This is a genomic window from Buttiauxella gaviniae ATCC 51604, assembly GCF_001654835.1.
Classification (GTDB): domain Bacteria; phylum Pseudomonadota; class Gammaproteobacteria; order Enterobacterales; family Enterobacteriaceae; genus Buttiauxella; species Buttiauxella gaviniae.
On the sequence record NZ_LXEP01000008.1, the window covers coordinates 115,343 to 173,013 of the forward strand.

Here is a 57,671-nt window from a genome sequence, read left to right on the forward strand (position 1 = left end):
GTTATTGATATTGGTGGTGGCTCAACCGAACTGGTAATTGGTGAGGATTTCGAGCCAATGCTGGTCGAAAGCCGCCGCATGGGTTGTGTGAGCTTCGCACAAAACTTCTTCCCAAAAGGGAATATCAACCCGGAAAACTTTAAACGCGCTCGCCTCGCAGCTGTGCAGAAGCTGGAAAACCTCTCCTGGCAGTACCGCTTACAGGGCTGGAATGTTGCGATGGGGGCCTCTGGCACCATCAAAGCGGCGCATGAAGTGCTGGTCAACATGGGTGAAAAGGACGGGATTATCACCCCTGAACGCCTGGAAATGCTGCGTGATGAAGTGCTGAAGTATAAGAGTTTCAGCACTATGAGCCTGCCGGGATTATCGGAAGAACGTAAAGCCGTGTTTGTACCAGGCCTTGCGATTCTCTGTGGTGTTTTCGACTCGCTGGCAATTCGAGAGTTACGTCTGTCTGACGGAGCTCTGCGCGAAGGTGTTCTGTATGAAATGGAGGGTCGTTTCCGCCATCAGGATATTCGTATTCGCACCGCGCAAAGTCTGGCAAACCAGTACAATATCGACAGTGATCAGGCTAAACGTGTACTGACAACGACTGAGCATATCTATCAACAGTGGGAAGTACAAAACCCAAAACAAGCTAATCCGCAAATGGCCGCCCTGTTGAAATGGTCAGCGATGTTGCACGAGGTTGGACTGAATATTAACCATAGTGGGCTACATCGCCACTCGGCTTATATCCTGCAACACAGCAACTTGCCTGGCTTTAATCAAGAGCAACAAATGCTCATCTCTTCGCTGGTGCGCTATCACCGCAAAGCGGTAAAAATCGATGACCTGCCACGATTTACGCTGTTTAAGAAAAAGCAGTTCCTACCGCTAATTCAAATTCTGCGCCTGGGCGTGTTACTGAATAATCAACGTCAGGCAACAACCACTCCGCCGACATTGGTGTTAGAAACTGATGAGCACAAATGGACACTGCGTTTCCCACATGACTGGTTCAGCCTGAACACTTTGGTATTGCTCGATTTAGAGCGCGAACAGCAGTATTGGGATAACACACCAGGCTGGAAGCTTAAGATTGAAGAAGAAGCCAGCCCGAACACCACCGCCTGATTATTTACTCAACCAAACGCCCATCAGGGCGTTTGGTTATTCGGTATCTCGATTTTCCTGAATGACAAGCTTCTCGAGCAAAAGCGGCCGTCCAACCAAATACCCTTGTATGTAATCAATCCCCAGACTTTGCACCGCTGCCTTGACCGCCTCGCTTTCAACATATTCGGCAACCAACTGCATCTTTTTCATCCGTGCTAATTGGCAGATTGAATCAACAATTTGATAATCCAGACTACTGGTTAGTATATTCCGGATAAAACTACCGTCAATTTTCAGGATATCCGCGCTAATATCTTTCAGCCGCGCATAGCTGGCATACCCTGTACCAAAATCATCAATAGCAATCCGACAGCCCATATTTTGCAACATAGTCAAAGTCGCGTTAGCTTGCTCAAGATTGGTTAATGAATTGCTTTCGGTGACTTCGAAAATAAGCTGCCAGGGTTCAATTTTGTAACGCTCAAGTAGATGTTTCACTTCGCTCGCAAACTGCAAACGCCCTACAGAAGCGGGTGTGAGGTTGATGGAGAAACGGCTTCCGGGAAGTTGTTTTCGATACTTGCTCATGAACTCAAGCGTTGCTTCTAACACCCATTTATCGATTTTAGAAGACAAGCCAAACTCATGTGCCACCGGCAAAAACGCATCGGGCATAAACATCGCATCCCCGTCGTTATCCCCTTTCATACGCAGCAAGATTTCATGATAAGAGTCACCACGAATCCCTTCGATACGTTGCGCCATCAAGATGAAATTCCCTGAATCAATGGCGACTTGCAGGCGATTCATCATCGCCACTTTCTTTCTTACCGCATTCTGCACATGGTTTGTGCCTTGCTGCTGCAAGCTTTCAGGCTTTGATGTCGAAAGCGACAAATCAGCCATGGTACTAAGCTCACCTAACAGGAAGTAAATATGGGTGACAGGTTGGCGAACATAGCAAAAGCTGATGCCTACTTGTGGCTGCATCGGCATACCATCCCACATAAAGCGGAACTGCTTAACGCGATGGTCAAGGGCGTCGATACGCTCATGATAAGAGTCATAGTTCAACCGAACTGCCAGCTCATGTCCAGACAAGTGATAGGCCCGTTCGTTGGCGGTTAATATCGGATGCAGATATTCATTGAGCTGCTGCTTGTATTGGATACGAAGTTGCACTCCGTAATTTCGACCTAAAAGCTCAAGTTCGGGCACGCGTAGAAAAGCCAGAGCTGAACACGGATAACGAGATAAGTCGCGATTAAGCGCGCGCAAATTGGGCATTTGAACGATGGGGTCGATAAAAGCAACACGGCGCGCCTTGCTATGCAGAAAACGCTGGCGAGTAGTGACAACAGCCATCAAATAGATGGTGATAGAGAACACAGCATAACAGGATGAGGCTATGGCCAGATGGAGTTGAAAGCCCATATATGGCGGCAAATAGTTATGAAAACCGCTGCACAGGATCGTCAGTATCACCGCCCATGACATGGTGATAAACAGAAAACCAAAGCGCATCGCGCCCCATAACATTAGCGGTAGAATCAGCGTTAAGGTGTAATCCGTTGTGAAAATGGTGCTGAAATCATTTATGGGTAACAGCAGCAGACTAACTAATACGATGACCAACCCAGCCCATAGCGTAATCTCGACTTTGGTCACGCCCGACTGCATTTGAGCCTTCATCCGCGAGAAAAATGAAAACATAAAGCGTGGATTTCGGAACATACGAATGACGGAGTAAAAGAAAGGCATCCCCGTCAAACAACCAATCAGCACCGCCTGAAAATTAATTAATGTCCGGGTGTGGAGAGGGTTTTCCGCACCGATATTGTTGGATACATCATACCAACCGAAGAAAACCCCCATCTGATAGATAACTAAAAACGTTACAGAGTTAACTAATACCAACCACAACATGCGCTGCCCTGTAAGTTTGATAGCACCAAACATCACTGAGCCACGCCGTGGAACGAAAATACGGTAGCCACCCCAACTGATCGTGATTGGGACGATAAAGTGAACCACTGCCAGTAATGCAGCAATTTCGCCTTTTAGAGGGACATATCGGAGGAGTAACGCAACAATAATTCCCGGCAGTGCTGCCCAACCGAAAACCACCATAAATGCTGTCATTAGCCCAAGTGGCACATAGACGAGAAATACTCGCCCCCCGTCCATGACGGTATGGGCATTACACCATTCGGCTATAGGAAAAAGTAGACTCGGCAGCACCAAAGGAAGTGCCCACCATTGATTTTTATATTTGTTATACCAGCTTGCCAGATGCATTAATTATCGCCAAGAACCCTGTCGTCCAGCTCGGGTAAGTTTCGAACAGGCTTCCAACCTGGCCGATAAAACCATATCGCTATGGAATAGAGTGCAGATTCTAGTTAGGGATGGAGTTACAAAGATGATCTTAATCAATTTCTTGATGGAGATTAAAGTCCAAAAGTGAATAATTCAAAAAAATAACTGTAGATATACTAATCAACTAATATTAAGAAATGTTTATATAACAGGGAGAAATGATTTAGTACGTTATTCACCGATGACCCGCAATTGACCTTAGGGCATCACTGTGTATAAATATCCCCGTCGCCCGCAGTTGACGGGCAAACATCAAGGATCATTTGCGTGACACAGGTTACGAGTATGCGAAGACGACATAAGTTTAACAATCGTATGACCCGCATTATTCTGCTCATCAGTTTTCTCTTCCTTTTCGGCCGTTTTGTCTATTCTGCCATCGGTGCCTGGTACCATCATCAGGACAAAGTAGAAGCACAACAAAGCAGCCTGTCAGTGGATAGCACTAACCGGTAACGCCTTCTTTTAATTAAAAATTATAACACTGATAACTGCCAGTGGGATTTGTCACGCCTATTACCCGGCCGATTTATTCATTATCCAACCAGTTGATGAAAAATTCGCTGAACATGGAAACCTGTAATGGCTGAAAGCGGCGCTGTGGATAAACAAACTGTAGCCCCACCTGTTTTTTGTCGTGCCTGCTAAAGCCAATGAAACTGTCTGCCAACAACACTTTCAGCCGCCCTTGTTCAACATCGCGTTTAACATCCCACCAGGATTTACTGGCAATACCGGCCCCGGCCAGCACCCACTGGCGCAAAAGTGCACCGTCGTCACACACCATGGCAGGTGTAACGCGTGCACTTTGCATTTCCCCTTCAGCCTCAAAGCGCCATTCATTCATCAGCGTTCCACGACGCTCCATCACCAGGCAGCGATGTCCGGCCAGATCTTGCACTGAATGCGGTTCCCTATGGGTATGAAGGTAAGCCGGAGATGCCACCAGCACGCGATAGTTCTGCCTGATGACTTTCGTTACCAGATTGCTGTCCGGCAGGTTACCAAAACGAATGCTCATATCGAGCCGTAAAGAAATCAAATCCACCACATCTTCGCTGAGATACAACGAACTTTTAACTTCCGGGTGCTGACGGGAAAAATCGAGTAACGCAGGTGATAAATACTGACGCCCAAAATCAGACGGCGCTGCAATCCGTAGCGTGCCACTCAGAATGCCCTCTTTCTGCATCAATTTCGATTCGGCCAGCTCTACTTCCTCAAGCACACGCAGAGCGGCGTAGTAAAACTCCTCACCGCTCCGCGTCAATGCTATGGCCCGTGTCGAACGGTTAAAAAAGCGTGTCTGATAGCGTTCCTCTAATGCTTTTAGTCGCGTAGTCATGGTAGCAGGCGACAAATTCATCCGCCTTCCCGCCGCCGCCAGTCCACCGGCATCAACCACGGCCACCAGCAAGGTCATATCTTCGAGCTTACCCATTATTCTAATTTCCTGAATAGACAATCAGATTTCAATGCCATTATCAAAACGACAAGCAGGACGTAAAGTCAAGGCATCATAATTATCTCGGAGTCGAAGAAATGAAATCACGTCACCTGTTTGAGACCTCTCGTGTAGGGTCAGTTGAAACCCGTAGCCGTATTGTTATGGCGCCGATGACGCGTTCTCGCTCCGCACAGCCGGGTAATATCCCTACGTCGATGATGGCGAAGTATTACCAACAACGTGCCAGTGCCGGACTTATCATTACCGAAGCGACACAAATTTCGCCACAAGGTCAGGGTTATTCCTGGACGCCGGGTATTCACTCCCCAGAACAAATCAGCGGCTGGCGCCTGGTGACCGATGCCGTTCATCAGGTTGGCGGGAAAATCTTCTCGCAGCTGTGGCACGTTGGCCGCATGTCCCATGAAAGTTTTCACGCTGATGGCAAACCCGTCGCACCTTCTGCACTGGCACCCGATGCGCAAGTTTGGGTCGTGGGCGAAGACGGTGTAGGCCGAATGGTAGACAGCCCTGTTCCGCGTGAATTAACGCATGAAGATATTGGCCAGGTGATTGCCGACTATCGCCAGGCGGCGCTCAATGCCATTGACGCGGGTTTCGACGGTGTAGAGGTTCATGGTGGCAACGGGTATTTGATTGACCAATTCCTGCGCCGCAGCTCCAACAAACGCACCGATGAATACGGTGGCAGCCTGGCAAACCGCGTGCGTTTTGCGCAAGAAGTGCTGGAAGCCATTAGCGATGCCATTGGTGCAGACAGAACCGGTATTCGCCTGGCTCCATTTATTACTCAGCGTGGAATGGACGACCCGCAGGCTATTGAAGCGATTCTGGCACTGGCGGCCTGGTGTGAGCAAAAAGGCATTGCCTTTATCCATCTGGCGGAAGCCGACTGGGATGACGCACCGCAAGTACCGTACGAGTTCCGTGAAACGCTTCGGGCAACATTCAGTGGTGCCATAATCGTGGCGGGGAATTACACCCAGGAGAAAGCAGAAAAATTCCTCGCGGCAGGTATCGTGGATCTGGTTGCCTTTGGCCGCCCGTTTGTTGCCAACCCTGATTTCCCGCGCCGCCTTGAGGAAAACTTGCCGCTGGCATCTATTAGCAATCACGCGGCACTGTTTGGCGGCAAAGAAGCGGGTTATACCGACTATCCGGTGTGGTCTTCGGACGAAGTATAAATCCGTTCAATATCTGATAAGTTGTTTCGCATACCAACGCTGAAAACACAATAAAGGGATCACTATGAGTCAAAACGATAAATCTCATGCTCAACCACTGGTCTGGGGTCACGGTCCGCGCACATTTGAAGTTTTTCTTGAGCCGACCTGCCCATTCTCTGTTCGCGCTTTCAATAAGCTCGGCGCACTGTTGGAAAAAGTGGGTGAAGACAACGTCATGGTGAAAATTCGCCTTCAGTCGCAACCATGGCACATGTTTTCAGGTGTGATTGTTCGCTGTATTCTGGCCGCATCCACACTGCCTGAGGGCCGCGAAGCGGCGCATAAAGTGATGCAAGCCGTTGCCGATCACCGTGAAGAATTCGAGTTTACCGAGCATTGCAGCGGCCCGAATATGGATGCGACACCGCAGCAAATCATTGACCGTATCGAACGTTACAGCGGTGTGGCGTTGGCGCAGGCATTCGCCCACCCGGCATTACAGAATGATATTAAATGGCACAGTAAATATGCCCGTCAGAATGGGATTCATGTTTCACCAACCTTCATGGTGAATGGCCTGGTGCAGGCCGATCTCGGTAGCGGTGATGATATTAGCGTCTGGGCAGAACGAATTTTAGCTTAAGCCGCATAAAGCAAAACCCTCTGCAAAACAGAGGGTTTTTTATTTCCCTTCATCACAGCGAATTTATGCTGCCCACTCTTAGGTTGTGAAATCAGAACCGATAGCATCCTATACTCTAAAGACAAGCCGCGAAGCACGTAGAATTGTGAGCAGGAGAGATTAAATGATACATGTCTTTGGCCATTTAAATCCGGACAGCGATACCATCTGCACGGCCTATGTGGCTGCGCGTTGGCTAACGATTAAAGGGCAACATGCTCAGGCGTTTCGCCTCGGTGAGTTAAATAGAGAAACAGCCTACATTTTCCGCCATGCTGACCTGACGCCCCCACCACTGCTTGATGATTCCCTTGCGGGTAAAGATGTCTGGCTGGTTGATTTCACCGAACCTGCGCAAGGACCCGCCACGCTCAATGAAAGCAATGTCGTCGGAATTATCGACCACCACCGTCTTGGAGGCCTGATCACTCAACTCCCTCCTGAAGTCTGGATTAAACCTGTCGGCAGCAGTGCAACATTGTTATGGCTGTTGATGACTCCCGCTCATCGCCGTGAGATCTCCCCTGGTGAAGCCATTTTGCTATTGGGAGCCGTGTTAAGTGATACCGTAGCCCTTCGCTCACCGACCACTACTGAAGAAGACCGCCAGGCCGTTGATGAGCTCTGCGCTCTCACAAAAGTGGAGCGTGAAGATTTCATTCGTGATTTGCTGGCGGCCAAGACAGATATCATCGGCTTGAGCGCAGATGAGCTGCTCGATAAAGACAGTAAAATGTTTGATATTTCGGGGAATAAAGTCCTCGCCGCACAACTCGAATTGTATTCTCTTGAGCAGGCGGAGCCGCTGAGTGATGAGCTTAAATCAGCCATGGAACAGCGGGTCACCACATCAGGGGCTGGGTTGGTGGTTTTGATGCTGACCGATATCAGCGCGGAGTGTTCAAGGCTCTATTTTGCGGGCCCGGCACTTACCGATAATGCACCCGTTACCATCGCCGGAATGCTAAGTCGCAAAAAACAGCTGCTGCCCTGGTTGCATGCGCGGCTCGGTTAAATTGCATCATAAAAAAAGCCCATTAAAAAATGGGCTTCGATTCGATGAAGAAACGACAGGTATTAATGCTACCTAACGAATGATTACTCCCACTCGATAGTTGCTGGCGGTTTGCCAGAAATATCGTAAACCACACGGGAAATGCCGTTAACTTCGTTGATAATGCGGTTGGAGACACGGCCAAGGAAATCGTATGGCAGATGTGCCCAATGCGCGGTCATAAAGTCGATGGTTTCAACTGCACGCAGTGATACAACCCAATCGTATTTACGACCGTCGCCCATGACGCCAACAGAACGCACCGGCAGGAACACGGTGAACGCCTGGCTCACTTTGTTGTAGAGATCGGCTTTATGCAGCTCTTCAATGAAGATAGCATCAGCGCGGCGCAGCAGGTCGCAATACTCTTTCTTCACTTCGCCCAACACACGCACGCCAAGACCTGGACCCGGGAACGGGTGACGGTAAAGCATGTCGTACGGCAGACCCAGCTCCAGGCCGATTTTACGCACTTCGTCTTTGAACAGTTCACGCAACGGCTCAACCAGACCCATCTTCATCTCTTTCGGCAAGCCGCCCACGTTGTGGTGAGATTTGATGACGTGTGCTTTACCGGTGGCAGAAGCCGCTGATTCGATAACGTCCGGGTAAATGGTGCCCTGCGCCAACCACTTCACATCTTCCAGTTTCAGTGCTTCTTCATCAAACACTTCAACAAACACGCGGCCGATGATTTTACGTTTCGCTTCTGGATCGTTCTCGCCTTTCAATGCGGACAGGAAACGCTCTTCGCCTTTAACGTGAATAATATTCAGGCCAAAGTGGTCGCCAAACATATCCATCACTTGTTCAGCTTCATTCAAACGCAGCAGGCCGTTATCCACGAACACACAAGTCAGACGGTCGCCAATCGCGCGGTGAAGCAGCATGGCGGTAACGGATGAATCCACGCCACCGGACAGGCCAAGAATCACCTTGTCGTTGCCCACTTGTTCACGCAAACGAACAATCGCGTCTTCGATAATTTTTGCCGGAGTCCACAGCGCTTCGCAACCGCAGATATCCAGAACAAAACGCTCCAGCAGACGCTGGCCCTGGCGGGTATGGGTCACTTCCGGGTGGAACTGCACGCCATAAAAACGTTTTTCTTCGTTTGCCATAATCGCAAACGGGCAAGTCTCGGTGCTTGCAACGGTGACAAAGTCAGAAGGGATCGCGGTGACTTTATCGCCGTGGCTCATCCAGACATCCAGCAAAGGTTTGCCGTCTGCACTCAGGGAGTCTTCAATGCCGCGAACCAGTGCGCTGTCAGTTTTCACTTCAACCTGCGCATAGCCGAACTCACGTTCGTTGGAACCTTCAACATGGCCGCCAAGCTGCATCGCCATGGTCTGCATGCCGTAGCACACACCAAACACGGGTACACCTGCAGTAAACACATATTCAGGCGCACGTGGGCTGTTCAGCTCAGTAGTACTTTCCGGGCCACCAGAAAGGATGATACCGCTTGGATTGAATTCACGAATCTGTGCTTCCGTGACATCCCATGCCCACAGCTCACAGTAAACGCCCAGTTCACGCACACGGCGTGCAACCAGTTGAGTGTACTGAGAACCGAAATCAAGGATAAGTATGCGATGTTTATGGATATTTTCCGTCATTGACGCTTATTCCGAGGCAAGTGAAACAGAGAAAGAAAATCGCCTGGCATAAAGCCAGGCGAGGAGAATCAGGAGCCCATGCGGTAATTTGGGGACTCTTTAGTAATCGTCACATCGTGCACGTGACTTTCCTGAATACCCGCACCACTGATGCGTACAAATTCCGCTTTGGTACGCAGGTCGTCGATGGTAGCACAGCCGGTCAGACCCATGCAGGAACGCAGGCCGCCCATCTGCTGGTGAACTATCGCTTTCAGGTGACCTTTGTACGCCACACGACCTTCGATACCTTCCGGTACCAGTTTATCGGCTGCGTTGTCAGTCTGGAAGTAACGGTCAGAAGAGCCTTTGGACATCGCGCCCAGAGAACCCATACCGCGGTAGGATTTGAAAGAACGGCCCTGGTAAAGTTCGATTTCACCAGGAGATTCTTCAGTCCCTGCCAGCATACCGCCAACCATTACCGCAGATGCGCCAGCCGCGATGGCTTTAGCAATGTCACCAGAGAAACGGATACCGCCGTCAGCGATAACGGGAATGCCCGTCCCCTCCAGTGCTTCAACAGCATCAGCAACCGCAGTAATTTGCGGAACACCTACGCCGGTAACGATACGAGTAGTACAGATTGAACCAGGACCGATACCCACTTTAACCGCGCTCACACCGGCTTCAGCCAGAGCACGTGCACCAGCTGCAGTCGCGACGTTACCGCCGATGATTTGCAGGTCAGGATATTTAGCACGAGTATCACGAATACGTTGCAGAACGCCTTCGGAATGGCCATGAGAGGAGTCAATCAGTAAAACATCGACACCAGCGGCTACCAGAGCGTCGATACGCTCTTCGTTGCCCGCACCTGCGCCAACGGCTGCCCCAACACGCAGGCGGCCCTGGTCGTCCTTACAGGCGTTAGGTTTACGTTCTGCTTTCTGGAAGTCTTTTACGGTGATCATGCCGAGCAGATGGAAATTGCTGTCTACAACCAGCGCTTTCTCAACACGTTTTTCGTGCATTTTGGATAACACGACATCACGCGCTTCGCCTTCTTTCACGGTAACCAGACGCTCTTTCGGAGTCATGTACACGCTAACAGGCTGGCTCAGATCGGTAACGAAACGAATATCACGGCCAGTAATAATACCAACCAGTTCGTTACCTTCGGTCACGACAGGGTAACCCGCAAAGCCGTTACGCTCGGTGAGTTCTTTAATTTCGTGCAGGGTGGTTGTCGGCAGCACGGTCTGTGGGTCAGTAACAACGCCACTTTCGTGTTTCTTGACGCGTTTGACTTCAGAAGCCTGGCGTTCAATCGACATGTTTTTGTGAATGAAACCAAGTCCACCTTCCTGAGCCAATGCAATGGCCAGACGGGCTTCCGTTACGGTATCCATTGCTGCGGACAGCATAGGGATATTCAAACGAATAGTTTTGGTCAATTGGGTGCTGAGATCGGCCGTGTTAGGCAGAACTGTAGAGTGAGCTGGAACGAGGAGAACGTCATCAAACGTCAGTGCTTCTTTAGCGATTCGTAGCATGGCAATATCTCAACCTGGGGTGAATGAGAACAGATAAAATATTGCCGCGGCATTATACAGAGCGGAATCGATTGCATCCACACTTTTTTCAGAAAACTCCTTGCCAAGTACGATATGGAAGGTACTATCGACCGAATAACTTGCTGATTTAGAATTTGATCCAGGTCACATGTCAACGATAAATACTCCATCAATTTTTACCGTCAGCCGCCTGAATCAGACGGTCCGCATGCTGCTGGAACAAGAGATGGGGCAAGTGTGGATCAGCGGTGAAATTTCCAACTTTACCCAACCGGCTTCCGGTCACTGGTACTTCACACTTAAAGACGATACGGCTCAGATTCGCGGAGCGATGTTTCGCAACAGCAATCGGCGTGTCACCTTCCGCCCACAACATGGGCAACAGGTTTTGGTGCGTGCCACCATCACGCTTTACGAGCCGCGTGGCGATTACCAGATAATCGTGGAAAGTATGCAGCCTGCTGGCGAAGGGCTGTTGCAGCAGCAGTATGAAGAATTAAAACAACGCCTCACAGTTGAAGGTTTGTTCGACCAAATTCACAAGCAGCCATTGCCTACGCCTGCACGCCAGGTTGGCGTCATCACGTCAAAAACCGGTGCTGCGCTGCATGACATTTTGCATGTGCTCAAACGTCGTGACCCCTCTTTGCCAGTGATCATTTACCCGACTGCGGTACAGGGCAACGATGCGCCATTGCAAATCGTTCGCGCCATCGAGCTTGCCAACCTTCGCAAAGAGTGTGATGTGCTGATTGTCGGACGCGGCGGCGGTTCTCTGGAAGACTTGTGGAGCTTTAACGATGAGCGCGTTGCACGGGCGATTTTCGCGAGTGCGATTCCGGTCGTTAGCGCCGTAGGGCATGAAACTGACGTCACGATCGCCGATTTTGTGGCAGATATTCGCGCGCCGACCCCTTCCGCTGCGGCGGAAATTATCAGTCGTAATCAGACAGAACTCCTGCGCCAGATTCAGTCTCACCAACAGCGTATGGAAATGGCGATGGATTATTATCTTGCCCAGCGCATGCAGCGTTTCACTCGTTTGTATCACCGTTTACAACAGCAGCATCCGCAGCTGCGTTTAGCGCGTCAGCAAACGACGCTTGAGCGCTTGCAGCAACGCTTAAATGTCGCGATGGACGCAAAACTGCGCCGCAGCAATCAGCAGCAGCAACGTTTGATGCAGCGTTTGAATCAGCAGCAGCCTCAGTCACGAATCCATCGAGCTCAAACTCGCTTGCAACAGCTTGAATACCGTTTATCGCAAGTCGTTACCGCACGCCTGAATAATACCCGGCAGCGCTTTGGCACCGCTATCGCCCAGCTTGAAGCAGTCAGCCCTCTGGCAACGCTTGCACGTGGTTACAGTGTGACAACGGCGACAGATGGAAAAGTGCTGAAGAAAACCAACCAGGTGCAGTCCGGAGATACGCTAACAACGCGCCTGGAAGATGGGTGGGTGGAAAGCCAGGTCACCGGAATTACACCGGTGAAACCTGTTCGCAAGCGTAAAGTTGCGGCGAAAAGTTAGAACTTAGTTAGCAACAGGCACGAACTGAACACGTTTTTTTGAAATCAATCCGTGGCCGTTCTGGCAGAAATAGTCGACGGCCCCACAAGCTTTTAAGACTTCCAACGGTTTGTGGCAATCCGGGCAGCGGGCTTCCAGGTGAAAATCCTGCTGGCAGGCTTCGCAGTGCGCACCTGAGTCTGTTTGCAGCAACTGTTTTTCACAGTTTGGGCATTTCATTTCCATCATCACTCCTGACTACATTCAACAACAGTCTGCGGCTTAAACCGCAATAACTTATTGGGTTAATGATAAAGACAAACCGATCATTAAGCACCAACAACGCTTTGACGTTGCTCTCCCCCAAATGTCGCAACATGACTCCCTGAAAGGGTGCAACACTGCAGCTGATTGAACGTGGCGCACCCGTGGACTTAGTTTTCAGTCTGTAGCGGGAACCGAAGCCGCCAAAAGTGGTTTGGGAATTAATCTGCCGCTGATGCAAGAGGCTTACGATGCAGCGAACCGGAGCGCAAACGCCTGGGGTCAGAACGCAACTGTATTTCTAATATTCGCCCGGAAGGACTAAGTCATCATGCACGCGCATTTAAACTCACCGGGTTACTAGAGCAGGCATTTTTGCATCGTTTAACTGGTGTAAAACTGAAAGGGAAAGTTATAAGCCCGCTTTGCACCAAAAAGTCAGACCGCTAACCGGGCAGAAATGAGCATGCATAAAGTGGGCTATGTTATTTTTGTATTTTAATGGATATTAAGAAAACTATTGTTTTCCCGGTAACCCAGGAAACTCAGCTCTCCATTTTGCAATATCCTTCTTCAACTTCTCCGACATTGGCATGTTAATCAATATATTATCTGGCGGAATACGGGATAAAAACCATTTGTTATATATTCTGTTAAATTCACCTTCAGCAAATATTTCCATCATCGCATTGTTAACTTCTTTTTGTAGAGTGCGGGATTCATGGGATAACGCTAAAGCAAAGGGTTGTGCATCGATGAGATTATCATTGGAAAGAGCATATTCTTCGGGATTCGAACTCGTTGCCCTAAGCGAATACAGCAAAATATCATCAGCAACAAATACGGAGTTGTCTGTCGATTTCATATCTTCAAAGCCGGAAAGCGCTGATTGAGTTAAATGAGTGAAAAGTGAATAACCTAATTTAGTATTGAGTTTCGTCACCGCTTGCACCGCTATATCACCTGATGTAACGAAAATGGTGTGGCCGGAGAGCACTTTCGTGTTACTGAGGTGATTAGCTTTGTGGGAAATAAATGCGGTGGATGCGTAAAAATAAGGTATAGAAAACAAGAGATATTGCTGGCGCTCGATAGAGTTTGTAATGTTTGAGCACTCAATATCAGACTGGTGGTTTATCAATGACTGGAAGCGTGCTGCCGGGGCCACTTTAATCCACTTAATCTGAAGCGGCGTGCCCCCCATCTCCTTGCTGATATGTTGAGCAACGCTTTCACATAAATCAATTGCCACACCAGTAGGCTTACCTGCAAGCGTATAAGAGAAAGGAAATTCTCCATCTAAATACGACAAGGTTATACTGTGGCTGTTTTTAATGTTTTGAATTAAGTCATCAGCCTTTGCAAAAAAAGATAACAAAGAAGCAAACATTATCACAACATATTTTATTCCCTGCAGGATAGCCATTAACATTTTCACCGCGTATTTATGTGTTTTATTTTGTATAATTAATACATAGCAAAGAAGATAAAATCAAGGTTTCAACATCACTAAAATGTATCAGTGATAAATTAAAACCCCTTACCTTCATTTATGTTAGAAACAAATTATCTTTCATTAAAATTCAGGAGGGAGTTATTTAAAGATAATCATATTATGTAAATGACATGTGCTGAATATGGATTTATGACTTGTCGGGTATGGATTTGCTACTTATATTATAACTATCAACTGAATATCACCGGCTTCATCTAAAGGTTTGAAAATGAAAAAACTAACGTTAATTGCGCTTGCCCTACTTCCTCTGGCTTCATTCGCAACTCCTCCACAGTCATTCAATTTTAGCTGCGGAAAAACTGGGGGCGTATACAGCGACGGTAATGGTGACGTTTGGGTTGATGGCCAAAAAGCGACGATTAAACAGAGCAGCCCAACCTATTGGGAGGCAACCAGTGGAAAAACGGTTATCAGTATTATGCGTTCAACAGAAGGTAACCCTGACATTTCTTACACAGGTCCAAACCGTATCCATGGTGTCTGTTTAGCCGAGGATGAAATAAGTTTTGCGCCGGCTGCGCAGAAGAAAACCACAACGAATGCTGGCCCATCATTTTCTTGTGCTGCGGTAACTAAAGGCAGCATGGAAGACCTTATCTGCCAAAGCACCACGCTATCAGCAATGGATCTTAAGTTGACCGAAACCTACAAACAGGCGCTGGCAAAATCCCATAATAATTCAACGCTTAAAGCCGAGCAGCGTGGATGGATTAAAGGAAGAAATGAGTGCTGGAAGGAAGATGATAAAAACGCATGCCTTGCAGGCTCTTATCAACAACGTTTGAGTGAACTGCAAAGTAAGTATCAAATTAAGGAATAACGGTTATAAAAAAACCCGGTGTAAAAACCGGGTTTTTTACTCTTCGTAAGCGGTTATCTCCGCGACGAATTATTTGCTTTTCTTGATGTGTTTAATCAAACGCTGGCGCTTACGCAGCTGGTTCGGTGTCAGAGTGTTACGTTTGTTAGCAAACGGGTTCTCCCCTTCTTTGAACTGAATACGGATTGGCGTACCCATTACATCCAGCGATTTGCGGAAGTAGTTCATCAGATAACGTTTGTAGGAGTCTGGCAGGTCTTTTACCTGGTTACCGTGAATCACAACAATTGGTGGGTTATAACCACCGGCGTGAGCATATTTCAGCTTAACGCGACGGCCACGTACCAACGGCGGCTGGTGATCTTCAGCAGCCATAGACATAATACGCGTCAGCAGCGCAGTACTTACACGGCGCGTTGAGCTGTCATAGGCTTCACGAACGGACTCAAACAAGTTGCCCACACCGCTGCCATGCAGCGCAGAGATGAAGTGCACGCGAGCAAAGTCGATAAAGCCCAGACGATAATCCAGCGTCTCTTTAACTTGCTCTCTGACTTCGTTGCTCAAGCCATCCCACTTGTTGACCACAATTACCAGTGAGCGCCCACTATTCAGGATAAAGCCGAGCAGAGAGAGATCCTGATCGGAAATACCTTCACGCGCATCAATCACCAGCAATACAACGTTGGCATCTTCAATGGCTTGCAGCGTTTTGATTACCGAGAATTTCTCAACGGTTTCCGTGATTTTGCCACGCTTACGTACACCCGCGGTGTCGATAAGAATGAATTCACGTTCATCACGTTCCATTGGGATGTAGATGCTGTCACGGGTGGTGCCCGGCATGTCGTAAACCACAACGCGGTCTTCGCCAAGAATACGGTTAGTAAGCGTTGACTTACCTACGTTCGGACGGCCAACAATCGCCAATTTGATTGGGAGATCCTGAGGGTTGAAAGGTTCTTCTTCCTCTTCTTCAATCTCTTCGTCATCTTCAGACACAATGCCATGTTTAGCATTGAATGCTGCCCAATAGGCTGCATCTTCATCAATTTCTTCTTCCGGCTCACGCGGATTTTTTTCGTCGATGAAAGGAATCAGAACGTGTTCGAGAAGCGTTGTCACGCCGCGGCCATGAGAAGCAGCAATCGGGTGAATTTCACCTAAACCCAGGGAGTAGAAATCAATAACCGCCTGATCCGGGTCCATGCCATCAGTTTTGTTTGCCACCAGGAAGGTTGGCTTCTGACGAGAACGCAGGTGTTTAGCAATGGCTTCATCGGCAGGCATCAGACCAGCACGTGCATCCACCATAAACAGCACCACATCAGCTTCTTCAATCGCTAACAGCGACTGCGCAGCCATATGCGTTTCAACGCCGTCTTCCGTGCCATCAATACCACCGGTATCAATAGCAATAAATTCGCGACCTTCCACTTCAGCACGACCATACTTGCGGTCGCGAGTCAGCCCCGGGAAATCCGCGACCAGCGCATCTCGGGTACGCGTCAAGCGGTTAAACAACGTGGATTTTCCGACATTAGGGCGCCCGACAAGCGCAACCACAGGTACCATGATTAAAACCTCATAACTCAAAATTCATCTTAAAACGACGTCAAATCACATCGTTTCTAAAAACAGGAAACGGCTCCTGGACTACCGGAACCGTTTCGCACTTAAAAATACTTCAGGCAAATTTAACGCTTGATAGCGTACAACGTACCGTCTTTCGCCTGAATCAGCAGCTTGTCGCTGGCAACAACTGGCTCAGTCTGGAAACCAGAACTGTCCACTTTTTGTTGAGCAACAAAGCGGCCGTCATCGGCATTGATCCAGTGCATATACCCTTCGCTGTCACCTACAACCAGATAACCGTTGTACAAAACAGGAGAGGTCAGATTACGGTGCAGCAGGTCGCTTTGCGTCCACAGAGTTACACCGCCATCAGCATTCAGAGCAACAACGCGGTCATTCTGATCGACAAGGAAAATACGGTTCGCATCAACGATGAAATCGTTTACTGAACCCAACTCACGTTTCCACATCACTTGGCCTGAACGCAGATCCAACGCAGTCAGGTTGCCGTTATATGCCAGAGCATAGACCACACCATTAACAATGACAGGCGTGGTATCAACATCGCTCAGACGGTCAATTTCTGTAGCACCGGTTGCCTGAGAGATACGCTGTTGCCAAATAAGTTGGCCTTGTTTCATTAACACAGCGCTAACGCGACCGTTATCACCACCAACAACTGCGGCACCAAACGCTATTGCAGGTGCAGATTCACCGCGCAGAGAAAGTGCTGGCATATCCAGGTTTACGGTCCATTTCACTGCACCGTCAGTTTCATCAAATGCCTGAAGCTGGCCATTGCTGGTGTGAACCAGAACTAAACCGTCGCTGACCACAGGACGAGAAAGGACTTCGCCTGCAGCTTTGCTTTGCCACGCAATACTACCATCAGAGGTGTTAAGCGCATAAACCTGCGCTTTCTCACTACCAACGTATACGTGCGCACCATCAACCGTTACACCACCAGAAAGCAGTGCTGGCAGGTTGCTTGAGTAGAAGTTTGTCTTTTCAGACAGATCAACAGACCAGACTTCTTTACCATCATCCGCGTTAACGGCTTTAACGGTACCACGGCGGTCTGCGGCGTAAATGTTGCCGTCCTGCCATGCTGGGTGCAGATTGGAATAGAAATCACCAATACCGCTACCAACAGAAGTACTCCATGATTTTTCAGGTTCAAACTGGTTTTCAACTGTCGGCAGTGGAGACATCTTTACCACGTCTTCTTCACCGCTAAACAGTGAACAACCGCTGAGCAGCGTCAGAGAAATCAGCCCTGGTACAAGTAGTTTACGCAATTGCATCCGGTCCCTCTTAGCTCGACAAATTATTAATTTTCATCTGCATCATTTCGCGCAGGGCTGGAGAAGCATCAGTTTGTGAGCCTTTGCTCCACGCATCGCGTGCACCTTGCTTATCCCCTTTGCTGAGCAGCGCTTCACCGCGCAAATCAGCAACAATCGCTACCCAACCTTCGCCTTTAATACTGTCGAGGGTTTTCAGCGCCGCATCAGATTGCTTTTGTTGTATTTGAATACGCGCCAGACGTGCGTTGATCAGCGCCTGCAAATTTGCATCGCTGGTGCTGCTCAGGCCTTGCTGCAATTGAGCTGCTGCTTTCGCCAGATCATTGTTATCAGCATATTTCTGAGCCAATTCCAATGACGCTAAAGCACCATATGTATTCTTCGTGCTTGCAGCGAATTTCTCTGCTGCACTCAGTGTTGCAGGTTGATCGGCACGCACAGCATCTGTCACAGTTTGATACTCGAGGGAAGAAGCCATCGAGCTTTCAACCTGGTGGCTGTTCCAATAACGCCAACCAACCAGTGCGCCAATACCTAATACGACACCAACCACTAGCGCTTTGCCGTTTTCAGCAAAGAAGCGTTTTACTGCATCAACCTGTTCGTTATCGTTTTCGTAAATTTCCACGCAGTCCTTCTCCTTAACGATTTATCACTGGGGAAATTAACCCAGTAGCGCCTGCAAATGAGCGACCGCGTTTACTTGCTCAACGGTAGTTTGCTCACCTGTGCGCAGATCCTTCACGACGACTTGACCATTTGCGACTTCAGTTTCACCCAGCACCAGGGCTGCACGCGCGCCCCATTTATCTGCACGGACGAACTGCTTCTTGAAGTTGCCACCGCCGTAGTTAGTCATCAGCTTAATAGCCGGGACCTGATCACGTAATTGCTCAGCTAACAGCATCGCTGCAGCTTGCGTTCCCTGACCTGACGATATCAGGTAAATATCGACAACAGATTCAGCTTTAAATTCCGGGTTGATAGCTTGAACCAGTAAAACAAGTCGTTCCAGACCCATAGCGAAGCCAACAGCAGGTGCCGCACGGCCCCCCAGTTGCTCGACCAAACCGTCGTAACGGCCACCCGCGCAAACGGTGCCCTGAGAACCCAGGCTGCTTGTTACCCATTCGAAAACGGTACGGTTATAGTAATCCAGACCACGCACCAGGCGCTGATTCACGGTATACGCGATACCCGCAGCGTCAAGGTATTGGCAAAGGCCAGCGAAATGTTCACGAGAATCTTCATCCAGATAATCACCCAGCGTAGGTGCATCATCCAGCAGAGCCTGAACTTCCGGATTTTTAGAGTCCAGTACACGCAACGGGTTGCTGTACATGCGACGCTGGCAATCTTCGTCAAGCTTCTCTTTATGCTGCTCCAGGAACGCAACCAGCGCTTCACGGTAGTTAGCACGTGCTTCAAGCGAACCAATTGAGTTCAGTTCCAGGCTAACATGCTGGTCGATACCCAACGCACGCCACCAGCGCGCGGTCAGCATGATCAGCTCAGCATCAATATCAGGCCCTTGCAGACCAAAGACTTCGACACCCAACTGATTGAACTGGCGGTAACGCCCTTTTTGCGGACGTTCATGACGGAACATCGGCCCGATGTACCACAAGCGCTGTTCCTGATTGTACAGAAGACCATGTTCGATACCGGCACGCACGCAGCCCGCGGTGCCTTCAGGACGCAGAGTCAGGCTATCGCCGTTGCGGTCCTCAAAGGTATACATCTCTTTTTCAACCACGTCGGTCACTTCACCGATTGCGCGTTTGAATAACGGGGTCTGCTCTACAATCGGCAAACGGATTTCACTGTAACCGTAGCTGCCGAGCACCTGTTTCAGAATGCCTTCAATCCGCTGCCAAATGGCGGTTTCGCCAGGCAGGTAATCGTTCATGCCGCGGATGGCTTGAATGTTTTTTGCCACGTTTATTCTCTACCGAATTTATACAAAAAATGAACCCGAAATCAGACTGTTTGCTTTAGCAAAACGTCTGGCGGGTTCAATCATACACGGGAAGCCGAATGCTTCCCATGTTTCGCACTATTTTTCCAACTGCTGGATACTAATCCGCTGCGATTCATCAAGCATGGAAGCCTTGGCACGAATACGCGCTTCAAGCTGCGCAATCATGTTTTCGTTATCCATTCGCTCGCGCTGACGCACACCGTCTTCGTAGAAACCACTCATCTTGTGGCCACCGGTCACACCTAAAGTGGAAACCAGCGCTTCGCCCGGCCCGTTCACCACACAACCAATAATCGAAACATCCATTGGCGTGATGATATCTTCCAGGCGCTCTTCGAGAGCGTTCACGGTACCGATCACATCGAACTCCTGGCGCGAACAGGTTGGGCAGGCGATAAAGTTAATACCGCGTGCACGGATACGCAAAGATTTCAGAATGTCGAAACCGACCTTGATCTCTTCAACCGGATCGGCAGCCAGTGATACGCGCAGCGTGTCACCGATCCCTTCGGAAAGCAGTAAGCCGAGGCCAATCGCTGATTTCACTGAGCCGCTACGCATGCCGCCAGCTTCGGTGATCCCGAGATGCAGCGGTTGATCAATTTGCTTAGCCAGTAAACGATAAGATTCAACCGCCAGGAAAACGTCGGAGGCTTTTACGCTCACTTTGAACTGATCAAAGTTGAGACGATCCAGATGATCCACGTGACGCATCGCCGATTCTAACAACGCCTGGGGCGTTGGCTCGCCATACTTTTCTTGCAGATCTTTTTCCAGCGATCCGGCGTTAACACCGATACGGATCGGAATGTTTTTGTCCCGGGCACAATCTACAACGGCGCGAATACGCTCTTCGTTGCCAATGTTGCCGGGGTTGATACGTAAGCAATCGACGCCATACTCAGCAACTTTGAGGGCGATACGATAGTCAAAATGGATATCAGCGACCAACGGGACGTTGACCTGCTGTTTGATAAGCTTGAACGCCTCTGCTGCGTCCATCGTTGGCACGGATATACGAACGATATCGGCCCCAACTCTTTCTAAGGCTCGAATCTGATTAACAGTGGCTTCAACATCCGTGGTTCGGGTGTTGGTCATAGACTGAACGGCGATCGGTGCCCCGTCGCCGATTGGCACATTCCCGACGTAGATCCGTTTGGATTTTCTACGTTGAATTGGGGCTTGATTATGCATTACAAATCTCCACAATTACGCGTCATGCTGGCTGCAATTATTCAGCACTTACTGTCAGACGTGCAACCTGGCTAGTTCTGATAAAGCGACTCAAATCGACAGGTTTACCCTGGAACTGAATCTGAACCGCAGCTGGAGCACCAATTTTCAACTTATACGGTGCCTGACCGGCTAAATTCAAATTGCCATCTTTACGCTGCATACCGCTAAACAATTTCTTGCCGGTTGCGTCAGTCACTTCAAGCCAGCAATCGGCGTTAAAGTTCATCACTAACGCATTCGGGTCAGTTGCAGGAGCCGTAGTCACAGCAGCCTGATCGGTAGGGAGTGCGGCATTTTGCGCCGGAGCCGCTGGCGTTGCAGTGGCTTGCGCATTGTCTACAGGTGCCTGGCTTGGTGCCACTACTGCGGAAGAATCCGCTGTAGTGGTTTGCTGAGCCGTTGCTGCTGGAGTCTGATTTGATGCTGAATCAGTCACTGGAGCAGGCTGCGATGCCGCTGGGGTCTGCACAGGTTGCTGTGCAGAAGTATCAGCAGTAGATGAGTCGCTGGTAGTTAAAGGTACTGACTGAGAGTTACTGTTGCTGGCAGAAAGTTCAGCTGAAGATTGATCGGCCATAGTCGAAATCTCTTCCTGCTGCGCTTTGTGGTTTTGCCACCACCATGCACCCGTCAGGCCGATAACGACGAACAAAACGAGCCAGGTTACGCTCATCAGCCAACCGTCACGTTTCTTACGGCGTTTCCCCAGTGAAAAACTTTGCATCGGAGCCACTTTAGCAGCTCTGATAGGTGCCTGTTTTTCCATCATTGGCAACAGTTCTTCTTCCGGAATACGCACAAGACGTGCATAAGAACGGATATAACCACGCAGGAAAGTAGAGGCTAACTCGGCAGGTGCCTTGTCATCTTCAATATCCCGAACGGTAGAAACTTTCAGGCACAGGCGTTCGGCCACGGCTTGTTGGCTAAGACCGAGTTCTTCACGGGCAACACGTAAACGTTCACCCGTGGTTTTTTCTGCATTTGATTCGTGAGTGGCTTCAGTATTCATTAGCTACAATTGCTGGGACTGTTCGATTGAGGAATTAGGCCGGAGTCTTGTAGCACAGCGTTTCCGCTTCACCACGCTCTCCCGCTTCGCGAAACAAATCTGTGTTCTGGAGGATAAACCCCAGACAACATAACATTCAGCTCAAACTACTTGTTCACATAAACATGCTGCATTGTGTGAACGACTTAATCACTGATGAGTTAACCATAGACACCATTTTTAATGTTGTCAGTCAATTGCGACCAGCGATGATTTAAATAGATGCGCCTAAACTATTGTTGTACCGTTACATACTGCCTTAAAGCGCTATGAAACGCACCGTAATTATTAATCTTAAAGTCACTCGCTAAACTTGCATAACTGCAAGATATAACTATGTGTTTTTTGAACCCCGAGGCATCGCTGTCACAGGGTTCTTATCTGACAAAGGCAATAGTTTATCAGACTGCTTTAACATCAATAGGTTCACCTTGCATACGCTTACGTAACGTACGTTTGGTGCGGTCAATCACTTCGCCAGCCAGCTGACCACAAGCCGCGTCAATATCATCACCACGCGTTTTACGCACGATGGTAGTGAAGCCGTAACTCATTAATACTTTTGAGAAACGGTCGATACGGCTGTTGGAGCTACGGCCATATGGCGCCCCAGGGAACGGGTTCCATGGGATCAGGTTAATTTTACATGGCGTATCTTTCAGGCATTCTGCCAATTGATGCGCATGATCAGTACCATCGTTGACGTGATCCAGCAGAACGTATTCCACGGTTACACGGCCCTGGTTGGCGTTGGATTTCTCCAGATAACGACGCACAGAGGACAGGAAAGTCTCGATGTTGTACTTTTTGTTGATCGGCATGATCTGGTCGCGAATTTCGTCGGTGGGAGCATGCAGAGAAATGGCTAATGCCACATCAATCATGTCACCCAACTTATCGAGCGCCGGAACCACACCTGAAGTAGAAAGAGTAACGCGACGTTTGGAAAGCCCGAAACCAAAGTCATCAAGCATGATTTCCATTGCTGGAACCACATTGTTGAGGTTCAGCAGCGGTTCACCCATACCCATCATGACGACGTTGGTAATAGGACGTACGCCGGTTTTCTTTTGCGCGCCGATAATTTTCGCCGCACGCCATACCTGCCCGATGATTTCGGAAACACGCAGGTTACGGTTGAAGCCTTGCTGAGCTGTTGAGCAGAATTTACATTCCAGAGCACATCCAACTTGAGAAGAAACGCACAGTGTGGCGCGGTCTTCTTCAGGGATATACACCGTTTCAACGAGCTGGTCAGCGATGCGGATTGCCCATTTAATGGTGCCATCGGCAGAACGCTGTTCTTCGGCAACTTCAGGAGCGCGGATTTCAGCGACTTCTTTAAGTCTGTTACGCAGAACTTTGTTGATGTCAGTCATTTCATCGAAGTCATCACTGCAATAGTGATACATCCATTTCATGACCTGATCGGCGCGGAATGGTTTTTCGCCCATTTCGGCAAAAAACTCACGCAGTTGCTGGCGGTTAAGATCCAACAGGTTGATTTTTTCGGACTTGTTGGAAACGACTGAAACTGGTGTCTCAGGAGTGATAATTTGCTCTGACATAATTTCTTCCGGCCTCGTTGTTACACGTTACGGCCCCAGGTGGGTTAAAAAGATACGCCCCGAAGAGCAAGCTCATCCGGGGCGTAGCATTGTACAAATTCTATGGCACAGAAGCCATGGCTGAAAGCGACGTACATACAAATAAAATGTAACTGTCGCTTAACAGTTAATGCTTATTAGCGAGTGCGTGGGCAAACTTCGCCTTCAGCGAAGAAATAAGCGATTTCACGCGCAGCAGATTCGGCAGAATCAGAACCGTGAGTGCCGTTTTCGGTGAAGCTGTCAGCGTAATCTGCACGCAGAGTACCAGCCAAAGCGTTTGCCGGATTGGTTGCACCCAAGATGTCACGGTGACGCTGAACGGCATTTTCGCCTTCCAGTACGCTAACCATGATTGGGCCGGAAGTCATAAACGCAACCAGACCATCGAAGAAAGGCTTGCCTTCGTGCTCAGCGTAGAAGCCCTGAGCCTGTTCAGAAGTCAGGTGCAGCATTTTTGCGCCAACAATCTTAAACCCTGCGGATTCAAAACGAGCATAAATATTACCAATAACGTTTTTTGCCACCGCGTTTGGTTTGATGATGGAAAAAGTACGTTCAATAGCCATGATTACCTCTGTGTCTGTTCTGTTTGCCCGGCCCCTGAAGGGATAACCGGTTATGATTTGGCGCCGATTATAATGAGCAAGTCTCGCGTTGCCTATGGATACAGGTAACATTTTTTTAAAATAAGATGAATATCGGCAACATTTTAATGCGAACGCCTGAAAATTAGACTAACGCTCTACTGCAATACGAAATGAGCGGCGGCAATCTGCCCAGCTTCATCAAGAACCAAAACCTGGTACGCTCCCGGTTTATCCAGATTTAGTGCGATTGCGCTACTATTTCCACTAACCGGTTCACCGTTTAAAAACCACCAGCGATCGCCCTGTCCTCCCTGAACACTTAAACGAAGCGGTAAGCGCAATTCACCAGGAAGACGCTTCAAAATAGCGCCCTCGCGAACCCCTAACAACAATAAAGGCGTAACTTCATCTTTCTGCTGGGGCGGGCATTGCTCTGACAATTCCGGCAAACGGGCTGCACGTCTTTCACTCACCGGTAACCATGGTTCAAGCGGCAGCGGCCACAAAGAGATAGTCTGCTGCCTTGCTCCCGAGCAATCAGCAGCCACGCGTTTTCCCTGTCCATCTAACCAGACGACCTTTCTTAATCCCTGAATTCCTTCCTGGCCTGGTGCTTCAAGCGTGGGCGGCTCGCTGTTATCGAGTAACCAACCCGTTAATTTGCGCCGGCAATTACTGTCTGCGGCTGGCAAATTCTGCCCACCCGGCCAGCAAATTTTCCCTTCGGAAACAGAAGACGGACGAGGGTCAACGGGCAGCCGCGCCTGCTGCACACCAGAGTTGGCTTGTAGTAAGTTGTTAACTTGATTAAGTAACGGCACGGCACTTCCTAAGCCAAACTGCCCGGCAACCGGTGTGCTATCCGGGCGTCCTGTCCAGATACCAATCAAATAACGTGGGTTAATTCCAATGGCCCACGCATCGCGATATCCATAACTGGTGCCTGTTTTCCAGGCCAAAGGCACAACGGCAGGCAATGTGGCATCGGGCTGCGGCTGTGCCTCTCCTGCCAGAATACGGCGAATAATCCAGGCCGCACCAGCCGACATCAATGGGCGCTCGACTAATGGTTGCTCTGGCTGTAAACGTAACTGAGCAGCTCTACCATGACGGGCAAAGGCGCTATATGCAGCGACAATCTGATCAAGACGCGCACCGCCGCCGCCAAGAATCAGCGAGAGATTAGGTTCACTGCCTTGCGGGAACCGCAAATCCAAACCAATGTTTCGCAATTGTGCGGCAAAACGTTTCGGGCCGTAGGCTTCGAGTACCTGAACCGCCGGGAGATTGAGGGAACGCACCAGCGCTTCACTCATACTGACCGGGCCATGAAAACCAGTATCAAAATTTCCTGGCCGGTAATCACCGAAGCGGCGCGGTACGTCCTGTAACAATGACGTGGCGTGAATCAGCCCATCATCCAGCGCCAGGCCATAAACAAAGGGTTTCAGCACCGATCCGGGTGAACGAATTGCGGTGACCATATCGACATGCCCGAAACGACTTTGATCGGTGATATCGGCTGAACCAACCCAGCCATGCACTTCCATGGTGGTATGATCGACAACCAATATCGCCATTGATGAACGTGGCGGGAGCTGAGCTTTCCAGTTCAGTGCCAGCTCTTCCAATTGGCGCTGCAATGGCGCATCCAGCGTTGTCGTTATTTTCTGTTCTTTGCTGCGGTTCACCAGATAGCGTGAAAACAACGGCGCCAATTGCGGCATTTGCCGTGGCGCCAGCCATACCGGTTCTTCGAGAGATTCTTTTACCTGCTGTGGCTCCCAGACGGCTTGCTCGGCCATACGCATAAGAACTTTGTTACGGGCGGCTTGCGCCCGCTCAGGCCAGCGATCCGGGCGCAAACGGCTTGGCGCTTGCGGAAGAACCGCCAGTAAAGCAGCTTCAGCATAACTTAGGTGTTGAGGGGATTTTCCGAGGTAAACCCAACTGGCAGCCCCCACTCCTTGTAACGTCCCGCCAAACGGTGCGCGGTTAAGGTAGAGCGTGAGAATTTGTTCTTTCGATAGATGCCATTCGAGTTGCAAAGCGCGCCAAACCTGGCGGATTTTGCCCCCAAATGTGCGAGGGTGCGGGTCGAGCAAGCGGGCGACTTGCATCGTCAAGGTACTGCCACCGGAAATCACTTTGCCGCTAAGCAAATCCTGCCCGGCTGCACGCAAAATCGATAGAGGATTAATTCCCGGATGATCCCAGAACCAGCGATCTTCATAGTTGATTAAAGCTTCGAGATAACGAGGTGAAACATCGTTTAACGTAACCGGATAGCGCCAGATCCCGTTCTCATCAGCGAAACGCCACAAGGGTGTGCCATCAGCCGCGACGACAACCCGTGCGGTATTCACCTGAGAAAGCGGCAGCGGCCAAAGCCGGTCTGCCAGCCAAATCCCCAGACATAAAATAATTGGCAGCACCACCAGGAAATAGCGGCGCTGCCAGCGAAATGGCTTTAGCATTTTGCCTTGCCAGTTACGGATGAACAGTCAGCATGCCGGTGCTGGTTCCTGTTGCCCGCCACTGAGGTACATACATCGACTCCACTTGTGAAACCGGCACGTTATAGCTTCCCGGAGTCACAGCGCGAGCAAGGTAAACCAGGGTCGCATGCTGGCCTTCATTGAGCGGTAACGCGGCAACAAAGCGATCGTCACGGAACTCCATATGCTGGATATCCGCCTGCTGCATCTGGTTCAACAAGCCCTGAATCTGGCTATCACTGTCACTCAGGTTGGCGCTGCTTTCAGAAAGGTTCTGGTTTTCCAACTCAAGCCCGGCAGGCAGCAAATCAACGACCAGAGCATCAGGCACATTTTTATCTGCCCATACATCCAGCCAGACCATCACCAATTCACCACTTTTCAATTCTGACAACGACTTGCTGTTACCTTTCGCATCAAGGAAATGGCGTTCGATGTGCAACACGTTGCTGTAAGGCGCTGGAGCCTGTTGTGGATAACCAACCGTATCTAATCGAAGATAGAGATTACCCGTCCCGTTATTAGTAATCTGTAGGCCAGCGAGTTGTTCAGCAGACAAATTACGAGTCGCTGATTGAGTACCCGATAATGATTCGGTTGCAAAAGATACCTGTGACTGCCAATCCCCTTTCGCCGTTTGCCAGTTGCGACCCGCCAGGAACAACGCATTACTTTCCTGCGTGGAAAGCCAGCGCTGGCTGTATGCAAGATTAGAGAGGTCCATCAGCAATTGATTCTGCTGTTCTGGTAGCAATTTGTTCTCTTCCAGCAGGCTCAGCATCATCGCTTTGTCACGCAACTCACTGCCATAATCTGCCATCCAGATACGTTCGTCGCTACGGCTGGTTTGCAAACCTAACTTGATAGCTTCATCACCTCGTGGTGCATCTCCCATCAACTTCAGTGCCACACCAAGTTGTACCAGCGGTAAGCCTGCACGAGCGCTGCTATGGCGCAACCAAAGTTCACGCAAGGCGCCCAATGGTGCTTTTTGCTGACGAGCTAATACCTGAGCGGCGTACGCTTGAACAGCAAATTTACTGGCAGCAGCATCATCGCTGTAGCGTAAAGCGATAACTCCGGAATCCTGGAGATAACGTAGCAGGCGCTGGTTAGCTTTATTTAGCGAGTCAGTATTAACGCTATAACCCTGCTCACTCGCACGAACAAGGAAATCGGTCACATACGCTGTTAGCCAGTATTCTTCTGGCCCTTCTTTGTCCCATAGGCCGAAACTGCCGTTGTCGCGTTGCATGTCCAGCAGGCGAGCAATCCCCAGGTCGATTGCAGCGCGGCGCTGTTCATCGCTAGTTCCTGTAATGCCCAGAGCTGCTAACTGTGCCTGGTTGGTATAAAGCGACGGGAACAACCCACTAGTAGTCTGTTCCAGGCAGCCATATGGATAGGCTTTCAGTTCGCGAATATAGCGAGCGAGGTTTAGCGGCGGCCGACCACTCAATAGCACCTGGCCTTCAAGTGTTGCAGGTGCCAGGCCGGAAATGTGTTGCGGTGGAATATCCCAAACTTCACCCGCTGCAAGCACCGCACCACTGTTGATGTTTTGCGCCGGGAACGGAGGACGAACACCTAATTTCCACTGTTTTTGCTGTGGGGCAAAAGTTTCACCAGGCAAGCTAAGTCCGGTAATTTGTGCTGCTAACTCCCCATCACCGAAGCCGTTCAATGCGCGAACCGGAATAAACACGGTTTTGCGTGCACCCGGTAGTAACGTCACGGATTGCACTGAAGCAGAGTTCAATGCAATCAAGCCGGTAGTTTTCAGGTTAATACTAAGTTGTTGAGGTTGGTCTGTCAGGTTGGTGAGGTCCATAGCCAAACGGCTACTGTCACCACTGGCCATGAAGCGTGGTGCTGCAAGTTCAGTAACCAACGGAGCCGCAACAACAACTTTTTCGTCACTGTTACCAAAGTGGTCGTTGGTCCAGGCTTGCGCCATAACCCGTAGCTCACCATTAAAATCACCAATAGGGAGCGTGACAGTACCTTCACCATTTGCGTCTAATTGCACTGGCTGAGCTTGCTGAGCGATGATAGTGACATGGTTTACCGGCTTTTTACCGCCACGGCTTAATTCGTCACCTTCATCGCCATCACCACCAAAACGTAAAGCCGCAAGCCGCCCTTCCCCCTCAATGACCTGGCCATAGATATCGTATAAATCCGCTCCATAACGTTTACGGCCAAAGAAGGCTTCCCAAGGATCTGGGGTTTTGTAGTCGGTAATATTCAGCACGCCGCTATCCACAGCTGAAACCAGCACATGAATTTGCTTTGGCATTTCACCGTTAATCGGCTTGGTTTTTACTTTAACCGTGAGGTTTTGATTCGGACGCATTTTAGTTGGTGCTTCTAAAGAAAGCGCCAGTCTGCGGCTTTCGTCTCCCAGTGGCAGATGCAAAATCCCAACAGAACGTTTTGGCGTGGAGGCACGGCTCTTATCTCCAGGTCGAATAACAAGCGTGCTGAGATACAGATCATGCCGCTGCCAGCTTTTATCGACCGGAATAGCGATATCCAGACCTTTCTCCGGAACATCAATTTCTTTCCACCACAGCGGGCCATCGCTGGACTCAACCATTGCATAGCCTTTGCCAGCCGCCGGAGCAGAAATATGCAGATTGATGGTGTCACCAGGCTTATAACTCGGTTTATCAATTTTCAGCGTTACACGGTCAGGGCGCACAGCCCCCTCTCCATCGCTGTTGTCCTGCCAGGTGTAGCCTGCCCAAAAACGAATGCTACTGACGATATTAGTGTCAGGATCGCGAACTTCCAGACGGTAGGAACCCCACTCAACCGGGAAAGCCACTTTGCCGGTTTCACCTGCGGCAAGATCCAGTTTTTGTTCAGCCTCTACGAGATCTTTCTGATCGTATTGAGACTGCCAGCCCTGGCCCTCTTCCCAGTTCCAGAAGTAATCCCGACGTTCGCGAATTAAACGCACCTCAAGACCAGAGACCGCCAGTTTCTCACCTTTAGCATTGGCATAAACGATATCAAAACCTGCGTTCGTGTCCTCGTCGACTATCGGCTGGATTCGTGTGCTGTCGGTGCGGTAATCGTAAATTTCTTTACTCGCAAATTGAGGACGAATGCCCGGTAGTGCTTCCGCAGGCCAAATAGCTTGCTCCGCACGGCGTGTTACCGGACGGCCACCTGACTCTAGCAAGCTGGCTTGCAGTACCAGCCGTAATGGTGAGTGAACATCTGCCCATTGACTATCTGTGCTTACCGTTGTTTTGCCTTGTTCATCAAGCTGAAGCTGAACCTCATCAAGATTTCGGGTGAGGTTTTCCTCGTTAATGTCGCCAAACTGGAAGCCTGGTAAGGCCGATACAGCTTCACGTAATGGGCGCAGGAACAATTGCCCTTGCAAGCTGTTCCCGGAAGCTGGTGCACCGTACAAATAACGCCCGGCAATCTGGAAATTCACAGACTCATCAGGGCCAACGGATTGCGATTGGTTTGCGATGTTCAGAGCCATACGCTCCGGCATGAAGTCTTCAACTTTAAAAGCCCAAATGCGTGGCTGGTTATCACCCGTATTTACACGCACTTGCCAGTTACCCGTTTGTACATCCTGACTTAGCGGATAACTGAACTGATATAAGCCATTTTCTGATTGCCAGACCTGCGTTCTGGCGACTTGGCCATCAGGTTTTACAACTTCCAGTTTTACTGGCTGTGCTGGTAATACCTTCCCGTCACTATCACGTAACAATGCATTCAGCAGTACTGTTTCCCCAGGGCGGTAGAGATCCCTTGGGCCAAACATAAACAGCTCCTTACTGAAACCGGGCTCACCAGCAATGTTAAACTCGGCCAGATCCAGCGCCGGGCGGTTTAAGTCTAGCATCGTCGTCTGCTCGCTTGTTCTCGCCAGCAACAACGTGCCTTTTTCTATTTTCTCAAGCACCGCATGACCATCGCCATCACTCTTAGCCTGTGCAAGCGTGTGCCCTTTTTCATCAAGCAACGTGATTTCGACATCTGATTGTGCAGCACCATTTTCAAGACTTTGAGTAAACACATCCAGGCGGTCATGGTAGCGGTGAGCTGACACCCCGATATCACTTAAAGTAAACAACGTCGCCGCGTTGCTGTAACTGTAATGGCCTGCCTGATTCATAATGGCGATATAGACGCCTGGCTGTTGCAGCGGCTTAATCTCGCCTAACGGTAGCAATAATTTTTCGCGGGTATTACGTGCCGGATTAAGATCGAACCTGCCGCTGTAAACTAAGTCAGCAAGTTTTAATAGATTGTCCGATTCCCAATTAGATACTGAGTTTCGGTATTGCCACTGGCTAACAAAGGAACCTAGTGATTCACTTTTTATACGGTAGAAATTGACGTCAATTTTATCGACGTTGAGCGCCATGACCGGTAAACCGGCAATAACTTTGGTCGGAAGTAATGACCCCCGGCTGGCAAAACCAACGCTCGGTTGAATATCACGGGTTGAAATTTGCTTCTCAAAATTACTATCGAATGTCGCTTTATTTAGTGCAAGCAGCCCACTATCAACGGTCAAAATCAGTTCACGTTTCGGCTCGAGATGGCGTAAACGCAATTCTTTGAGGTCGGCTGAAAGCTCCCACGCACCATCAACTTTCCCGCTGGTTTTATCGACTAAATGCGCCACCCGGGAGAAATCCTGGTTGAGATCTAAGGGAATCGAGAACGTGAGTACCAACGTGCTTGCGCCATCAAGCTGTACTTCAGAGGCATCAAGCAATTTAAGCGGCTTGCCTGCTGAATCCTTCGCCAGTTTTTCAAGCTGCGGGGCATCAGGCTTAACTGGGGCAGCAACCTGTTGCTGAGCGGAAGTTTCGCTCTTCGCCACCGGTTTTGGTTTGTCGTTATTGTCACAGCCCGCAAGTGCCAAAGCAGCCATTAGCGTTGCTGCCAGTCCTACCAGACGAATTGATCTCATTTTTATCCCTGGCCGATAGGGCCCATTAAATCACCAAGTTCTACAACTATTATGCGGGTTCATCAGAAAAACGAAAGTATCCAAATTCTGCATTGCGTACTCGCTCGCAAAGGGAAGCTGGCATCGTGCAACGGTTTCATCAGCGTGTCGTTTCAAAGTGCAAGCGCGATCACAACCTGAAAGGTTACATGTTACTTTGTGAGTCATTTGTTTTTAAAACAATAGGATAGATAGATGAAGTGCCTTTTTTCTTGCTACATTTCTGGCTGAGTCGCTGCCTCAACGCGGTGTTTAGCCAAAGTAATAATAAGAGACTGCTAAATGAAAAGTGCCGTTAATGCCCTACAAAACTTCGGAAAATCGCTCTACGGCCCAGTACTTATTTTACCCATCGTCGGTTTATTTATCGCGTTTGGTAATGTATTGGGCAATGGAAACCTGGCCGAGTACTTACCGTTCCTCGGTCACTCTTCTATTCAGCATACGGGTGTGCTGATCGCTAAATCTGCCGTTTCGGTACTGGCAAACCTGGCTCTGGTGTTTGGCGTTGGGATCCCAATTGGCCTTGCTGCAAAAGACAAAGGATATGCAGCATTGATTGGCCTGGTCACTTTTATCGTCTTCATTAATGCGATGAATGTAACGTTGCAATTGCAGGGCGAATTAGCACCTGCCGACCAAATGCGGGCCGCTGGGCAAAGCATGGTTTTAGGTGTGCAAGTGCTTGAGATGGGTGTTTTTGCCGGGATACTGACCGGGGCGCTTTCAGGATATCTGTACAACCGCTATTCCAGCGTACAGTTTTCTGGCGCGATGGCCATTTACTCCGGCCACTGTTTTGTCGCCATTATTATACTGCCGGTTTCAATGTTGCTTGGCGTGGTGATGAGTGAACTCTGGCCATTTGCTCAGCATGGTATCAGCGCACTGGCGCTGGCTATTAAAGGTGCCGGGGCATTTGGCGTTGCCATCTACGGTTTCCTGGAGCGCATTCTGGTGCCAACGGGTCTACATCACCTTGTTTATACCCCATTCCTGTATACCGAATTAGGGGGGACTGCCGATGTTTGCGGCAGCGTTTACCAGGGCGCGCGCAATATTTACTTCGCAGAAATGGCATGTCCGAGCGTCCATCAACTTAGCAGCACCGTTGTTTGGGATGCACGCGGCATAAGCAAAATGTTCGGCCTCCCTGCTGCGGCCCTTGCGATGTATATGACGGCGAAACCTGAGCGCAATGCAGCAGCCAAAGCCATTCTCATCCCGGCAGCCCTGACATCCATGCTGGTTGGTGTTACGGAGCCACTGGAGTTTTCCTTCCTGTTTGTCGCCCCACTGCTGTTCGGCGTGCATGCGGTACTGACTGGTATTGGCATGATGCTGTTCTATCTGCTGGGCGTTCACGCCATCGGTGCCAACGGAATTATCGATTTCATTCTCTATAACCTGCCGCTTGGCACCGAGAAGTCCAACTGGCCGATGTACATCGCGGTCGGGCTGGTGATGTCGGTTATCTATTTCTTGGTGTTCCGTTTCCTGATTCGCCGTTTCGATATGAAAACGCCGGGGCGTGAGAGTGATGACCAGGAGACAAAACTGTATAGCAAACAAGAGTATCAAGCCAAAGGCAGCAACGATGGCTTGGGTGAAGCGATTATCGAAGGCCTCGGTGGCCGGGCCAATATTGAAGTAGTCGACAACTGTTACACCCGCTTGCGAGTCACGGTGCGCGATGTGTCAGTTATCGACGAACCCCGCCTGAAATCAACGGGTGCGAAAGGGGTCATTAAACAAGGTAATAACGTTCAGGTGGTCTACGGGCTGCATGTCAAAAAAATGCGTGAAGCAGTAGAGACATTTCTCTAAAGGAGTCAATGATGTTTAAACCCCCATTTATTTTGTCCATTGCCGGTGGCGGTAGTACTTACGCGCCGGGCATTGTTAAAAGCCTGATGGTTCGCCTGGCTGATTTCCCCTTAGCTGAGATTCGCCTCTACGATATTGATGGTGAGCGCCAGTCAGTGATTGCGCCGGTGGTTGAGAAAGTCATTCGCGACCATAGCCAAAGCATAAAATTCACCGTAACTACTGACCCAGAAGTTGCCTTTAGTGGTGCCCATTTTGTCTTCGCACAAATGCGCGTCGGGCAATATAAGATGCGTGAGCAGGATGAAAAAATCCCTCTACGCCATGGTGTGGTTGGGCAAGAAACCTGCGGGCCAGGCGGCCTGGCATATGGCCTGCGCACCATTTTGCCTATGGTCGAGTTATGTGATTTTGTTGAGCGTTACGCCCATCAAAAAGCGTGGATTGTGAACTATTCCAATCCGGCGGCAATTGTTGCTGAAGGGGTTCGTCGTCTGCGCCCGAAAGCTCGCGTGTTAAATATTTGCGATATGCCGGTGGCGGCAATGCGCAATATGGGTGCCATTCTTGGGGTTGATCGCCACAAGCTGGAAGTCGATTACTTCGGCCTGAACCATTTCGGCTGGTTTACCCGCGTGCTGGTTGATGGAGAAGACCGCCTGCCGGAGCTGCGCCGCCATATCGCTAAGTTTGGCCTACTGACAGAAGATGCCGCACAAACCGATCCGCAACATTCCGACCCGTCATGGGTGAAAACCTGGCGTCACATTAAGCCGATTATGGACCATTTCCCGGAATATCTGCCGAACCCGTATTTGCAGTATTACCTAATGCCAAACGACATCGTTGAGCACCAAAACCCTGATTACACTCGTGCCAACGAAGTGATGGATGGGCGCGAGAAGAAGCTGTTTGCAGCGGCGGATGAATACAAAAAAACCGGGATTTTGCCGGACGCATTCCATGTTGGCGTACACGGTGCCTTTATTGTTGATGTCGCTTGTTCACTGGCCTTTGATTTGCGCCAGCGTCACCTGGTGATTGTGGAAAACAAAGGGGCGATTGCCAACCTGCCGTATGACGCAATGGTTGAAGTCCCGGCTTATATCACTTCCGAAGGGCCAGAACCGGTACGCATGGGTGCGGTTCCACTGTTCCATCAGACATTATTGATGCAGCAGCTAGCTTCAGAACAATTGCTGGTCGAAGCCACTATCGAAGGCAGTTATGAAAAGGCATTGCAGGCGTTTACGCTCAACCGCACCGTGCCTACTATGCAACATGCAAAAGCGATTCTCGACGATATGATTGAAGCTAATCGCGATTACTGGCCGCAACTGCAACAGGCCTGGAAAGATGGCGAGGCTGTGAAATAGTTTTGCAATAAATACGAGGCACCTCGCGCACCTGGACATGGTTGCTTGTCGGTTTGGTGAAAAACACCGACAATCCGAGAGTAAATAACGATTCGGAGGCAACCATGTCCACCACTTTCTTCGTTGCGGGCGACTGGCTCGCAGAACATATTAATGATGAGAACATCCAGATTATTGATGCTCGCATGGCACCAGCTGGTCAGGAACATTTACGTGATATGCAGGCTGAGTACCGTGCCGGCCATCTGCCTGGCGCAGTGTTTTTCGATATCGAAGCCCTTTCCGACCACACCAGCCCTTTACCACATATGATGCCGCGTGCTGAAGCCTTTGCTGTCGCCATGCGAGAGCTGGGTATCAGTAGTGATAAACATCTGGTTGTTTACGATGAAGGCAACCTGTTCTCCGCACCGCGGGCATGGTGGATGCTGCGTACTTTCGGCGTTGAAAGTGTGTCGATTCTGGCTGGTGGCCTGGCCGACTGGCAGCGTGAAGAACTGCCTCTACAGCAAGGTGATGTTGAATTGCCGGAAGGCGATTTCGACGTGAATTTCGATCCAATGGTGATTAAGCGCCTGACCGATGTTCTGCTGGTTAGCCATGAAGGCACTGCGCAGATTGTTGATGCTCGCCCTGCTCCACGTTTTAACGCACAAGCGGATGAACCTCGTCCTGGTTTAAGGCGTGGGCATATTCCAGGTGCGCTGAACGTACCCTGGGGCGATCTGGTAGAAAATGGTCAGTTGAAAACTACCGATGAACTGAGTGAAATCTTTACCCGCCAGGGCGTGAGCTTTGATAAACCGATTATCGCCAGTTGCGGTTCAGGCGTAACAGCAGCAGTGGTGGTATTGGCGTTAACCACGCTTGGCGTTAACGGTGTTTCATTGTACGACGGCTCCTGGAGTGAATGGGGAGCACGACCGGATTTACCCGTCGAACCTGCTCAAGCACAGTAATGGACAACCGACTGGCAGGTCTTCTTGAGCGCGGGGAATCTTTAACCCGCGCTGAATACCGCGTTCTCTCGCACGTGACAAACCACCCATTGCTGGTAGGTAATATCACGGTGCGGGAACTTGCTCAGGTGACTTTTGTTTCCAGCGCCACCATTATGCGACTGTGCCAGAAGCTCGGATTTAGCGGTTACAGCGAGTTTATCTGGCATTGTAAGCAGCTACTTTCCAGCACCCCGCACATTGCTAACCAACCTGCTCAGTCCACCAGCGAACTGCCGGTTTTATTTGATCAGTTTGTCGATAATTACCGCCAGACTTTCCGTTGGGTCACGCCTGAACTGATGGCGGAGTTTGCGACATTACTGCGGGAAAAAGAGAGTTTCTTTTTGTACGGAGCCGGGTTTTCTTATTTATTCGCGGAATACCTGACCAAGAAACTTCAGGTGTTGGGGAAAACGGCGTTTATTTCCGGGCCGGGCGACAGTCGGGGCATCTTTTTAAGTAACGCCTCAAAGTATCAGGTGTTTGTCGCCATTTCTCGCAGCGGTGAAACAGAGCAAGTATTGGATAAGGCGCGGGTCGCGCAAAATGTGGGGATGTCGATTGTGGCGTTCACGCGAGCATCGCCAAACAGTTTATCCGAACTGGCTGATGTGCATTTTCCGCTGTATGACGAGGCAATCCACTATGCGGCAGAAGCCGCCGGGATCACTTCATTTGAGTCGAATCTGGTGATGCTGATTGATTTATTGCTGTTGCAGGCAACAGCATAAAAAATCAGATAATCCGGTTGGTTTTAAAATCACGCAGGAAACTGCCCCAACGGCGTTCATAGAAAGGTGTAATGTGCGCCATCATAAAGTGGCTGATGCCCTTCTCACCTTCCGCCACCAGGCAAATATCGACTGGCTCGTCGCCCGGTAAGGTGTCCGTTGCAACACTTCCCGCCTGGCGAATAATCGCGTCGATATCACCTTCAGCTTCAATACCAATCAGCAGGTTCGGTTGTTCATCTGCATGTTCTTTAATGGAGCAGATAAACGCACGTTTTACCGTTTTCAGGTTTTTAAACAGCGTAGTGAGCGAGTCGACCATTTGTGCCGGTGGCTCAGCCACTTCGGAAAGCAGCAAAGATGTCCCGCCATCCAGCACTTCCTGCTGAGTTAACGGGTCGCTTTCGTCGCTGATTAAATGGGTGATTTCACGCGGGGTGAATTCTTTGCCGGTTGGCAATTTCGCGTTCAGGAACAGCGTCGCGCCCTGCGTCATTTCAAACAGTGTGCGCACCGGCATTACCACAAACGCTTGCTCGTGGCTGATGGCTTGTTGCAGCGCTTCAACGGAGGTGAAGAAGGGAATGACGGATGTGCCGTCATCTTTTTCCCAGTGCTGCAATTCGACTGCACTATCGGCGTCAATAGCTTCGCCTTCAGCGGCGGTACCCGGTACCCAAACGGTGGATTCCAGTAACACGCGGAAGAATGCCGGGCGGTGAGCGGGTTCCGTGGCGGCCTGCTCAAGCAGCGTTTCGAGTTCGTTTTTTGCTTCTGACATGGTAATTCCAGGGGAAAACAGAATGAGAATTTGTTTGGTAGATAAATGAAGTGCCATCCACCGCTCGCTTACCAGCAATATGGTGGATGTCGCTTCGCTAATCCACCCTACAACTGCTTTCATTACCTTCGTATGTCGGATTAGCGTTAGCGACATCCGACATTAACTTGAGGTAACGTTACTTTCCAGTCAACAAATTCGCAATCGCGCGTACACCAATGCCTGTTGCGCCAGCGGACCACTGCTCAACCGCACCTTTACGGTAAGTAGCAGAGCAGTCAATGTGCAGCCAACCTTCATGATAGTTTTCCACGAAGTGGGACAAGAAGCCTGCCGCCGTGCTGGCACCTGCTGGGAAGGACGCGTTTGAAGTGTTGTTCAGCTCGGCAAAGTTAGATGGCAACTGGTTGCGGTGAAACTCGGCCAGCGGCAAGCGCCAGAACGGTTCGCTTTCTGCCGCGGCACTCGCCATCAAACGGTTGACCAGGCCATCGTCGAAGCTAAACAGCGCGTGGTAATCGTTACCCAATGCGGTTTTCGCGGCACCGGTTAAGGTTGCGCAGTCGATGATCAGTTCAGGTTTCTGGGCGCTGGCGTCGATCAGGCCATCGGCCAGCACCAGGCGGCCTTCGGCATCGGTGTTCATCACTTCAACGGTTTTGCCGTTGCGATACTTAATGATGTCGCCCAGTTTAAACGCGTTGCCGCTCACCAGGTTGTCGGCACAGCACAGGAAAAGCTTCACGCGCTTGTCCAGACCGCGAGTGATAGCGAACGCCAGCGCGCCGGTAATGGTGGCAGCGCCGCCCATGTCGGATTTCATGGAGTCCATGAACGCGCTTTGTTTCATGCTGTAGCCGCCGGAATCAAAGGTGATGCCTTTCCCGACCAGGCATGCGTAAACCGGTGCGTCCGGGTTGCCGGTTGGGTTGTAATCGAGCGCCAGCAATACCGGGGCGCGTTCAGAACCACGGCCAACGGTGTGCAGCCCCATATAGTTCTGCTCGCGCAGGTCTTCGCCTTTGGTGATGCGGTAGGAAACGTGGTCGCAGGCTACGTCACACAGCAGGTCAACCGCGCGGGAAGCCAGCTGCTCCGGGCCAAGTTCTTCGGCTGGCGTGTTGATGGTGTGGCGCACCCAGTCGATGATTTTCAGGCGGTTGTTCAGCTCTTTTTGCTCGGCTTCACCCAACTGCGCCCACTCAACTTTGCGCGTGCCTTTTGGTGCGCGGTAGCCCTGCCAGAATGCCCAGCTTTTCTCGACATCCCAGCCTTCACCTGCCAGCTGTAGGTGCTTCAAACCCTGGCCGTCGATTTTACGTGCGGCGCGTTGGATTAACCCCAGGTCATCTTTGCCTGTCAGGTGCAGGGTAATCCCTTCGTCGTTGATGCTGTATGCGGCTTTTTCGCCCCAGCGCGCATCGGCAGGCGCGGTGGAAAGCGTGATTTTCATGGCTTCTGACATTTTCTTTTCCTTATACTTTTCAGCTCATGCTTCATATAAAAACGGGCCGCCTGAGGCAGCCCGCTTGGTTCAATTAATCAGTCTCATCTAACCAGACTAACAGAATCGCTTCCAGAATTTTTTCATTGGATGCGCCTGGATCATCATCAAAATCTTCCAAATCGCAGATCCACTGGTGCAGATCGGTAAAACGTACCGTTTTTGGATCAAGATCCGGACGGCTGTCATACAGAGCTTCACCAATTTCGCGGCTATCGGTCCATTTCAGTCCCATAAGCTACTCCTGTTAGTGCTCACGTGCATGGTTGATGGTGTAACGTGGCATTTCTACCACCAGATCCTCATCCGTTACACGCGCCTGGCAGCTTAAACGGCTTTCAGGCTCGAGACCCCATGCTTTGTCCAGCATGTCGTCTTCGTCTTCCGTGCTTTCAGCAAGGGAGTCGAAACCTTCACGCACGACACAGTGGCAAGTGGTGCAGGCACAGGATTTTTCACAGGCGTGTTCAATCTCGATGCCGTTGCGCAGTGCAACGTCAAGAATGGTTTCACCGACATTCGCTTCCAAAACTGCACCATCTGGACACAAATCCTGATGAGGCAGAAAAACAATCTTTGGCATGTTAAACCTCGTCCACGGAGTGGCCTTTCAGCGCCTTACGGATTGATTCATCCATACGACGTGCGGCGAAATCCTGTGTTTGTTTGTCTACGTTTTTAATGGCTTGTTCAATAGCATCGGTGTCATCGCCCGCTGCAGCAGCACTTAACGCCGCAACCGCTGAGTCAATTTCCGCTCGCTCATGAGCGCTTAATAGCGCGGCATCGCTGGTTAATGCACCCTGCAGGCTTTCCAGAACCCGGGCTGCATCGACTTTTTGCTCTGCAAGCATGCGCGCTTTCACATCATGCTCGGCATAGCTCATGGAGTCCTGAATCATGCTGGCGATTTCGCCATCACTCAGGCCATAAGAAGGTTTCACCTGGATTGATGCTTCAACGCCGGTGGATTTCTCCATCGCGGTGACGCTCAGTAAACCATCAGCATCAACCTGGAAGGTAACGCGAATATGCGCCCCACCCGCTGGCATCGCAGGTATTCCGCGCAGCGCAAAACGAGCCAGTGAACGGCAATCTTGTACCAGTTCGCGCTCGCCCTGTAACACCTGAATCGACATTGCCGTCTGGCCGTCTTTGAAGGTCGTAAAGTCCTGCGCACGCGCCACTGGAATGGTGGTATTACGTGGAATGACTTTCTCTACCAGGCCGCCCATGGTTTCGAGGCCAAGCGACAGTGGAATCACATCCAGCAACAGCATTTCGCTGTCTGGCTTGTTACCCACCAGTATATCCGCCTGAATTGCCGCACCAATGGCGACAACTTTGTCCGGGTCGATGGAAGTCAGCGGCGTGCGGCCAAAGAATTCGCCAACACGTTCACGCACTAATGGTACGCGAGTTGAACCGCCAACCATGACCACTTCCAGCACTTCATCTGCTTCAACGCCTGCGTCTTTGAGCGCACGGCGGCAAGCCAGTAAAGTACGTTTAACCAGCGCTGCAATCAGCTCGTTAAACTGCTCGCGCGTCACGCTGCCCGTCCAGCCTGCGACTTCTACCGTCGCGGTTTCGGCATCGCTCAGGGCGATCTTCGCAGCAATCGCAGCGTCGAGTAACTGGCGCTGCACACGGTCATCGCTACGGTCAGCAACACCGGCTTGCTCACGCAGCCAGTCGGCTAACAGGTGGTCAAAGTCATCGCCGCCCAGCGCGGAATCGCCGCCGGTTGCCATCACTTCAAACACGCCGCGGCTTAAACGCAGAATGGATATATCAAAAGTACCGCCGCCCAAATCATAGACCGCGATAACGCCTTCTTTGCCAGAATCCAGGCCGTAGGCGATAGCCGCTGCGGTCGGTTCGTTAAGCAGGCGCAACACATGCAGGCCAGCAAGGCGCGCTGCGTCCTTGGTGCCCTGACGTTGTGCATCGTCGAAATAAGCAGGAACAGTAATCACCACGCCATCAAGTTCACCTTCTAACGCTTCGGTGGCGCGAGCGGAAAGTGCTTTAAGGATGTCGGATGAAATACGAATAGGGTTCAGCAGCCCGGCCGGGGTGTCGATCATCGGCAGGCCGTTTTCACTCGCTTTGAGTGAATAAGGCAGATGCGGGTAACGCGCCTGGATATCGGCAAGCGAACGGCCCATCAGACGTTTTACGGAGCTGATGGTATTTGCCGGATCTGTTGCGGCTTGCGCACGCGCGTCCCAGCCTACATTCAGGCCTTGTTGCTGATAGTGCACCACAGAAGGCAGCAGATGACGGCCTTCATGGTCAGGCAGCGTTTCAGCTTGCCCGCTACGAACAGTTGCAACCAGTGAATTTGTGGTGCCTAAATCGATACCCGCCGCAAGCTTACGCTGATGGGGTGCCGCACTCAGGCCCGGCTCACTAATTTGTAATAACGCCATATTGAGCTTCCAGTTAAAAATCGAGCAGCTTTTCTTCGAGTTGTTCTATTTGGCTGCGCAGTTTATCGAGAAAACGCAGTTTACGCACAGTATCCGCCGCCTGCGTCCAGTCCTGATTATCCAACTGCTCTACCATCAAAGTCATGCGGGTTTTCACCATCGCATTAACATTGGCGCTGAAGGATTCCAGGCGGTCGCTATCTTTGGCGTGCTCGATATTATCAAGCTCTTCGCGCAATTCGAGTTGTTCCATCAAAAACGCGGTGTCACGCACGGTATGCTGTTCGTTCGCCAGATCAAAACCGTTGAGGGAAAGGATGTACTCTGCGCGCGGCAATGGATGACGCAGTGTTTGCCATGCCTGATTGATGGTCGCCGACTGTTGCACCGCCAGCAGAATTTCTGCCTGGGGGCGACTGGCGTATTTATCAGGATGGAACTGGCGTTGCAGCTCCTGGTAACGGGTAGCCAACAGCTCAGTGTTGAGGGCAAATTCTGGCGGTAACCCAAAGAGGGTGAAGTAATCCATAACAGACTCGGGGTTTCATAGTAGAGCGTGATACCCCGTACAACTTGCGCTACACGGGGTATTTGCGAGTATCAGACGTGGAAGCTTTCACCGCAGCCACACTCATCTTTCACGTTAGGGTTAGTAAATTTAAACCCTTCGTTAAGACCTTCTTTGACGAAGTCGAGCTCGGTACCGTCTAAAAATTGCAGGCTTTTACCATCGACGACCACTTTCACGCCTTTGTCTTCGAACACGGTGTCTTCTGCCATCGGTGCGTCAACAAATTCAAGAACATAAGCCATACCAGAACAGCCAGAAGTACGAACGCCTAAACGCAGACCAAAACCTTTACCGCGGTTAGCTAAAAAGGCATTCACACGATCGGCAGCGCTGTGGCTAAGGGTAATCGACATACAACAACCTCAATCAATTTTTCTTCATTCTTCGAGCCGCAGGGTGTTGGCTACTCTCACTCACTCCAGTCACTTACTTTAGTAAGCTCCTGGAGATTCATAAGCTTGCCGCCTGGCTGCAACTCAAATTATTTTGAAAAAGACTCAACAATAATTATTTAGCTTCACGCTTGCTTTTGTAATCCGCGATAGCCGCTTTGATAGCGTCTTCTGCAAGGATTGAGCAGTGAATCTTCACCGGTGGCAGTTCGAGTTCTTCTGCGATGTCGGTGTTTTTGATTGCCTGCGCTTCATCCAGAGATTTACCTTTGACCCATTCGGTCACCAGCGAGCTGGAAGCGATGGCAGAGCCACAGCCATAGGTCTTAAAGCGTGCGTCTTCAATAATACCTTCATTGTTAACTTTGATCTGCAACTTCATCACGTCTCCGCAGGCTGGTGCACCCACCATGCCGGAACCGACGTTGTCATCGCTATTATCAAAAGAACCAACGTTGCGTGGGTTTTCGTAGTGATCGATTACTTTTTCGCTGTAAGCCATTTTTAATTTTCCTGAATCCGATATCGACGTTCGAAGCGAACGATTAGTGATGAGCCCATTCGATGGAGTTAATATCCACGCCCTGCTTAAACATGTCCCACAGTGGAGAAAGTTCGCGCAGACGGCCAATGGACTTACGTACCAGTTCGATGGTGTAGTCGATCTCTTCTTCAGTTGTAAAACGACCCAAAGAGAAACGGATAGAGCTGTGAGCCAGTTCGTCGGTCATGCCCAGTGCGCGCAGCACGTAGGATGGCTCGAGGCTTGCTGATGTACAGGCAGAACCAGAAGAAACCGCGAGGTCTTTGAGCGCCATAATCAGTGACTCACCTTCAACGTAGTTAAAGCTCACGTTGAGGATAGTTGGCACGCCATTTTCCAGGTCGCCATTCAGATAGACTTCTTCCATATCTTTCACGCCGTTCCACAAACGGTTACGCAGCGTGCGCAGACGGGACATCTCTGTCTCCATCTCTTCTTTCGCGATACGGTAAGCTTCGCCCATGCCAGCAATCTGGTGAACAGGCAGAGTACCAGAACGCATACCGCGTTCGTGACCGCCACCGTGTACCTGAGCTTCGATACGAATACGTGGTTTACGGCGAACATACAGCGCGCCGATGCCTTTAGGGCCATAAATTTTGTGACCAGAGAACGACATCAGGTCAACTTTCAGGGTGCTCAAGTCGATAGGCAGTTTGCCCACGCTCTGAGTCGCATCAACGTGATAGATAATGCCACGTGCACGGCACATTTCGCCGATTGCCGCGATATCTTGCACCACGCCGATTTCGTTGTTCACGTGCATGATAGAAACCAGAATGGTGTCGTCACGCATCGCTGCTTCCAGCACGCTCAGGTCAACGATACCGTTGCTCTGTGGTGCCAGATAAGTCACTTCAAAACCTTCACGCTCAAGCTGGCGACAGGTGTCCAGCACAGCTTTGTGTTCGGTTTTAACGGTGATGATGTGCTTGCCTTTCTTCTGATAGAAGTTAGCGGCACCTTTGATAGCGAGGTTATCAGATTCAGTTGCACCGGAGGTAAAGACGATTTCACGCGGGTCTGCACCAACCAGTTCAGCGATTTGGTTACGGGCGATATCAACAGCTTCTTCCGCCTGCCAACCGAAACGGTGAGAACGAGAAGCCGGGTTACCGAAGGTTCCGTCCATAGTCAAAAACTGCATCATTTTCTGCGCAACACGCGGGTCAACCGGCGTAGTCGCAGAGTAATCGAGATAAATCGGTAATTTCATTGCTCTTAAACTCCGTACATCACTCAATGCAATGAATCAGGCAACTGGCTGAATGAACGACCTTTTTGACGGGATGTGACACCCCGGCCTGATTCTGAAATCTATTTTATTTTTGCCCTAAATAGATCGTGTTGCAGCAAGGCGGCAAACTTGAGAGTCCCCAGGAGCTTACATCAAGTAAGTGACTGGGGTGAACAAGTGCGGCCAACACAATTGCAACCCGAAATATGACGGGTAAATTAGGCGCGCAGTTTGACGTCGATCGCGTCTTGAGAGCGCGTACTGCGAAGGTTTTCATTTTGCTGACGGCCAGAGACATCCAGCACTTCCTGGTTATTCACCAGTTCACCCAAGGTGATGTTATTCAGAAAACCAGTCAGACGGTCACTCAGATCGCGCCACAGTGCGTGAGTCAGGCATTTATCGCCGCCCTGACAACCGCCTTTGCCCGCGCAACGCGTGGCATCAACAGATTCATCTACAGCACTGATAACTTCGCCAACTGCGATGCTATTTGCTTCTTTACCCAGCAGATAACCACCGCCTGGACCACGTACGCTGGCAACCAGGCCATTTTTACGCAGACGGGAGAATAACTGCTCCAGGTAGGAGAGAGAGATTCCCTGACGTTCAGAAATATCAGCCAACGGTACCGGGCCTGATTCGGAGTTCAACGCAACGTCAAGCATTGCGGTCACGGCATAACGTCCTTTCGATGTCAGTCTCATGTCTTACTTAACCTCAAATCGCCCCTCGAACCGGGGGTTTTTTATAAATGTGATTGTCACATAGCAGGTCGCAAGTCTGACATTCCCGAGTAAATTGGTCAACTATTTAACCTAGTAATTTACTCAAGTATTATTTGCCGGATTTTTTCTCGTTATCAATAGAAGAAAGCATGCCGCGCAGAATGTTAAGTTCTTGAGTTTCCGGGCGTGCACGGTTATACAAGCGGCGTAATTTGCTCATAATCTGGCCCGGATGACTGGTGCGAATAAAGCCGGTTTTCAGCAATACTTGCTCCAGGTGAACGTAAAAACGCTCGAGATCGTCAGCCGATGGATACTGAGTCTGGTCCTCAACAACGACCGCTTCTTTGCCTTCTTCTTGCGTAGCAAGCCAGGCGATGCGTACTTCATAAGCGAGGATTTGCACGGCCATAGCCAGGTTCAGCGAGCTGTATTCTGGATTTGCCTGAATCGCAACGTGGTAATGGCATTTCTGCAATTCGTCATTGGTCAAACCAACACGTTCACGGCCAAACACAATCGCCACTGGCGCATCTTGCGCTTCAGAAATGGTCTTTAGACCACATTCGCGTGGGTCGAGCATAGGCCATGGCAGCGTGCGTGAACGAGCGCTCGTTCCTACCACCAGACTACAACCCGCCAGTGCTTCATCCAGCGTATCGACAATTTTCGCTTCACCAATAACATCACTGGCACCAGCAGCGAGCGCGATTGCCTGAGAGTCAGGTTTCACCAGTGGATTAACCAACCACAGATTTGTCAGCCCCATGGTTTTCATTGCACGGGCTACGGAGCCCATGTTGCCGGTGTGGGAGGTTTCAACCAGCACTATACGTACGTTTTGCAGCATCGTTGACTCATAGCCTGAAAAGATTATCGCGATATCCTATCATAACCCTGGGACATATTCCGAACGCTCTGCTATACTCCGCCGCGTTTTCCCGTTCTTTAACATCCAGAGAGAGACCGATGCATCCGATGCTCACCATCGCCGTGCGCGCTGCGCGCAAGGCGGGCAATTTAATTGTCAAGAACTACGAAACCCCTGACGCTGTAGAAGCGAGCCAAAAAGGGAGCAACGATTTTGTGACTAACGTAGATAGAGACGCCGAGCGTCTGATTATCGAAATTATCCGCAAATCCTACCCGCAACACACCATTATCGCTGAAGAATCAGGCGAACTGGCGGGTACCGAGCAGGATGTGCAATGGGTTATCGATCCTCTGGATGGCACTTCAAACTTCATCAAACGTTTGCCACACTTCTCTGTATCTATCGCTGTCCGTGTTAAGGGCCGCACCGAAGTTGCTGTTGTTTATGACCCAATGCGTAATGAGCTGTTCACAGCCGTTCGTGGTCAAGGCGCACAGCTGAACGGTTACCGTCTGCGCGGCAGCAATGCACGCGACCTCGATGGCACCATTCTGGCAACTGGCTTCCCGTTCAAACTGAAGCAACACGCTACTCCTTATATGAACATCGTGACCAAACTGTTCACTCAGTGTGCTGACTTCCGTCGCACCGGTTCTGCTGCGCTGGATCTGGCATACGTTGCGGCTGGCCGTGTTGATGGTTTCTTCGAGATTGGCCTGAAACCTTGGGATTTCGCAGCAGGTGAATTGATTGCTCGCGAATCTGGTAGCCTGGTATGTGATTTCACCGGCGGCCACAACTACCTGACCAGCGGTAACATCGTTGCAGGTAACCCACGTGTTGTTAAAGCGATGCTGGCAGCAATGCGTGATGAACTGAGCGAAGCGCTGAAGCGTTAATCTCAGAAAATGCCTTCCCGTCGGGAAGGCATTCAATTAAAACGGTCGAATCCCACGCATTACCGGTTGAGCACTCAGCCACATCACCACTGCTGCTAATACTAAAATTCCACCACCTGCAAATGCCAGTGTCGCCCAGGCGACTTGCCGCCATAAAACCGGTGCTTTATTACCGCTAATGCGTACCGCAAGCTGACGGAATCCGTGGACCAAAAAGGCCAGGCCAGAAATGGTAATAGATGTGCCTGCAGCCATCGCAAGCGTCGACAACACTCCCCAGCTATACACGCCAATCACTTTGCTAAACAGCAGCACCATAATTGCCCCAGAGCATGGGCGCATGCCCATGGATAAAACAATCATCATTCGGGCACGCCAGTCTTCTCCTGCTGCAAGCTGTTGCTGCGTGGGTAAATGCTGATGGCCACAGCCACATTTTTCATCATGTACATGATGAGGCGTGAATGAAGTGAAACGCTTCGGTTTTCGCAGCACACGTTGCAATTTACGTAGGGCCCGACCGCACAACATCACACCTAAAACACCCACCAGTAAATAGCTTCCCTTCTCGAGCCAAAAACTGCTCATATGCAATTGGCGCGAAGGCAGAGCCAGAATCCCCAGCACTATCGTTACCAACCCAATCGCCACTAATCCTTGCAATAAAGATGCTGCAAACGTCAATTTAAGGCTGCTTTTCAAGCGCGAAGGATGTGTCGCAAGCCATGTCGTAATAACTATTTTCCCATGACCTGGCCCCAATGCGTGAAGCACACCGTAAACAAAACTAAATGACAGCAATGACCAACCCGCCCGCTCCGGGTTCTCGGCAACCTCACGCAGGAGTGTGCTCATTTGCTGGTTAATCGATTTCTGCCACATCGCACTGTCGATGAGGAGTTGTGGCCAGTAATGCCAGAGGCTGTAAAGTGCTCCAGCACAAACCAGCAGGAAAAATGCCAGCGGCCACAGCTGAAGCCAGTGGCGTGAATGGGGTTTAGCTGAAGGCATTACTGACATTGCAATATCACCTGTTGAGCAAACTGTTTACCCAGTTCCATATCTTCGGGAGGCGCATCGGCTTTATCCAGCGATTGTGCGAAGGCCAGCGTATCTTCGTTCGGCTGCGGGGTTTTCACTGAGATTTTGCAAAGTGAGGCTAATGTTTTCGGCAATTTGGCATCACTGGAGTTGTCGTAACTCATATCGACAAAATAGGTCGGGTCGAATGTCGCAAACTGATACGTCTGCCCCTTCAATGGCTGCGGGTGAGCAAGCGGTAAAACAAAGGTCAACACGGCCTGATGCCCTACTCGCGCAAGGCCATACTCTGGTGGCAGGTTATTAAAGGTCACTTTTTTACCGTTATGCCAGAATTCGGTGAAGTAGTGCTGGCCTAAAACATTGGCCATCACTTCGGCGGCAAGCTTCTTCCACACCGGTGAGTCAGGTTTGGCATTACCTGCGTCATACAGTAGATCTGCTGAAGTGATTTCATCCATCGTCCACTGCATTTTAAGGCCAGTAAGCTGGTCATTTTCGGTCATCACCGTGGTCACGAGAGTGATAAAACTGTGCGGATGAGCCGAAGCCACTGGGCTAAAAAGTGCAGAAATTAAGGTAAAAAACGCAATTCTGTTACACATTTTCCTGCTCATTATTCTCTCGAGATTATAATTCTGTGAGCCAGTCAGAATTCCGTAATTAAAAAGCTCAAATGTGACTCTCTACGACAAAAGGTTTAGCTACTCTTAGCATTAATTACTTTGACTCGGTTATGCGGATGATGACACTGCTCTCCCTACCACCATCTGTACTCTCCAGTCCGCAGCGCCGCTGCCACCTGCTTTTGTTGCTTTACTTACCGGGCCAAACCGTCACTCCAGAGATCCTCGCAAGGCTCAACGGGGTCGATGACATCAAAGCCCTGCAAGATATAGCCGACACCGGCGATGAAATCCAGCGCTATCACCGGCTGAGGCTTATCACACAACAGGACGGCAGCTATCGGATTGAGGGTACGCCTCTGGACTGCCGCCTGTGCTTGTTGCACTGGCTACGCCGCGCATTGCGATTATGCCCGCACTTTGTGCAGCAGCATTTTACGCCGGCACTCAAAACCCAGCTTAAACAACAAGGGGTTCTGACGGCATTGTATGACGAGAAAAACCTCCAGGCGTTGATAGGCCTCTGCGAACGGCGCTTACAGCGGCAGTTTGACAGCCGCGATGTGCAATTTTTAACGCTGTTTTTGCAGTACTGTTTGCACCAGCACCATGCTGGGATCACGCCAGAATTCACTGAGCAGCAACGCGCGTGGACACAGATTCGCCCGGAGTTTGTGGCAGCACTTGAGATTGCCCGCCATTGGAAGCGCCGCGTGCTGCAATCAGCCAACGAAAACGAGCAGTTATTCCTGGCGCTTTTATTCCAGTTACTCCGCACTCCCGACCCGATTCGTGACAATCATGAGCAAGATTTACGCTTACGCTCGGCCATTTTCGGAATGATTGCGCGCTTTCGCGAGCTGGCGGGTATGTCCTTTAGCGATGAACAAGGCCTGAGCGACCAACTCTACATTCATCTTGCTCAGGCATTGGATCGTTGCCAGTTCGGTATTGGGATTGATAACAGCCTACCGGAAGAAATAACCCGCCTTTATCCACGCTTGATGCGCACCACACGTGAAGCGTTCAATGATTTTGAAAACCATTTTGAAATGCGTTTTTCAGATGAAGAAGTTGGACTAGTGGCGGTGATATTCGGAGCGTGGTTAATGCAGGAAAATGACCTGCATGAAAAGCAGGTTTTGCTGCTTACTGGCAACAACATTGAACTTGAACAGAGTATTGAACAACAGTTGCGCGAGCTCACGTTACTGCCGCTAAATATTAAACACCTGACGATTCACAGTTACCAAAAAGAGGGGGCACCGAAAGAAGTGGTGTTGGTGATTACACCCTATTCCACCACCTTACCACTTTACTCACCGCCACTGATTCACGTAACGCTGCCGCTGGGTGAACACCAGCAGCAGCAGATCCGTAAGATTATTGAGTGTTAACGCAATATGAGACTGGGCGTGGCCGAATGAACAATGCTGGAACGGCCACCAACGCCATAATCCAGAACACCCCACCCTGCACATGCTGGTAAAGGTAGCCAGAGAACATCGTCATAATGGCGATACCACCGCCCATCGCCACCGCGGAATAGACGGCTTGTAAACGGATAACTTCATTGCCCTCGCGAGCCGAGATATAACGCATCGCCGCGAGGTGGCACACAGTGAAGCTGCCGCAGTGAAGGATTTGTGCAGCAATCAGCCACGGTAAATCGGTGGTGTACGCCATCAGGCTCCAGCGCAAAATCCCCGTCACACCAGAAAGCAGCAGCAAATCGCGCGCGCTCCAGTTGCGGAACAGCTTGTTGCTCAGGGCAAAAATCACAATTTCCGCTACAACACCCAGCGACCACAGATACCCGACAACCGACGCGGAATAACCCGCTCCTTGCCAGTAAATCGCACTGAATCCGTAGTAAGCCGCGTGTGCGCCTTGAAGTAATGTCACGCAGGCCAGGAATCGCCATGAACCGAGCACCAGTTTTTTCCAGGCAGGCCAACCCGCACCTTCTTTATGGCGTGTTTCACCTTGCGGCATCACGGATGGGCGCAGCATCATGCCGATTAGCATCGACGCGACACCAATACTCAGCAGCACCAGAATCGCCTGGTAGCTATACATGCTCACCAGCTTGCCCGTCATGGCGGAACCGATCACAAACGCCAGCGATCCCCACAGGCGCACACGACCATAATCCATGGTGATTTGCTTCTGCCAGGTGCCAGCCAGCGCATCGGTCAGCGGCACCAGGGGTGAGAAGAACAGGTTAAAACCGACCATCACAATCAATAGCCAGGTGGCGGTTTGCCCGAACCAAAAAGCGACGGCAAAAAGTAATGTGAGTAAGGCGAGGATTCTGAGGGCCAAGACAAGTCGGGAGGGGTCGGTAACTCGGGGTGCCAGCAGCAAGCTGCCGAGGAAACGGGCGATTAATCCTGCCCCTAACAACAGCCCGATGGTTTCAGGCGGTAGTCCTACTCCAGCGAGCCAGACGCTCCAGAAAGGTAAGAAAATCCCGTAGCTAAAGAAGTAGGTAAAATAACTGAGCGCCAGCCAGCGCGTTGAATGCAAAACCATGATCCCTCCCGTTTTGGAGGCGTTAGTGTGTCCGAGCGTAGGCTGGCTTGCAAGCAATCATTAACAGACTAATAACACGCTGAAATTGTAGGGTTATGGTGATTGGATTGTCGGATGACGCTGCGCTGGTGGAGGAAAAAATTGACCTTCCAGGTGGTTAGCCACAAAGAGGGCTCGATTAAGCGTTTATACCAAATCATAGTTAGGCTCAATTAATGATAAACCCCTTAAGCCGATATGTTCTGATTTCACATTTTCTAATCCCCCTCTTCTTGATAACAGTCACAGTTTTCATTCCCGTCTGGTTCTACCCTCACACTCCCACCATCAAATATCTTCATGATTTTATTGTATTAATTTCAATGATGAGCGGAGTGAAATTACTTAGCCTGCTCAATGAGTCCATACACAGTTGAAGGAACACTGCATGATTACGATTAACGTCAACGGACTGACACTGTGCCATAAAGGCAGCGGTGGCGTGACACACAATACCTTGCCCGATGTCTGCAAAACTCCGCCACTCGCCATTCCGGTCCCTTTTGAAAACGAAGCCTATTCAGCCGATCTGATAAAAGGCACCAGCAGCGTGTTTGCCGATGGCAGCAACATGATTGCCAATTTTGGCTCGTGTTTTGCAAAAAGCGTATTTGATGAAGCGGGCAGCATGGGAGGCGTAAAATCAGGCACCTTCAAGGCCGAGGCGGACTGGATAAGCCATTCGTTTGATGTGTTCTTTGAAGGCAAGCCTGCGTGTCGCCTGACAGACAAAATGTTTATGAACCATCGTAACACGGTGAATATGGCCGGTTTGATTCAGCCACCGCTTCCGGAACTGGATGTTGCCAGCGATATGAACGACACCGGCAGTGCTGCCGGTGATGAAAACGCAAATAAAAATGCGGCTGGCAACACTTCTGCTCAAAAGGGTGGGAAGGATAAAAAACCGGCTGACAAAGCGCCTCAAACCAAAGAAGACAAGACGGATGACGAGGAAACCCCTCTGCTGCCCTGTATTGTTATCCTTATCCATGGTGTGAATGACGTGGGCGAAGCCTATGAGAATCAGGATAAAGGCATTTGTACCGGGTTAAATAACCGACTCGGGCGTGGCGATTTGCACCCGCATGACTGGATCCCTGAAAAGTTTATGATTTCGGACACCGATGGCAATCCTACGAGTAAAAGCGATGCCGCAATGAAACAAACTTGTAAAGGCACCATCAACCGCTCGCCGATTATTCCGTTCTACTGGGGGTACCGCCCTGTCGATCATGATACCTGGAAAGCAGATCAGGTGCGTTACCGCCAGGACGTGGAAGACCTGAAAAAGAAAGGTCAAGAAAGTAACGCCGATATTCCTTATGACACCTACCTCGAAGATGACGAAAAAAGAAAGGTAGAACACAACAATGCGAACATCGATAACCTGGATAACTGGGTAGACAGTGCAAACGTCAAAAACGGCGGCACATTTGCCAATGCCACCACCTGTATTCCCGATATGTTTGGCCCGGGAGCTGCCGGTAAAATTCTGGAAAAAATTGCCGAACTCAGTTCCCGTGGTGGGCCATTTAGCGACAAGGAAGACTGGAGCCACCCCATTTATCAGAACCCGCACCGGATTTACCAGGCTTATGCAGCGCGGCGTTTAGCGGATTTGATTATTGATATCAGGCAAAACCCTGACACGGAGAATGACACGATTAATATCGTGGCACACAGCCAGGGCACCATTATCACCATGCTGGCAAATATGTGGGTCAATGCCAAAGGGCTTGCACCGGCGGACTGCGTTATCTTCAACCATTCACCGTATGCGCTGGAAAACCGCTGGCTGGAAAATTTCCTGCCGGGAAACCAGCAAACCACCAATGGCCGACTGCATACACTGACTCATTTTTGTGCATTGATGGCCAAAAACCCGCTATACAGTGCGGGAAATATCCCACATACCCCTGATTACAGGCAAAAATTGAAAGAGAGCGGTTGCCTGTCAGAAGGCGCTGATAAATCACTGTGGAACAATCCACAATACAGCCGCAATAATTTTGGCATGGTCTACAACTATTTTTGCCCTAATGACCAGATTGTATCCATGTCACCTATCCAGGGTTTTGGCTGGCGAGGAATACCAGATGAGTACAAGGCGCAAATCGGTAATAACCTCTGGCAGCGTGTATTTTGCCGGGGCGTTACAGTTGGTGACAGAACGGGGTTTCATTTTGAAATGCCAGCCCACAGGAATGATGATTCGAAAAAAACCGGTTTTAACTACCAGGATATCACCATCAACGCCCCTCTGTTACCCGAGCCGTTCATCTTTAAACTGATGGGTGAAGGGGAAAATTATAAAGCACCGCTCAGTGGTAACGATCCGGCTATTGCCAAAGCAGCAATGAAAGCGGAAAAATTTATTTCCCAAACTATAGACGCCCCCAAGACCCGCAATTTCAATTATTTAACTAATAACCAAACTCTTAATGAAGTACAGTGCAAAGAAATAAGCAATTTAAAAAACTGGGAAGTCATTAATGGGGTTGCGGTGGGCCAACGCGGCACACCTCAAATGCTGGTGGTGAAACGCAGAATGACCGACAAAGAACTAGAGACAGCAGTACAAATTAAAATTCCTTTTAGTCAGCATTCATCTATTGTCGCCAGTAAAAAAGCACCGTCCAACTCAATGACCTATGATTTGGCGATCGGCAAGTGTAAGGCATTTGAACAGCCGGAATTCTGGAAGCGATTATTATTACGCGCTGACTGGCGCAGGGCAGAACATCCAATAGCAGATGAAAGAAAATATTATCAGGAAGGTATTTTGCCAAGTAAGTTCAAAATATTTATGAATAAACCGGAAACTACCCATGGAATGCCGCTTGGCAATTTGGGGGTTGAGAATGATTATGGTGCCCGTGAAGCAGTTGTGATTGTTGACAAGCGCGCAACAGAAAACCCTACCAAACCCATATTGCAGTGGGATATGCCTGCAACACTGGATGACAAGGAAATTATATGAAATGGACAAGGTTAGCAGTTATATTTATGGCGAGTGCAATAAGTGCCTGCCATTCAACCCCAAAATCGCCACCGACTCAGGTGGTATATCGTTTTGACGACCATCGTTATCTTGAGTTAGTTGGTTTTAACTGTGAAGGAGCATTGTGGTATACCGATACATCCATGAATATCCACACAGAAGTTACCAGCCAGTTTTATCGCATATTCACAAAAAAATATATCCATCCTTCCCAGAGATATATTTCCATTACTGGTTATGAAGGTGGTGGATTCCTGATATCTAAAGATTATGGTCGTACCTGGGATCGGGCCAGATATTCACCAGGTACTGGTGCTATTAAATATGGTGCATCCTACCCTGTGCGAGATGAAATTGATTCATTCACCGTCGTCAATGACCAGGGTTATATGCTGACAAAAAATGGTGATCTCTATTTAAGTTCCAAACCCTTTGATGATCCACGCCTTGAACCGGGTGGTAGTGGGATTGATTATGTTCGAACATCGAAAAAAGGGATCGATGAAACTATGCATCTTCTTCGTCCGGGAGAAGGTGGTGGAGCCTGGGGGAAAAACTACATTTCATGGAATTCAATTCAAGGTACTATGCCATGGACAATCTATGCATACCGCTCCAACTTCCAGGATATCCCCAATAAAGTCCCCGAAGTTAAAAATTACACCGGCTGGGATCATATGCGCTGCGATATGGATTCAGGACTTTCGACATCGGAAAAACAAAAATGAAACCGATAAAATGCACGCTTTTAATACTGAGTATTGTATTAATTACCGCCTGCCATGCAAAACCAAAATCCCCTCCCACGCAGGTGGTATATCGCTTTGACGACCATCGTTATCTTGAGTTAGTTGGTTTTAACTGTGAAGGCGCATTGTGGTATACGGACACGCAGCAAGGAATTCACTCCGAAATAGTTGATCAATTTTATCAAGTTTTTACAAAAAAATATCTGCACCCTTCGGAACGTTACATTGCAGTTCCTTTTTATGATGTATCTGGTTTTTTGATATCGAAAGACTATGGAAAAACCTGGGATGGTGCTAGTTATTCTCCAGGTAGTGGTGCAGTAAAATATGGTGATGATCGACCACAGCGAGATGAAATTGATTCATTCACCGTCGTCAATGACCAGGGTTATATGCTGACAAAAAACGGTGATCTCTATTTAAGTTCAAAACCCTTTGATGATCCACGACTTGAACCGGGTGGTAGTGGGATTGATTATGTTCGAACATCGAAAAAAGGGATCGATAAAACTATGCATCTTCGTCCGGGAGAAGGTGGAGGAGCCTGGGGGAAAAACTACATTTCATGGAATTCAATTCAAGGTACTATGCCATGGACAATCTATGCATACCGCTCCAACTTCCAGGATATCCCCAATAAAGTCCCCGAAGTTAAAAATTACACCGGCTGGGATCATATGCGCTGCGATATGAATTTAGGGCATGAAACCTCAAAGTAAGGATACAAGATGCTTAATAGTATTAAAGGGACTCAGCTGATAATACTCTCAGTATTACTGGGAATAGCTCCTCCTCTACTGGCCTGCCCGGATATGCAGGGGAGCTATGGAACTGAAAATGGCGGAATACATTTTTATCTACAAACTAACAGAATAAAGGAATTTAAAGCAGTAATAGATATTGCTGATTATCCCTTAACAATTAGATCGGCTGTGTTCGTCAGCGAGGAAGATCGCCATGCACAACCTTACCAGCCGTTGCCGGATTGTACATTGTCGATTGATGGGTTTGGATATCTGCTCCCCCATAACAAAGGCCAGATATTACGTCTGCACTTTGACTCGCAAGATTTTGAGAAAATATTTAACACGTCATATATTTTAAAACTCAGTGATGCTCCATCCGAAAATCTTGGTGTCAATAAAACCTCATTGATTATTCCCGTTAAGATTCTCACCACGTTGAATAATCATTAATTTCCATAGGCAACTAATCTAATAGAAGCCGCGGTTCTGCAATATAAAAAAACCCCGGCGAGCCGGGGTTTCTCATATCAGGTGCGATTATGCGTAAACAGGCAGACGCGCGCAAATATCCAGAACTTTTTGCTTAGTACGTTCGATAACCGCTTCGTCGTTGATGCTATCCAACACATCACACATCCAGCCAGCCAGTTCACGGACGTCTGCTTCAGTGAAGCCACGGCGCGTAACAGCAGGCGTACCGATACGGATACCGGAAGTCACGAACGGGCTCTTAGGATCGTTTGGCACGCTGTTTTTGTTCACGGTGATGTTTGCACGGCCCAACGCTGCATCCGCTTCTTTGCCGGTCAGGTTTTTATCAACCAGGTCCAGCAAGAACAGATGGTTATCAGTACCGCCGGAAACCACTTTGTAGCCACGTTCCAGGAACACGGCAACCATCGCTTTCGCGTTTTTGGCAACCTGGTGCTGGTAAGTTTTGAACTCAGGTTCCATGGCTTCTTTCAGTGCCACAGCTTTACCCGCGATGACGTGCATCAGTGGGCCGCCCTGCGCGCCTGGGAATACCGCGGAGTTCAGTTTCTTGTACAGCTCTTCGCTGCCGCCTTTCGCGAGGATTAAACCACCGCGTGGGCCTGCCAGCGTTTTGTGCGTTGTGGTTGTCACAACGTGAGCGTGCGGAACCGGGTTCGGGTAAACGCCAGCCGCAATCAGGCCTGCAACGTGCGCCATATCGACGAACAGCTTCGCATCAACCATGTCAGCGATTTCACGCATTTTTGCCCAGTCAACCACGCCGGAATAAGCAGAGAAACCACCGATGATCATTTTCGGTTTGTGTTCTTTGGCTTGTTTTTCCAGATCTGCGTAATCAATGTGACCGGTTTCATCGATGCCGTAAGGAACGATGTTGTACAGCTTGCCGGAGAAGTTAACCGGGGAGCCGTGAGTCAGGTGGCCGCCGTGCGCCAGGTTCATACCCAGAACGGTGTCGCCTGGTTCCAGCAAAGTGGTGTATACCGCGAAGTTAGCCTGTGAACCGGAGTGCGGTTGCACGTTAGCGTAATCAGCGCCGAACAGCTCTTTTGCACGGTCGATAGCCAGTTGTTCAACGACATCAACGTATTCGCAGCCGCCGTAGTAACGTTTGCCTGGGTAACCTTCGGCATATTTGTTAGTTAACTGAGAACCCTGAGCCTGCATCACGCGCGGGCTGGTGTAGTTTTCGGAGGCGATCAGTTCAATGTGCTCTTCCTGACGTACTTTTTCTTGCTCCATGGCCTGCCATAAATCGGCATCGTAATCGGCAATGTTCATTTCACGTTTTAACATTCGCATCTCCAGACTCAGCTAACAGTAAAAATTCGAACAGCTTTGAGGGCTCTCTCAAACAACGGGCAACAGTGTAAACCGAATTGGTATCAGGTGATAGGTCTTGACAGAGGTTTTTACGCAAACGATTGGCTCGGCGTCCTGCAAGGGTTTGAAGCCAAAAGTGGCAAGCTATTTCTGCGGATATTAATTCATCATCAACATGCAGAAATTTCACGTTCTGTGAGCCGAATCGACTCAGTAAGTATCCATTTA

48 protein-coding genes and 2 pseudogenes (1 of these 50 cut by a window edge) are annotated in these 57,671 nt (G+C 49.9%); 19 read left to right on the top strand and 31 right to left on the bottom strand.

Going from position 1 to position 57,671, the window contains the following annotated elements; all coding sequences use genetic code 11:
* Window positions 1-1,122 carry the 3' portion of an exopolyphosphatase gene (gene ppx, locus M977_RS05645; RefSeq protein WP_064513009.1) on the top strand. 420 nt of this gene lie to the left of the window's left edge, so only the last 1,122 of its 1,542 coding nucleotides appear in the window; its start codon lies off the left edge, out of view; the stop codon is at window positions 1,120-1,122.
* Window positions 1,123-1,158: 36 nt separating this feature from the next.
* Here ppx and M977_RS05650 read toward each other — a convergent pair whose 3' ends face one another.
* Complete coding sequence (locus M977_RS05650; RefSeq protein WP_064513011.1) at window positions 1,159-3,402, bottom strand: sensor domain-containing phosphodiesterase; 2,244 nt, start codon at window positions 3,400-3,402, stop codon at window positions 1,159-1,161.
* Window positions 3,403-3,750: 348 nt separating this feature from the next.
* Between M977_RS05650 and M977_RS24240 the strand changes: the two genes are divergently transcribed.
* Window positions 3,751-3,939 (top strand): YfgG family protein, encoded by a 189-nt coding sequence (locus M977_RS24240; RefSeq protein ID WP_072009456.1) that lies wholly within the window; start codon window positions 3,751-3,753, stop codon window positions 3,937-3,939.
* A 73-nt stretch (window positions 3,940-4,012) separates the two neighbouring features.
* Here the strand turns inward: M977_RS24240 and M977_RS05655 are convergent, their stop codons facing one another.
* Window positions 4,013-4,924: a LysR family transcriptional regulator gene (locus M977_RS05655; RefSeq protein ID WP_064513013.1), complete on the bottom strand. Its 912-nt coding sequence runs from the start codon at window positions 4,922-4,924 to the stop codon at window positions 4,013-4,015.
* Window positions 4,925-5,025: 101 nt separating this feature from the next.
* Here M977_RS05655 and M977_RS05660 point away from each other — a divergent pair, with 101 nt between their 5' ends.
* The 3 genes from M977_RS05660 (at window position 5,026) to M977_RS05670 (ending at window position 7,814) form a co-directional block, all read left to right on the top strand.
* Window positions 5,026-6,135, top strand: coding sequence for an alkene reductase (locus M977_RS05660; protein ID WP_064513016.1), 1,110 nt, complete (start codon window positions 5,026-5,028; stop codon window positions 6,133-6,135).
* A gap of 64 nt (window positions 6,136-6,199) precedes the next feature.
* Window positions 6,200-6,760 (top strand): DsbA family protein, encoded by a 561-nt coding sequence (locus M977_RS05665; protein WP_064513018.1) that lies wholly within the window; start codon window positions 6,200-6,202, stop codon window positions 6,758-6,760.
* A gap of 163 nt (window positions 6,761-6,923) precedes the next feature.
* Window positions 6,924-7,814, top strand: a complete 891-nt coding sequence (locus M977_RS05670) for a DHH family phosphoesterase (RefSeq protein WP_064513020.1) — start codon at window positions 6,924-6,926, stop codon at window positions 7,812-7,814.
* Between the two features lie 83 nt (window positions 7,815-7,897).
* Here the strand turns inward: M977_RS05670 and guaA are convergent, their stop codons facing one another.
* Both guaA and guaB read right to left on the bottom strand, forming a co-directional pair.
* Window positions 7,898-9,475, bottom strand: coding sequence for a glutamine-hydrolyzing GMP synthase (gene guaA / locus M977_RS05675; protein WP_064513022.1), 1,578 nt, complete (start codon window positions 9,473-9,475; stop codon window positions 7,898-7,900).
* Window positions 9,476-9,543: 68 nt separating this feature from the next.
* Window positions 9,544-11,010 (bottom strand): IMP dehydrogenase, encoded by a 1,467-nt coding sequence (guaB, locus tag M977_RS05680; RefSeq protein WP_064513024.1) that lies wholly within the window; start codon window positions 11,008-11,010, stop codon window positions 9,544-9,546.
* A gap of 169 nt (window positions 11,011-11,179) precedes the next feature.
* Between guaB and xseA the strand changes: the two genes are divergently transcribed.
* Entirely contained in the window at window positions 11,180-12,562 is a 1,383-nt protein-coding gene (gene xseA, locus M977_RS05685) for an exodeoxyribonuclease VII large subunit (protein WP_064513026.1), read from the top strand.
* A 3-nt stretch (window positions 12,563-12,565) separates the two neighbouring features.
* Here xseA and M977_RS05690 read toward each other — a convergent pair whose 3' ends face one another.
* Window positions 12,566-12,787 (bottom strand): zinc ribbon domain-containing protein, encoded by a 222-nt coding sequence (locus M977_RS05690; RefSeq protein WP_064513030.1) that lies wholly within the window; start codon window positions 12,785-12,787, stop codon window positions 12,566-12,568.
* A 152-nt stretch (window positions 12,788-12,939) separates the two neighbouring features.
* Here M977_RS05690 and eutB point away from each other — a divergent pair.
* Window positions 12,940-13,064 (top strand): annotated as a pseudogene (eutB, locus tag M977_RS25195) (ethanolamine ammonia-lyase subunit EutB); the annotation flags it as partial.
* Window positions 13,031-13,269: pseudogene (locus M977_RS24245) on the top strand (ethanolamine ammonia-lyase light chain EutC); the annotation flags it as partial. The pseudogenes eutB and M977_RS24245, both read left to right, overlap by 34 nt.
* Before the next feature lie 53 nt (window positions 13,270-13,322).
* On the opposite strand, the gene M977_RS05695 reads toward M977_RS24245, so the two are convergent.
* Complete coding sequence (locus tag M977_RS05695) at window positions 13,323-14,231, bottom strand: transporter substrate-binding domain-containing protein (protein ID WP_064513032.1); 909 nt, start codon at window positions 14,229-14,231, stop codon at window positions 13,323-13,325.
* Between the two features lie 298 nt (window positions 14,232-14,529).
* Here M977_RS05695 and M977_RS05700 point away from each other — a divergent pair, with 298 nt between their 5' ends.
* Window positions 14,530-15,141 carry a lysozyme inhibitor LprI family protein gene (locus M977_RS05700; RefSeq protein ID WP_064513034.1) on the top strand — a complete coding sequence of 204 codons (612 nt, stop codon included), beginning with the start codon at window positions 14,530-14,532 and terminating at the stop codon, window positions 15,139-15,141.
* Window positions 15,142-15,210: 69 nt separating this feature from the next.
* Here the strand turns inward: M977_RS05700 and der are convergent, their stop codons facing one another.
* The 10 genes from der to M977_RS05750 form a co-directional block, all read right to left on the bottom strand.
* A complete protein-coding gene (gene der, locus M977_RS05705) occupies window positions 15,211-16,716 on the bottom strand; it encodes a ribosome biogenesis GTPase Der (protein WP_064513036.1) in 1,506 nt (501 codons plus the stop codon).
* Between the two features lie 122 nt (window positions 16,717-16,838).
* Window positions 16,839-18,020 (bottom strand): outer membrane protein assembly factor BamB, encoded by a 1,182-nt coding sequence (gene bamB, locus M977_RS05710; protein ID WP_064513038.1) that lies wholly within the window; start codon window positions 18,018-18,020, stop codon window positions 16,839-16,841.
* Window positions 18,021-18,030: 10 nt separating this feature from the next.
* Window positions 18,031-18,651 (bottom strand): YfgM family protein, encoded by a 621-nt coding sequence (locus tag M977_RS05715; protein WP_034459176.1) that lies wholly within the window; start codon window positions 18,649-18,651, stop codon window positions 18,031-18,033.
* A gap of 36 nt (window positions 18,652-18,687) precedes the next feature.
* Window positions 18,688-19,962, bottom strand: a complete 1,275-nt coding sequence (gene hisS, locus M977_RS05720; RefSeq protein WP_064513041.1) for a histidine--tRNA ligase — start codon at window positions 19,960-19,962, stop codon at window positions 18,688-18,690.
* Window positions 19,963-20,079: 117 nt separating this feature from the next.
* Window positions 20,080-21,201 carry a flavodoxin-dependent (E)-4-hydroxy-3-methylbut-2-enyl-diphosphate synthase gene (gene ispG, locus M977_RS05725; RefSeq protein WP_064513042.1) on the bottom strand — a complete coding sequence of 374 codons (1,122 nt, stop codon included), beginning with the start codon at window positions 21,199-21,201 and terminating at the stop codon, window positions 20,080-20,082.
* A 37-nt stretch (window positions 21,202-21,238) separates the two neighbouring features.
* Complete coding sequence (gene rodZ / locus M977_RS05730; protein WP_064513044.1) at window positions 21,239-22,255, bottom strand: cytoskeleton protein RodZ; 1,017 nt, start codon at window positions 22,253-22,255, stop codon at window positions 21,239-21,241.
* A 440-nt stretch (window positions 22,256-22,695) separates the two neighbouring features.
* Window positions 22,696-23,862, bottom strand: coding sequence for a dual-specificity RNA methyltransferase RlmN (gene rlmN, locus M977_RS05735; RefSeq protein WP_064513046.1), 1,167 nt, complete (start codon window positions 23,860-23,862; stop codon window positions 22,696-22,698).
* A gap of 176 nt (window positions 23,863-24,038) precedes the next feature.
* On the bottom strand, window positions 24,039-24,470 hold the full coding sequence (ndk, locus tag M977_RS05740; RefSeq protein ID WP_064513049.1) for a nucleoside-diphosphate kinase: 432 nt from the start codon (window positions 24,468-24,470) through the stop codon (window positions 24,039-24,041).
* Window positions 24,471-24,646: 176 nt separating this feature from the next.
* Window positions 24,647-26,968: a peptidoglycan glycosyltransferase PbpC gene (gene pbpC / locus M977_RS05745; protein ID WP_064513050.1), complete on the bottom strand. Its 2,322-nt coding sequence runs from the start codon at window positions 26,966-26,968 to the stop codon at window positions 24,647-24,649.
* 13 nt (window positions 26,969-26,981) lie between these two features.
* On the bottom strand, window positions 26,982-31,946 hold the full coding sequence (locus M977_RS05750) for an alpha-2-macroglobulin family protein (RefSeq protein WP_064513052.1): 4,965 nt from the start codon (window positions 31,944-31,946) through the stop codon (window positions 26,982-26,984).
* 321 nt (window positions 31,947-32,267) lie between these two features.
* Between M977_RS05750 and M977_RS05755 the strand changes: the two genes are divergently transcribed.
* The 4 genes from M977_RS05755 to M977_RS05770 all read left to right on the top strand — a co-directional run bounded on the left by M977_RS05755 (window position 32,268) and on the right by M977_RS05770 (window position 36,920).
* On the top strand, window positions 32,268-33,812 hold the full coding sequence (locus M977_RS05755) for a PTS transporter subunit EIIC (RefSeq protein ID WP_064513054.1): 1,545 nt from the start codon (window positions 32,268-32,270) through the stop codon (window positions 33,810-33,812).
* An 11-nt stretch (window positions 33,813-33,823) separates the two neighbouring features.
* A complete protein-coding gene (locus M977_RS05760; RefSeq protein ID WP_064513056.1) occupies window positions 33,824-35,188 on the top strand; it encodes a 6-phospho-alpha-glucosidase in 1,365 nt (454 codons plus the stop codon).
* A gap of 104 nt (window positions 35,189-35,292) precedes the next feature.
* Window positions 35,293-36,147 carry a 3-mercaptopyruvate sulfurtransferase gene (gene sseA / locus M977_RS05765; protein ID WP_064513057.1) on the top strand — a complete coding sequence of 285 codons (855 nt, stop codon included), beginning with the start codon at window positions 35,293-35,295 and terminating at the stop codon, window positions 36,145-36,147.
* Window positions 36,147-36,920, top strand: a complete 774-nt coding sequence (locus M977_RS05770; protein WP_064513059.1) for a MurR/RpiR family transcriptional regulator — start codon at window positions 36,147-36,149, stop codon at window positions 36,918-36,920. Before sseA ends, M977_RS05770 begins: the two co-directional genes overlap by 1 nt.
* Window positions 36,921-36,924: 4 nt before the next feature.
* Here M977_RS05770 and sseB read toward each other — a convergent pair whose 3' ends face one another.
* The 11 genes from sseB to trmJ all read right to left on the bottom strand — a co-directional run bounded on the left by sseB (window position 36,925) and on the right by trmJ (window position 45,962).
* Entirely contained in the window at window positions 36,925-37,701 is a 777-nt protein-coding gene (sseB, locus tag M977_RS05775) for an enhanced serine sensitivity protein SseB (RefSeq protein WP_064513061.1), read from the bottom strand.
* Window positions 37,702-37,879: 178 nt separating this feature from the next.
* Entirely contained in the window at window positions 37,880-39,166 is a 1,287-nt protein-coding gene (gene pepB, locus M977_RS05780; protein WP_064513063.1) for an aminopeptidase PepB, read from the bottom strand.
* A 73-nt stretch (window positions 39,167-39,239) separates the two neighbouring features.
* Complete coding sequence (gene iscX / locus M977_RS05785) at window positions 39,240-39,440, bottom strand: Fe-S cluster assembly protein IscX (protein WP_064513065.1); 201 nt, start codon at window positions 39,438-39,440, stop codon at window positions 39,240-39,242.
* Between the two features lie 12 nt (window positions 39,441-39,452).
* Window positions 39,453-39,788: an ISC system 2Fe-2S type ferredoxin gene (gene fdx / locus M977_RS05790; protein ID WP_034459208.1), complete on the bottom strand. Its 336-nt coding sequence runs from the start codon at window positions 39,786-39,788 to the stop codon at window positions 39,453-39,455.
* Window position 39,789: 1 nt separating this feature from the next.
* Window positions 39,790-41,640, bottom strand: a complete 1,851-nt coding sequence (hscA, locus tag M977_RS05795) for a Fe-S protein assembly chaperone HscA (protein WP_064513067.1) — start codon at window positions 41,638-41,640, stop codon at window positions 39,790-39,792.
* 13 nt (window positions 41,641-41,653) lie between these two features.
* Window positions 41,654-42,169 carry a co-chaperone HscB gene (hscB, locus tag M977_RS05800; RefSeq protein ID WP_064513069.1) on the bottom strand — a complete coding sequence of 172 codons (516 nt, stop codon included), beginning with the start codon at window positions 42,167-42,169 and terminating at the stop codon, window positions 41,654-41,656.
* A gap of 71 nt (window positions 42,170-42,240) precedes the next feature.
* Window positions 42,241-42,564, bottom strand: coding sequence for an iron-sulfur cluster assembly protein IscA (gene iscA, locus M977_RS05805; protein ID WP_064513071.1), 324 nt, complete (start codon window positions 42,562-42,564; stop codon window positions 42,241-42,243).
* Window positions 42,565-42,718: 154 nt separating this feature from the next.
* Complete coding sequence (gene iscU, locus M977_RS05810) at window positions 42,719-43,105, bottom strand: Fe-S cluster assembly scaffold IscU (protein WP_064513073.1); 387 nt, start codon at window positions 43,103-43,105, stop codon at window positions 42,719-42,721.
* 43 nt (window positions 43,106-43,148) lie between these two features.
* Window positions 43,149-44,363 (bottom strand): IscS subfamily cysteine desulfurase, encoded by a 1,215-nt coding sequence (locus M977_RS05815; RefSeq protein WP_064513076.1) that lies wholly within the window; start codon window positions 44,361-44,363, stop codon window positions 43,149-43,151.
* A 239-nt stretch (window positions 44,364-44,602) separates the two neighbouring features.
* Window positions 44,603-45,091: a Fe-S cluster assembly transcriptional regulator IscR gene (gene iscR, locus M977_RS05820; RefSeq protein WP_064513078.1), complete on the bottom strand. Its 489-nt coding sequence runs from the start codon at window positions 45,089-45,091 to the stop codon at window positions 44,603-44,605.
* Between the two features lie 130 nt (window positions 45,092-45,221).
* Entirely contained in the window at window positions 45,222-45,962 is a 741-nt protein-coding gene (gene trmJ, locus M977_RS05825) for a tRNA (cytosine(32)/uridine(32)-2'-O)-methyltransferase TrmJ (RefSeq protein WP_064513080.1), read from the bottom strand.
* A gap of 119 nt (window positions 45,963-46,081) precedes the next feature.
* Here trmJ and suhB point away from each other — a divergent pair, with 119 nt between their 5' ends.
* A complete protein-coding gene (gene suhB, locus M977_RS05830) occupies window positions 46,082-46,885 on the top strand; it encodes an inositol-1-monophosphatase (RefSeq protein WP_064513082.1) in 804 nt (267 codons plus the stop codon).
* A gap of 36 nt (window positions 46,886-46,921) precedes the next feature.
* Here the strand turns inward: suhB and M977_RS05835 are convergent, their stop codons facing one another.
* Window positions 46,922-47,905 (bottom strand): nickel/cobalt transporter, encoded by a 984-nt coding sequence (locus M977_RS05835; protein WP_064513084.1) that lies wholly within the window; start codon window positions 47,903-47,905, stop codon window positions 46,922-46,924.
* Entirely contained in the window at window positions 47,896-48,531 is a 636-nt protein-coding gene (locus tag M977_RS05840; RefSeq protein WP_245163487.1) for a DUF1007 family protein, read from the bottom strand. The genes M977_RS05835 and M977_RS05840 overlap by 10 nt, the downstream gene beginning before the upstream one ends.
* Before the next feature lie 137 nt (window positions 48,532-48,668).
* On the opposite strand from M977_RS05840, the gene csiE reads away from it, so the two are divergent.
* A complete protein-coding gene (csiE, locus tag M977_RS05845) occupies window positions 48,669-49,949 on the top strand; it encodes a stationary phase inducible protein CsiE (protein WP_064513087.1) in 1,281 nt (426 codons plus the stop codon).
* Here the strand turns inward: csiE and M977_RS05850 are convergent.
* Window positions 49,936-51,087 (bottom strand): 3-phenylpropionate MFS transporter, encoded by a 1,152-nt coding sequence (locus tag M977_RS05850; RefSeq protein WP_064513089.1) that lies wholly within the window; start codon window positions 51,085-51,087, stop codon window positions 49,936-49,938. The two genes, csiE and M977_RS05850, sit on opposite strands and share 14 nt — an antisense overlap.
* A 427-nt stretch (window positions 51,088-51,514) precedes the next feature.
* Between M977_RS05850 and M977_RS05855 the strand changes: the two genes are divergently transcribed.
* Genes M977_RS05855 through M977_RS05870 form a run of 4 tightly spaced genes read left to right on the top strand, consistent with a single transcriptional unit; the run spans window position 51,515 to window position 56,075 of the window.
* Window positions 51,515-54,109, top strand: coding sequence for a T6SS effector phospholipase Tle3 domain-containing protein (locus M977_RS05855; RefSeq protein WP_083962905.1), 2,595 nt, complete (start codon window positions 51,515-51,517; stop codon window positions 54,107-54,109).
* Window positions 54,106-54,858 carry a T6SS immunity protein Tli3 family protein gene (locus M977_RS05860; RefSeq protein WP_064513091.1) on the top strand — a complete coding sequence of 251 codons (753 nt, stop codon included), beginning with the start codon at window positions 54,106-54,108 and terminating at the stop codon, window positions 54,856-54,858. The genes M977_RS05855 and M977_RS05860 overlap by 4 nt, the downstream gene beginning before the upstream one ends.
* Window positions 54,855-55,598: a T6SS immunity protein Tli3 family protein gene (locus M977_RS05865; RefSeq protein ID WP_064513093.1), complete on the top strand. Its 744-nt coding sequence runs from the start codon at window positions 54,855-54,857 to the stop codon at window positions 55,596-55,598. Before M977_RS05860 ends, M977_RS05865 begins: the two co-directional genes overlap by 4 nt.
* Before the next feature lie 9 nt (window positions 55,599-55,607).
* Window positions 55,608-56,075: a hypothetical protein gene (locus M977_RS05870; RefSeq protein ID WP_064513095.1), complete on the top strand. Its 468-nt coding sequence runs from the start codon at window positions 55,608-55,610 to the stop codon at window positions 56,073-56,075.
* Window positions 56,076-56,162: 87 nt separating this feature from the next.
* On the opposite strand, the gene glyA is transcribed toward M977_RS05870, so the two are convergent.
* The gene (gene glyA, locus M977_RS05875) at window positions 56,163-57,416 is read right to left on the bottom strand and encodes a serine hydroxymethyltransferase (RefSeq protein ID WP_064513096.1); all 1,254 of its coding nucleotides are present in this window, start codon (window positions 57,414-57,416) and stop codon (window positions 56,163-56,165) included.
* Window positions 57,417-57,671: the final 255 nt, after the last annotated feature.

Excerpts from the sequence above, each read along its gene's own strand:
- bamB (WP_064513038.1), bottom strand. The coding sequence starts at position 18,020 with ATGCAATTGCGTAAACTACTTGTACCAGGGCTGATTTCTCTGACGCTG.
- M977_RS05870 (WP_064513095.1), top strand. The coding sequence starts at position 55,608 with ATGCTTAATAGTATTAAAGGGACTCAGCTGATAATACTCTCAGTATTA.
- M977_RS05650 (WP_064513011.1), bottom strand. The coding sequence starts at position 3,402 with ATGCATCTGGCAAGCTGGTATAACAAATATAAAAATCAATGGTGGGCA.
- M977_RS05770 (WP_064513059.1), top strand. The coding sequence starts at position 36,147 with ATGGACAACCGACTGGCAGGTCTTCTTGAGCGCGGGGAATCTTTAACC.
- M977_RS05835 (WP_064513084.1), bottom strand. The coding sequence starts at position 47,905 with ATGTCAGTAATGCCTTCAGCTAAACCCCATTCACGCCACTGGCTTCAG.
- xseA (WP_064513026.1), top strand. The coding sequence starts at position 11,180 with ATGTCAACGATAAATACTCCATCAATTTTTACCGTCAGCCGCCTGAAT.
- M977_RS05655 (WP_064513013.1), bottom strand. The coding sequence starts at position 4,924 with ATGGGTAAGCTCGAAGATATGACCTTGCTGGTGGCCGTGGTTGATGCC.
- der (WP_064513036.1), bottom strand. The coding sequence starts at position 16,716 with ATGGTACCTGTGGTTGCGCTTGTCGGGCGCCCTAATGTCGGAAAATCC.
- M977_RS05815 (WP_064513076.1), bottom strand. The coding sequence starts at position 44,363 with ATGAAATTACCGATTTATCTCGATTACTCTGCGACTACGCCGGTTGAC.
- iscX (WP_064513065.1), bottom strand. The coding sequence starts at position 39,440 with ATGGGACTGAAATGGACCGATAGCCGCGAAATTGGTGAAGCTCTGTAT.
- M977_RS05695 (WP_064513032.1), bottom strand. The coding sequence starts at position 14,231 with ATGGCTATCCTGCAGGGAATAAAATATGTTGTGATAATGTTTGCTTCT.
- M977_RS05670 (WP_064513020.1), top strand. The coding sequence starts at position 6,924 with ATGATACATGTCTTTGGCCATTTAAATCCGGACAGCGATACCATCTGC.
- M977_RS05840 (WP_245163487.1), bottom strand. The coding sequence starts at position 48,531 with ATGTGTAACAGAATTGCGTTTTTTACCTTAATTTCTGCACTTTTTAGC.
- M977_RS05850 (WP_064513089.1), bottom strand. The coding sequence starts at position 51,087 with ATGGTTTTGCATTCAACGCGCTGGCTGGCGCTCAGTTATTTTACCTAC.
- iscA (WP_064513071.1), bottom strand. The coding sequence starts at position 42,564 with ATGTCGATTACCCTTAGCCACAGCGCTGCCGATCGTGTGAATGCCTTT.
- M977_RS05700 (WP_064513034.1), top strand. The coding sequence starts at position 14,530 with ATGAAAAAACTAACGTTAATTGCGCTTGCCCTACTTCCTCTGGCTTCA.
- sseB (WP_064513061.1), bottom strand. The coding sequence starts at position 37,701 with ATGTCAGAAGCAAAAAACGAACTCGAAACGCTGCTTGAGCAGGCCGCC.
- guaB (WP_064513024.1), bottom strand. The coding sequence starts at position 11,010 with ATGCTACGAATCGCTAAAGAAGCACTGACGTTTGATGACGTTCTCCTC.
- rlmN (WP_064513046.1), bottom strand. The coding sequence starts at position 23,862 with ATGTCAGAGCAAATTATCACTCCTGAGACACCAGTTTCAGTCGTTTCC.
- M977_RS05860 (WP_064513091.1), top strand. The coding sequence starts at position 54,106 with ATGAAATGGACAAGGTTAGCAGTTATATTTATGGCGAGTGCAATAAGT.
- guaA (WP_064513022.1), bottom strand. The coding sequence starts at position 9,475 with ATGACGGAAAATATCCATAAACATCGCATACTTATCCTTGATTTCGGT.
- rodZ (WP_064513044.1), bottom strand. The coding sequence starts at position 22,255 with ATGAATACTGAAGCCACTCACGAATCAAATGCAGAAAAAACCACGGGT.
- M977_RS05750 (WP_064513052.1), bottom strand. The coding sequence starts at position 31,946 with ATGAGATCAATTCGTCTGGTAGGACTGGCAGCAACGCTAATGGCTGCT.
- M977_RS05865 (WP_064513093.1), top strand. The coding sequence starts at position 54,855 with ATGAAACCGATAAAATGCACGCTTTTAATACTGAGTATTGTATTAATT.
- iscR (WP_064513078.1), bottom strand. The coding sequence starts at position 45,091 with ATGAGACTGACATCGAAAGGACGTTATGCCGTGACCGCAATGCTTGAC.
- M977_RS05760 (WP_064513056.1), top strand. The coding sequence starts at position 33,824 with ATGTTTAAACCCCCATTTATTTTGTCCATTGCCGGTGGCGGTAGTACT.
- pepB (WP_064513063.1), bottom strand. The coding sequence starts at position 39,166 with ATGTCAGAAGCCATGAAAATCACGCTTTCCACCGCGCCTGCCGATGCG.
- hscA (WP_064513067.1), bottom strand. The coding sequence starts at position 41,640 with ATGGCGTTATTACAAATTAGTGAGCCGGGCCTGAGTGCGGCACCCCAT.
- sseA (WP_064513057.1), top strand. The coding sequence starts at position 35,293 with ATGTCCACCACTTTCTTCGTTGCGGGCGACTGGCTCGCAGAACATATT.
- suhB (WP_064513082.1), top strand. The coding sequence starts at position 46,082 with ATGCATCCGATGCTCACCATCGCCGTGCGCGCTGCGCGCAAGGCGGGC.
- glyA (WP_064513096.1), bottom strand. The coding sequence starts at position 57,416 with ATGTTAAAACGTGAAATGAACATTGCCGATTACGATGCCGATTTATGG.
- M977_RS05755 (WP_064513054.1), top strand. The coding sequence starts at position 32,268 with ATGAAAAGTGCCGTTAATGCCCTACAAAACTTCGGAAAATCGCTCTAC.
- fdx (WP_034459208.1), bottom strand. The coding sequence starts at position 39,788 with ATGCCAAAGATTGTTTTTCTGCCTCATCAGGATTTGTGTCCAGATGGT.
- M977_RS05690 (WP_064513030.1), bottom strand. The coding sequence starts at position 12,787 with ATGGAAATGAAATGCCCAAACTGTGAAAAACAGTTGCTGCAAACAGAC.
- pbpC (WP_064513050.1), bottom strand. The coding sequence starts at position 26,968 with ATGCTAAAGCCATTTCGCTGGCAGCGCCGCTATTTCCTGGTGGTGCTG.
- M977_RS05855 (WP_083962905.1), top strand. The coding sequence starts at position 51,515 with ATGATTACGATTAACGTCAACGGACTGACACTGTGCCATAAAGGCAGC.
- ispG (WP_064513042.1), bottom strand. The coding sequence starts at position 21,201 with ATGCATAATCAAGCCCCAATTCAACGTAGAAAATCCAAACGGATCTAC.
- trmJ (WP_064513080.1), bottom strand. The coding sequence starts at position 45,962 with ATGCTGCAAAACGTACGTATAGTGCTGGTTGAAACCTCCCACACCGGC.
- ndk (WP_064513049.1), bottom strand. The coding sequence starts at position 24,470 with ATGGCTATTGAACGTACTTTTTCCATCATCAAACCAAACGCGGTGGCA.
- hscB (WP_064513069.1), bottom strand. The coding sequence starts at position 42,169 with ATGGATTACTTCACCCTCTTTGGGTTACCGCCAGAATTTGCCCTCAAC.
- M977_RS05660 (WP_064513016.1), top strand. The coding sequence starts at position 5,026 with ATGAAATCACGTCACCTGTTTGAGACCTCTCGTGTAGGGTCAGTTGAA.
- iscU (WP_064513073.1), bottom strand. The coding sequence starts at position 43,105 with ATGGCTTACAGCGAAAAAGTAATCGATCACTACGAAAACCCACGCAAC.
- M977_RS05665 (WP_064513018.1), top strand. The coding sequence starts at position 6,200 with ATGAGTCAAAACGATAAATCTCATGCTCAACCACTGGTCTGGGGTCAC.
- csiE (WP_064513087.1), top strand. The coding sequence starts at position 48,669 with ATGATGACACTGCTCTCCCTACCACCATCTGTACTCTCCAGTCCGCAG.